Origin of the sequence: Haloarcula pellucida, assembly GCF_014647235.1 — an archaeon.
Classification (GTDB): Archaea; Halobacteriota; Halobacteria; order Halobacteriales; family Haloarculaceae; genus Haloarcula; species Haloarcula pellucida.
Genome location: NZ_BMOU01000001.1, coordinates 767,969 through 823,582, shown reverse-complemented (window position 1 = coordinate 823,582; position 55,614 = coordinate 767,969). Strand labels below are relative to the sequence as shown.

The 55,614-nt window shown below is 64.1% G+C and carries 55 protein-coding genes and 2 pseudogenes (2 of these 57 only partly in view); 34 read left to right on the top strand and 23 right to left on the bottom strand.

The window, feature by feature from the left end:
- Positions 1–702: the 5' portion of a CaiB/BaiF CoA transferase family protein gene (locus IEY28_RS04350; protein ID WP_188994868.1), read on the bottom strand. The gene continues 495 nt to the left of window position 1, outside the view; the window shows 702 of its 1,197 coding nt (coding positions 1–702); its start codon is at positions 700–702; the stop codon falls past the left edge of the window.
- 79 nt (positions 703–781) lie between these two features.
- On the opposite strand from IEY28_RS04350, the gene IEY28_RS04345 reads away from it, so the two are divergent.
- The 3 genes from IEY28_RS04345 to IEY28_RS04335 are packed head-to-tail and all read left to right on the top strand — an operon-like array spanning position 782 to position 3,982.
- Complete coding sequence (locus tag IEY28_RS04345) at positions 782–2,017, top strand: ABC transporter substrate-binding protein (RefSeq protein WP_188994866.1); 1,236 nt, start codon at positions 782–784, stop codon at positions 2,015–2,017.
- Between the two features lie 60 nt (positions 2,018–2,077).
- Positions 2,078–3,139, top strand: coding sequence for a mannonate dehydratase (locus tag IEY28_RS04340; RefSeq protein WP_229783073.1), 1,062 nt, complete (start codon positions 2,078–2,080; stop codon positions 3,137–3,139).
- A 54-nt stretch (positions 3,140–3,193) separates the two neighbouring features.
- A complete protein-coding gene (locus IEY28_RS04335) occupies positions 3,194–3,982 on the top strand; it encodes an SDR family NAD(P)-dependent oxidoreductase (protein ID WP_188994864.1) in 789 nt (262 codons plus the stop codon).
- A 15-nt stretch (positions 3,983–3,997) separates the two neighbouring features.
- Here IEY28_RS04335 and IEY28_RS04330 read toward each other — a convergent pair whose 3' ends face one another.
- Positions 3,998–4,660: an RraA family protein gene (locus IEY28_RS04330; protein WP_188994862.1), complete on the bottom strand. Its 663-nt coding sequence runs from the start codon at positions 4,658–4,660 to the stop codon at positions 3,998–4,000.
- An 89-nt stretch (positions 4,661–4,749) separates the two neighbouring features.
- Between IEY28_RS04330 and IEY28_RS04325 the strand changes: the two genes are divergently transcribed.
- Genes IEY28_RS04325 through IEY28_RS04315 form a run of 3 tightly spaced genes read left to right on the top strand, consistent with a single transcriptional unit; the run spans position 4,750 to position 7,314 of the window.
- Positions 4,750–5,751, top strand: a complete 1,002-nt coding sequence (locus IEY28_RS04325; RefSeq protein ID WP_188994860.1) for an LLM class flavin-dependent oxidoreductase — start codon at positions 4,750–4,752, stop codon at positions 5,749–5,751.
- A 48-nt stretch (positions 5,752–5,799) separates the two neighbouring features.
- The gene (locus tag IEY28_RS04320) at positions 5,800–6,810 is read left to right on the top strand and encodes an aldose 1-epimerase (protein ID WP_188994858.1); all 1,011 of its coding nucleotides are present in this window, start codon (positions 5,800–5,802) and stop codon (positions 6,808–6,810) included.
- Between the two features lie 42 nt (positions 6,811–6,852).
- Positions 6,853–7,314, top strand: coding sequence for a MaoC family dehydratase (locus IEY28_RS04315; protein WP_188994856.1), 462 nt, complete (start codon positions 6,853–6,855; stop codon positions 7,312–7,314).
- Positions 7,315–7,332: 18 nt separating this feature from the next.
- Here IEY28_RS04315 and IEY28_RS04310 read toward each other — a convergent pair whose 3' ends face one another.
- Both IEY28_RS04310 and IEY28_RS04305 read right to left on the bottom strand, forming a co-directional pair.
- Complete coding sequence (locus IEY28_RS04310; RefSeq protein WP_188994854.1) at positions 7,333–7,794, bottom strand: universal stress protein; 462 nt, start codon at positions 7,792–7,794, stop codon at positions 7,333–7,335.
- A gap of 57 nt (positions 7,795–7,851) precedes the next feature.
- Entirely contained in the window at positions 7,852–8,199 is a 348-nt protein-coding gene (locus IEY28_RS04305) for an L-rhamnose mutarotase (RefSeq protein WP_188994852.1), read from the bottom strand.
- Positions 8,200–8,285: 86 nt separating this feature from the next.
- Here IEY28_RS04305 and IEY28_RS04300 point away from each other — a divergent pair, with 86 nt between their 5' ends.
- Positions 8,286–9,251: a mannonate dehydratase gene (locus IEY28_RS04300; protein ID WP_188994850.1), complete on the top strand. Its 966-nt coding sequence runs from the start codon at positions 8,286–8,288 to the stop codon at positions 9,249–9,251.
- A 1-nt stretch (position 9,252) separates the two neighbouring features.
- Here IEY28_RS04300 and IEY28_RS04295 read toward each other — a convergent pair whose 3' ends face one another.
- The 4 genes from IEY28_RS04295 to IEY28_RS04280 are packed head-to-tail and all read right to left on the bottom strand — an operon-like array spanning position 9,253 to position 13,298.
- A complete protein-coding gene (locus IEY28_RS04295) occupies positions 9,253–10,149 on the bottom strand; it encodes an SMP-30/gluconolactonase/LRE family protein (protein ID WP_188994848.1) in 897 nt (298 codons plus the stop codon).
- 55 nt (positions 10,150–10,204) lie between these two features.
- On the bottom strand, positions 10,205–11,035 hold the full coding sequence (locus IEY28_RS04290; protein ID WP_188994846.1) for an ATP-binding cassette domain-containing protein: 831 nt from the start codon (positions 11,033–11,035) through the stop codon (positions 10,205–10,207).
- Positions 11,032–12,048, bottom strand: coding sequence for an ABC transporter permease (locus IEY28_RS04285; RefSeq protein WP_166969927.1), 1,017 nt, complete (start codon positions 12,046–12,048; stop codon positions 11,032–11,034). Before IEY28_RS04285 ends, IEY28_RS04290 begins: the two co-directional genes overlap by 4 nt.
- Positions 12,049–12,083: 35 nt before the next feature.
- Positions 12,084–13,298 (bottom strand): sugar ABC transporter substrate-binding protein, encoded by a 1,215-nt coding sequence (locus IEY28_RS04280; RefSeq protein ID WP_188994844.1) that lies wholly within the window; start codon positions 13,296–13,298, stop codon positions 12,084–12,086.
- A gap of 429 nt (positions 13,299–13,727) precedes the next feature.
- On the opposite strand from IEY28_RS04280, the gene IEY28_RS04275 reads away from it, so the two are divergent.
- The 5 genes from IEY28_RS04275 to gfo6 all read left to right on the top strand — a co-directional run bounded on the left by IEY28_RS04275 (position 13,728) and on the right by gfo6 (position 18,441).
- The gene (locus IEY28_RS04275) at positions 13,728–14,384 is read left to right on the top strand and encodes a transaldolase family protein (protein ID WP_188994842.1); all 657 of its coding nucleotides are present in this window, start codon (positions 13,728–13,730) and stop codon (positions 14,382–14,384) included.
- Between the two features lie 115 nt (positions 14,385–14,499).
- The gene (locus tag IEY28_RS04270) at positions 14,500–15,471 is read left to right on the top strand and encodes a carbohydrate kinase family protein (protein ID WP_188994840.1); all 972 of its coding nucleotides are present in this window, start codon (positions 14,500–14,502) and stop codon (positions 15,469–15,471) included.
- A gap of 72 nt (positions 15,472–15,543) precedes the next feature.
- Positions 15,544–16,305 carry an IclR family transcriptional regulator gene (locus tag IEY28_RS04265; RefSeq protein WP_188994838.1) on the top strand — a complete coding sequence of 254 codons (762 nt, stop codon included), beginning with the start codon at positions 15,544–15,546 and terminating at the stop codon, positions 16,303–16,305.
- 241 nt (positions 16,306–16,546) lie between these two features.
- Positions 16,547–17,305, top strand: a complete 759-nt coding sequence (locus IEY28_RS04260; RefSeq protein ID WP_188994836.1) for an HpcH/HpaI aldolase family protein — start codon at positions 16,547–16,549, stop codon at positions 17,303–17,305.
- A gap of 53 nt (positions 17,306–17,358) precedes the next feature.
- Positions 17,359–18,441, top strand: coding sequence for a D-xylose 1-dehydrogenase Gfo6 (gene gfo6 / locus IEY28_RS04255; protein WP_188994834.1), 1,083 nt, complete (start codon positions 17,359–17,361; stop codon positions 18,439–18,441).
- A gap of 5 nt (positions 18,442–18,446) precedes the next feature.
- On the opposite strand, the gene IEY28_RS04250 is transcribed toward gfo6, so the two are convergent.
- From IEY28_RS04250 to IEY28_RS04240, 3 genes are all read right to left on the bottom strand, one after another.
- Positions 18,447–19,307, bottom strand: coding sequence for an MBL fold metallo-hydrolase (locus tag IEY28_RS04250; protein ID WP_188994832.1), 861 nt, complete (start codon positions 19,305–19,307; stop codon positions 18,447–18,449).
- A gap of 91 nt (positions 19,308–19,398) precedes the next feature.
- Positions 19,399–20,469 carry a substrate-binding domain-containing protein gene (locus IEY28_RS04245; RefSeq protein WP_188994830.1) on the bottom strand — a complete coding sequence of 357 codons (1,071 nt, stop codon included), beginning with the start codon at positions 20,467–20,469 and terminating at the stop codon, positions 19,399–19,401.
- A 72-nt stretch (positions 20,470–20,541) separates the two neighbouring features.
- Positions 20,542–21,528, bottom strand: coding sequence for an ABC transporter permease (locus IEY28_RS04240; protein ID WP_188994828.1), 987 nt, complete (start codon positions 21,526–21,528; stop codon positions 20,542–20,544).
- A gap of 131 nt (positions 21,529–21,659) precedes the next feature.
- Here IEY28_RS04240 and IEY28_RS04235 point away from each other — a divergent pair, with 131 nt between their 5' ends.
- Positions 21,660–22,457 carry an ATP-binding cassette domain-containing protein gene (locus IEY28_RS04235; protein WP_188994826.1) on the top strand — a complete coding sequence of 266 codons (798 nt, stop codon included), beginning with the start codon at positions 21,660–21,662 and terminating at the stop codon, positions 22,455–22,457.
- A 15-nt stretch (positions 22,458–22,472) separates the two neighbouring features.
- Here IEY28_RS04235 and IEY28_RS04230 read toward each other — a convergent pair whose 3' ends face one another.
- Genes IEY28_RS04230 through IEY28_RS04220 form a run of 3 tightly spaced genes read right to left on the bottom strand, consistent with a single transcriptional unit; the run spans position 22,473 to position 25,370 of the window.
- On the bottom strand, positions 22,473–23,639 hold the full coding sequence (locus IEY28_RS04230; RefSeq protein WP_188994824.1) for an enolase C-terminal domain-like protein: 1,167 nt from the start codon (positions 23,637–23,639) through the stop codon (positions 22,473–22,475).
- A 50-nt stretch (positions 23,640–23,689) separates the two neighbouring features.
- Positions 23,690–24,559, bottom strand: a complete 870-nt coding sequence (locus tag IEY28_RS04225; protein ID WP_188994822.1) for an amidohydrolase family protein — start codon at positions 24,557–24,559, stop codon at positions 23,690–23,692.
- 4 nt (positions 24,560–24,563) lie between these two features.
- Entirely contained in the window at positions 24,564–25,370 is an 807-nt protein-coding gene (locus tag IEY28_RS04220; protein ID WP_188994820.1) for an SDR family NAD(P)-dependent oxidoreductase, read from the bottom strand.
- Between the two features lie 148 nt (positions 25,371–25,518).
- Between IEY28_RS04220 and IEY28_RS04215 the strand changes: the two genes are divergently transcribed.
- The 3 genes from IEY28_RS04215 (at position 25,519) to IEY28_RS04205 (ending at position 28,153) form a co-directional block, all read left to right on the top strand.
- Positions 25,519–26,694, top strand: a complete 1,176-nt coding sequence (locus IEY28_RS04215) for a mandelate racemase family protein (RefSeq protein WP_188994818.1) — start codon at positions 25,519–25,521, stop codon at positions 26,692–26,694.
- A gap of 1 nt (position 26,695) precedes the next feature.
- Entirely contained in the window at positions 26,696–27,793 is a 1,098-nt protein-coding gene (locus IEY28_RS04210) for a Gfo/Idh/MocA family protein (protein ID WP_188994816.1), read from the top strand.
- A gap of 93 nt (positions 27,794–27,886) precedes the next feature.
- Positions 27,887–28,153 (top strand): DUF7968 family protein, encoded by a 267-nt coding sequence (locus IEY28_RS04205; protein WP_188994814.1) that lies wholly within the window; start codon positions 27,887–27,889, stop codon positions 28,151–28,153.
- 245 nt (positions 28,154–28,398) lie between these two features.
- Here the strand turns inward: IEY28_RS04205 and IEY28_RS04200 are convergent, their stop codons facing one another.
- Positions 28,399–29,262, bottom strand: a complete 864-nt coding sequence (locus tag IEY28_RS04200) for a fumarylacetoacetate hydrolase family protein (protein ID WP_188994811.1) — start codon at positions 29,260–29,262, stop codon at positions 28,399–28,401.
- Positions 29,263–29,348: 86 nt separating this feature from the next.
- On the opposite strand from IEY28_RS04200, the gene xacF reads away from it, so the two are divergent.
- Complete coding sequence (gene xacF / locus IEY28_RS04195; RefSeq protein ID WP_188994809.1) at positions 29,349–30,791, top strand: 2,5-dioxovalerate dehydrogenase; 1,443 nt, start codon at positions 29,349–29,351, stop codon at positions 30,789–30,791.
- Here xacF and IEY28_RS04190 read toward each other — a convergent pair.
- From IEY28_RS04190 to IEY28_RS20740, 4 genes are all read right to left on the bottom strand, one after another.
- Positions 30,785–32,998: an LUD domain-containing protein gene (locus IEY28_RS04190; protein ID WP_188994807.1), complete on the bottom strand. Its 2,214-nt coding sequence runs from the start codon at positions 32,996–32,998 to the stop codon at positions 30,785–30,787. The two genes, xacF and IEY28_RS04190, sit on opposite strands and share 7 nt — an antisense overlap.
- Entirely contained in the window at positions 32,999–33,523 is a 525-nt protein-coding gene (locus IEY28_RS04185; protein ID WP_188994805.1) for an LUD domain-containing protein, read from the bottom strand.
- A gap of 79 nt (positions 33,524–33,602) precedes the next feature.
- On the bottom strand, positions 33,603–34,448 hold the full coding sequence (locus tag IEY28_RS04180; protein WP_188994803.1) for a fumarylacetoacetate hydrolase family protein: 846 nt from the start codon (positions 34,446–34,448) through the stop codon (positions 33,603–33,605).
- Positions 34,449–34,721: 273 nt separating this feature from the next.
- On the bottom strand, positions 34,722–34,844 hold the full coding sequence (locus IEY28_RS20740; protein WP_268239418.1) for a hypothetical protein: 123 nt from the start codon (positions 34,842–34,844) through the stop codon (positions 34,722–34,724).
- A gap of 329 nt (positions 34,845–35,173) precedes the next feature.
- On the opposite strand from IEY28_RS20740, the gene IEY28_RS04175 reads away from it, so the two are divergent.
- The 10 genes and pseudogenes from IEY28_RS04175 to IEY28_RS04125 all read left to right on the top strand — a co-directional run bounded on the left by IEY28_RS04175 (position 35,174) and on the right by IEY28_RS04125 (position 46,840).
- Entirely contained in the window at positions 35,174–35,875 is a 702-nt protein-coding gene (locus IEY28_RS04175; protein ID WP_188994801.1) for a class I SAM-dependent methyltransferase, read from the top strand.
- Between the two features lie 478 nt (positions 35,876–36,353).
- On the top strand, positions 36,354–36,776 hold the full coding sequence (locus tag IEY28_RS04170; protein ID WP_188994799.1) for a DUF5805 domain-containing protein: 423 nt from the start codon (positions 36,354–36,356) through the stop codon (positions 36,774–36,776).
- Entirely contained in the window at positions 36,773–37,810 is a 1,038-nt protein-coding gene (locus IEY28_RS04165; protein WP_188994797.1) for a tyrosine-type recombinase/integrase, read from the top strand. Before IEY28_RS04170 ends, IEY28_RS04165 begins: the two co-directional genes overlap by 4 nt.
- 389 nt (positions 37,811–38,199) lie before the next feature.
- A pseudogene (locus tag IEY28_RS20900) lies at positions 38,200–38,936 on the top strand (IS6 family transposase).
- Positions 38,937–39,507: 571 nt separating this feature from the next.
- Positions 39,508–39,948: pseudogene (locus IEY28_RS04150) on the top strand (IS6 family transposase); the annotation flags it as partial.
- A 109-nt stretch (positions 39,949–40,057) separates the two neighbouring features.
- Entirely contained in the window at positions 40,058–40,594 is a 537-nt protein-coding gene (locus IEY28_RS04145) for a hypothetical protein (protein ID WP_188994795.1), read from the top strand.
- 1,146 nt (positions 40,595–41,740) lie between these two features.
- Positions 41,741–42,952 carry a sugar ABC transporter substrate-binding protein gene (locus IEY28_RS04140; RefSeq protein ID WP_188994793.1) on the top strand — a complete coding sequence of 404 codons (1,212 nt, stop codon included), beginning with the start codon at positions 41,741–41,743 and terminating at the stop codon, positions 42,950–42,952.
- A gap of 28 nt (positions 42,953–42,980) precedes the next feature.
- The gene (locus IEY28_RS04135; RefSeq protein WP_188994791.1) at positions 42,981–44,042 is read left to right on the top strand and encodes an ABC transporter permease; all 1,062 of its coding nucleotides are present in this window, start codon (positions 42,981–42,983) and stop codon (positions 44,040–44,042) included.
- A 134-nt stretch (positions 44,043–44,176) separates the two neighbouring features.
- Positions 44,177–45,985 carry a thiamine pyrophosphate-binding protein gene (locus IEY28_RS04130; RefSeq protein WP_188994789.1) on the top strand — a complete coding sequence of 603 codons (1,809 nt, stop codon included), beginning with the start codon at positions 44,177–44,179 and terminating at the stop codon, positions 45,983–45,985.
- A gap of 54 nt (positions 45,986–46,039) precedes the next feature.
- A complete protein-coding gene (locus tag IEY28_RS04125; protein ID WP_188994787.1) occupies positions 46,040–46,840 on the top strand; it encodes an ATP-binding cassette domain-containing protein in 801 nt (266 codons plus the stop codon).
- 141 nt (positions 46,841–46,981) lie between these two features.
- On the opposite strand, the gene IEY28_RS04120 is transcribed toward IEY28_RS04125, so the two are convergent.
- Both IEY28_RS04120 and IEY28_RS04115 read right to left on the bottom strand, forming a co-directional pair.
- On the bottom strand, positions 46,982–47,419 hold the full coding sequence (locus tag IEY28_RS04120) for a universal stress protein (protein WP_188994785.1): 438 nt from the start codon (positions 47,417–47,419) through the stop codon (positions 46,982–46,984).
- Positions 47,420–47,461: 42 nt separating this feature from the next.
- Entirely contained in the window at positions 47,462–48,532 is a 1,071-nt protein-coding gene (locus IEY28_RS04115; RefSeq protein ID WP_188994783.1) for a 2,3-butanediol dehydrogenase, read from the bottom strand.
- Positions 48,533–48,758: 226 nt separating this feature from the next.
- On the opposite strand from IEY28_RS04115, the gene IEY28_RS04110 reads away from it, so the two are divergent.
- The 3 genes from IEY28_RS04110 (at position 48,759) to rdfA (ending at position 52,445) form a co-directional block, all read left to right on the top strand.
- Positions 48,759–49,541 (top strand): hydroxypyruvate isomerase family protein, encoded by a 783-nt coding sequence (locus IEY28_RS04110; protein WP_188994781.1) that lies wholly within the window; start codon positions 48,759–48,761, stop codon positions 49,539–49,541.
- 273 nt (positions 49,542–49,814) lie between these two features.
- On the top strand, positions 49,815–51,776 hold the full coding sequence (locus IEY28_RS04105) for an archaea-specific SMC-related protein (RefSeq protein WP_188994779.1): 1,962 nt from the start codon (positions 49,815–49,817) through the stop codon (positions 51,774–51,776).
- Between the two features lie 45 nt (positions 51,777–51,821).
- On the top strand, positions 51,822–52,445 hold the full coding sequence (gene rdfA / locus IEY28_RS04100) for a rod-determining factor RdfA (RefSeq protein ID WP_188994777.1): 624 nt from the start codon (positions 51,822–51,824) through the stop codon (positions 52,443–52,445).
- A gap of 102 nt (positions 52,446–52,547) precedes the next feature.
- Here the strand turns inward: rdfA and IEY28_RS04095 are convergent, their stop codons facing one another.
- Positions 52,548–53,237: a plastocyanin/azurin family copper-binding protein gene (locus tag IEY28_RS04095; RefSeq protein ID WP_188994775.1), complete on the bottom strand. Its 690-nt coding sequence runs from the start codon at positions 53,235–53,237 to the stop codon at positions 52,548–52,550.
- Positions 53,238–53,484: 247 nt separating this feature from the next.
- On the opposite strand from IEY28_RS04095, the gene IEY28_RS04090 reads away from it, so the two are divergent.
- Together IEY28_RS04090 and IEY28_RS04085 are read left to right on the top strand one after the other, a co-directional pair.
- Positions 53,485–53,745 carry a hypothetical protein gene (locus IEY28_RS04090; RefSeq protein ID WP_188994773.1) on the top strand — a complete coding sequence of 87 codons (261 nt, stop codon included), beginning with the start codon at positions 53,485–53,487 and terminating at the stop codon, positions 53,743–53,745.
- A gap of 63 nt (positions 53,746–53,808) precedes the next feature.
- Positions 53,809–54,231 (top strand): CBS domain-containing protein, encoded by a 423-nt coding sequence (locus IEY28_RS04085; RefSeq protein ID WP_188994771.1) that lies wholly within the window; start codon positions 53,809–53,811, stop codon positions 54,229–54,231.
- A 25-nt stretch (positions 54,232–54,256) separates the two neighbouring features.
- On the opposite strand, the gene IEY28_RS04080 is transcribed toward IEY28_RS04085, so the two are convergent.
- Positions 54,257–54,781, bottom strand: a complete 525-nt coding sequence (locus IEY28_RS04080; RefSeq protein ID WP_188994769.1) for a phosphopantetheine adenylyltransferase — start codon at positions 54,779–54,781, stop codon at positions 54,257–54,259.
- A 122-nt stretch (positions 54,782–54,903) separates the two neighbouring features.
- On the opposite strand from IEY28_RS04080, the gene IEY28_RS04075 reads away from it, so the two are divergent.
- The gene (locus IEY28_RS04075; protein ID WP_188994766.1) at positions 54,904–55,329 is read left to right on the top strand and encodes a universal stress protein; all 426 of its coding nucleotides are present in this window, start codon (positions 54,904–54,906) and stop codon (positions 55,327–55,329) included.
- 50 nt (positions 55,330–55,379) lie between these two features.
- Positions 55,380–55,614 carry the 5' portion of a DUF2267 domain-containing protein gene (locus tag IEY28_RS04070; protein WP_188994764.1) on the top strand. 218 nt of this gene lie beyond the right edge of the window, so 235 of the gene's 453 nt are visible here — the first part of the coding sequence; the start codon lies at positions 55,380–55,382; the stop codon falls past the right edge of the window.

The window sequence follows — 55,614 nt, the reverse complement described above, 5'->3', positions numbered from 1 at the left end:
CCACGCCTGTGCGATGCCCGCCTCGCTTCGCTCGAACTCGACGTCCATGTTCAGCGCGGCGGTTAGCTCCTGACACTGGAAGTCGATGGCGGCGTCGAAGAGGTTCACGTCGACGCGCTGGCCGGCCCCGGTCCGCTCCCGGTGGAACAGCGCGACCATCGTGTGGAAGGCGATGAGCATGGCGGCGTGTTCGTCGACGACGGCGGTCCCGGCCGGCGTCGGTGGGTCGTCCTTCCGACCGGTGTAGTTCGCCAGCCCGCTCATCGACTGGAGGAGCAGGTCCTGTCCGGGCCGGTCGACGTAGGGACCGTCGCGGCCGAACCCGGTGGCCGAGACGTAGATTATCTCCGGGTTGACCGCCTGCACGTCGTCGTAGCCGAGGCCGAACGAGTCCATCACGCCGGGCCGGAAGTTCTCGACGAGGACGTCCGCCTCGCGGGCGACGTCGAGGGCCACGTCCCGGCCCGCCTCGGCCTTCAAGTCGACCGTGATGCTCCGCTTGTTGCGGTTCATCGCGAGGAAGAAGGGGCTGGTCCCGTCGAGTAACTCGCCGCCGGCACGCAGGTCACGCTCCCACTCGCCGCCGAGTCGCTCTACCTTGCGGACGTCGGCCCCCATGTCGCCGAGTTTCTGCGTCGCCCACGGTCCCTGCATCATCTGTGTGAAGTCCGCGATTGTCACACCGTCGAGTGCCCGCTCCATGACAGCTACACGCACGCGAGGGGCGATAAACGTTGGTCCCGACGGTACAGTTAATGTCGAGAGCGTGGTCAGTTCTCCCATGCCGACGCTACGACTCGTCGGGCGACCGTTCGAGGGGTTCGAGAACGCCCTGAAGCGTCAGATGGACGCCTTCGCCGAGACGACAGACGCAGACGTGACCTTCGAGCGTGATCACCGCCCGCTCCCCGAGATTCACGAGGACCTGCTCGCGACGGGTGACATCGCCGACGGGACCTACGACCTCTTTCTCTGTCTGAGCGACTGGCTCCCGATGGTCGCCGAGGCGGGGTACGTCCACCCGCTGGACGGCTACCTGTCACGGGACCCGCCCGACGACTGGCCGGACGGGTGGGCCGAGAGCCTACGCGACCTGATGGCCTACGACGGAACCACCTATGGGATACCGTACCACGACGGCCCCGAGATCTTCCACTACCGCGAGGACTGCTTCGAGGACGTCGCGGAGCAACGGGCGTTCCGCGAGGCGTACGGACGGCCGCTCTCGGTCCCGCGGACGTGGGACGAGTTTCTGGAGGTCGCCGACTTCTTTACGCGGCCAGAGGAGGACCTGTGGGGGACCGTCGTCGCGGCGAAACCCGACGGCCACAACGACGTCTACGACTTCGCCATCCAACTGTGGAGCCGTGGCGGCCGGTTGCTCGACGACGACGGCACCCCCGCCTTCGACAGCCCCGAGGGCCGCGAGGCGCTCCAGTACTACCACGACCTGATTCACGACCACGAGGTGGTCCCGTCCGAGGCCGTCGAGATGGAGAGCGTCGAGGCCGGGCAGTTCTACGCCGACGGGAAGGCCGCGATGATGTGGAACTGGTCGGGCTTCGGGGCGATGGCCGAGCGTCCCGACTCGGCGGTGTTCGGGCACACGAACTACGGCCTCATCCCTCGGGGTGACGCGCCCGACGGCGAACACACTTCACTCACCGTCTGTTACGGCCTGACCGTTCCGGCGGGGAGCGACCACCCCGACCTCGCGTACGATTTCGTCCGCCACGCCGCCTCGCCCGAGAGCGACAGAATCACCACGCTGGAAGGGGCCTCCGGCACGCGGTTCTCGACGTGGCGCGACCCGGAGATACGCCGGTCGAACCAGTTCTACTCGATGCTCGAAGCCGTCAACACCGGCCCGGTCAACACGCTCCCGCAGATTCCGGCGTACACCGAGTTGAACGAGATACTGAACGAGATGGTCGACGCTGTGGTGGTCGAGCAATCGAAGTCGGTCGAGGCGGGCCTCGCCGACGCCGCCGACCGCGCGTCGGACCTGCTGGACTGACGGGGTCGCCGCGCCCGTGACGCGAGTAACACTTATGCCCGTCTTCGGGGTGGTCTAGGTATGAGCCAGACAGTCGATAGCGACGGCAATTCGGAGGGAGTCGACTTCGACAGCCTCCCGATGCGGGTCGGCCTCGGGCAGTTCATGGATCCCACCGAGGAGAAACTCCGCTTCTGCAAGCAGTTGGGCGTCGACGACGTTCTGCTGAACATGTACCGCTACTCGCCGGACTACCCGCACATGCCGGACGACGAGCGGATTCCCCTCGAAGGCGACGCAGAGTGGGCCTACGAGAACCTCGTGGAACTCCGCGAACGCGTCGAGTCGGCGGGCCTGCGACTGAACGCCATCGAGAACATCCCCATCTCGTTCTACGACAAAATCATGCTCGGGAAAGAGGGCAAGGAGGACCAGATGGAACACGTCAAGACGACCATCCGGAACATCGGTCGGTCGGGCATCCCGATGTTCGGCTACCACTGGATGCCCAGCGGCGTCTGGCGCAACACCGACGTCACCGTCCGCGGCGGCGCCGGTGCGTCGGGGTTCGACATGGACGCTGTCACCGACGAACTCACCCACGACAGGGAGTACACCGAGGCCGAACTGTGGGACAACTACGAGTACTTCCTCAGAGAACTCCTCCCGGTCGCCGAGGAGGCGGGCGTCAAGATGTGTCTGCACCCCAACGACCCGCCGGTCCCCTCGCTCGGCGGCATCCCCCAACTGTTCCGTAACTTCGAGAACTTCAAGCGGGCGATGGAACTGGTCCCGAGCGAGAACCACGGACTGGAGTTCTGTTTCGGGTGCTGGTCAGAGATGGGGGAGGACTTAGAAGAAGTCGTCCGCTACTTCGGTGAGCGAGGGAAGATTTTCTACGTCCACTTCCGGGACGTGGAGGGGACCGTCCCGACGTTCACCGAGACGTTCGTCGACCAAGGGAACTACGACGCCTACGAGATGCTCTCGCTGCTCGACGACGTCGGCTTCCGCGGCCTCCTCATCCCTGACCACGTCCCGCACGTCGAGGGCGACACCGACTGGGAACACCGCGGGCGCGCCCACGCCGTCGGCTACTTGAACGGGCTGCTCACCGCGATTCGCCGCGAGACGGGACGCTGACCCATCAGAACCGGCGGGACCTACTGTTAAGTCGCTGGCCGGTGAGTGACACCTATGGCGGCTGACAGACACGCCGACCGAACGGTGATAGTGACGGGTGCGGCCAGCGGTATCGGCCGCGGCATCGCGAAGCGCTTCGGCGAGGAGGGCGCGAACGTCGTCGTCGCCGACGTGCGTCGCGACCCGAAACAGGGCGAGAAGTACGACACTGACGTGACGATACCGACGGACGAACTCGTCAACGAGGAGACCAGCGGCGACGCGGCGTACGTCGAGACCGACGTCGGCGACCCCGAGAACGTCGAGGCGATGGTCGAGACGGCGGTCGATACCTACGACGGTATCGACGTCCTCGTGAACAACGCCGGCATCCAGATAGTCGGTGACTCCCAGACCACGAGCGTCGAGGAGTGGCAGCGCTCCATCGACGTCGACTTGAGCGGCGCGTTCTACTGCGCGAAGTACGCGATACCCCACCTCGTCGAACGCGAGGGCCAGATTATCAACGTCGGGTCCGTCCGCGGGTTCGAGGGCGGCGGCGGCCCGCCCTACGCGGCGGCGAAGGGCGGCGTCGTCAACATGACCCGCGATTTGGCGATGGAACTGGGTGAGGAGAACGTCCGGGTGAACTGCATCAACCCGGGCTACGTCGAGACGCCGCTACAGGACATCGTCACCGAGGAGGACATGGCCAAATCCCGCGAACAGACGCTCCTTCCCCGGTTTGGCACACCCGAGGACGTCGGCGACGCCGCGGTCTTCCTCGCGAGCGACGAGGCGGGGTTCATCACCGGCGCGAACCTCCCCGTCGACGGCGGTTGGTTGGCCCACAGCGGCCTCTGAGTGAAGCCGGCCAGTTCAAAAGACGCCGTACTCGTCGTAGGCGTCCAGCGGTGCCGTCCCCGACCGGACGGCCTCCCGGACCTCGTTCTCCGTGCCGGCCAGTTCCTCGGCTTCTTCGAGGACGGACTCTCGAATCGCCTCGGGGACGACTACGACGCCGTCGTGGTCCCCGAGGACGATGTCGCCGGCCGAAACCGAGACACCACCCACGACGGCCTGCTCGCCCCAGTCCAGAATCTCCCAGCGTGGGACGGCGTCGGCGGGCGTTCGGTACCGCGAGAACACGGGAAACTCCTCTTCGAGGATGTAGGCCACGTCTCGGACGCCCCCGTCGATGACGGCGCCACGGGCGCCCTGTGCCTTCAGCGAGACGACAGAGAGTTCGCCGAGGTGGGCCGCCCTGTCGTCGTTCGTCTGATAGGTCAAGACGGCGTGTTCCGGCGCGTCGCCGAGCATCCGCAGAATCGACCGCATGTTCTCGTCCGGGTCGACGCTCCGGTTCGGTCGACCGACAACGGGGTAGGCGACGCCCGCCGTCGTCATTCCGTCTCGGAGCGGCGCGATGTCGGGCGAGAGCGTCTGGTCTTCGTACCCCCTGTCGTCTAGCACGTCGACGACGGCGCCGGGATATAGCTGTTCGTACCGCTCGCAGAGTTCACCGAGTGCTGAGTCGCTCATACCGTCGCAGTCGGCGGCCGCCGACATAAACTATCGCCGCCCGAACGTCTCGCCCAAACAATTATTCGACTCGCCGCCGCAGTGAGGCTATGCAATTCGACTGGATGGTGCAGTGTTACGCAGGTGCCGGCGTCCACCGGGACACGCCGATGCTCGAAACGGTCGAACGCGAGACGGTCCTTGGGGGCGTCGACGCCGCAGTCGAGACGGGGCTGGAAGGCCTATGGGCCCCGGACCACTTCATGCTCGGGCCGAAAGCCGAGGAGTACGAGGTGTGGACGCTCCTCTCGGCGCTGGCCGAACGGACCGACGACGTCGACCTCGGCCCACTCGTCGGGTCCATCACCTACCGCAACCCCGCCCTGTTGGCGAAGATGGCGACGACGGTGGACATCCTCTCGGAAGGGCGCCTCCGCCTCGGCCTCGGCGCCGGGTGGCACGAGGCGGAACACCGCGCCTACGGCTTCGACTTCCCCGACATCGGGACGCGCATCGAGATGCTGGAGGAGGGGGTGCAGGTCGCCAAGGCGATGTTCACCGAGGAGCATCCTACCTTCGAGGGCGACCACTTCACCATCGACGACGCGCTGAACAACCCCAAGCCCGTCAGCGACCCGCACCCGCCCGTTGTCATTGGCGGCGCCGGCCCGAAGATGCTCAGACTCATCGCCCGCCACGCCGACGAGTGGAACGTCGAAATCAGCGCCCGGGCGCGTGGCAAGCCAATCGAGTTCAAAGTCAGGAAGTTCGAGGAGTACCTCGAAAACGAGGGGCGGGACCCGGACGACGTCGAACGCTCGTGGCTCGCTCACGTCCTCGTTCGGGAGGACGAGGCCGCCGTCGAGGAGGCCGTCGACGACATCTTCCCCCTCCCGTGGGGCGAGGAGTCCGATATGGACGAGACGCTGGACGACGCCGAGGACGCCCGTGAGAAGGGGAGCATGCTCATCGGGACGCCCTCGCAGGTGGCGACCCAAATCGAGGGCATCCGCGACCTCGGCTTCGAGAAACTCCAGTTGATGTTTCTTGACTTCCCAGACACCAGGGGGATGGAACTGTTCGGCGACGAAGTAGCACCTCAGTTCCGGTAACCGCGGACCGGCACCGACGCTTATGTAGCGGTGCGCCGAACCGTCGCCATGGCCTGCTCTGTCACTGACGAGTACCAGCGTCGCGGCATCGACGCGCTCTTTCTGGAGAACGACCACCTCCGCGTCGAGTTGCTCCCCGGCAAGGGCGGCGACCTCACCCGCATCGTCGACAAGCGGACGGACACGAACGTGCTGTTCGAGGCGCCACACGAGTGGCGGGCGCCGGCCGACGGCCCCGTCGGCGCGCCGGACGGGGCGTTCGCCTTCCTCGACCACTACCCCGGCGGGTGGCAGAGCGTCCTCCCGGGCGCAGGCGGCCCCTCCGAGGCCCACGGCGCGCCGCTGGGACTGCACGGCGAGTCCACCCTCGTCCCCTTCGAGACGGAGCTACTCGCGGACTCTGCCGAGCGGGTGTCTGTGCGACTGACCGCATCGCTCACCAGATACCCGTTCGACGTCGAACGGGACGTGACCCTCTCGGCGGGCGAGTCCGCCATCGAGGTGTCCGAACGGGTCACCAACACGGGCGAGGTACCGGTGGACTACTCGTGGTTACAGCACGTCGCCCTCGGTGAACCGCTGGTCGCGCCGGAGGCGACCCTGACGGTCCCCTGTGAGACGGTCCACGTCGACCCCGACCAGACCGCGGACACCGCGCGACTGCCGCCCGGCGAGACGTTCGAGTGGCCGGTCTGTGAGACCGACGGCGGGCCGGTCGACCTCCGGGAGTTCCCGCCAGCGGACGACCGGGTTCACGACCTCGTCGCCCTCGCCGACCTCAACGAGGGCCGGTACACCGTCTCCAACCCCGAACTGGACCTCGGCGTCACCGTCGAGTTCCCAGCGTCGCTGTACGAGTACCTCTGGTACTGGCAACCGTTCGGCGGGTTCGAAGACGCGCCGTTCTTCGGCCGGAACTACAACGTCGGCCTCGAACCCTGCACCTCGATACCGAACGCGGGACTCGCCGAGGCCGTCGAGAACGGGACGGCCGAGGAACTCGCCCCAGGTGGGACCCAGTCGTCGACCGTCCGGCTACGGACGCACGGCACCGACTGAACGGCGCGTAGCTTTATGCACGCTGTGTCCGTACAACGACCGATGCAAGCACCGTCGAAGGACACCGACCGGTACTTCGAGGACATCGAAGCGGGAGAGACGTTCACCGTCGAGTCGGCCCGCACGATAACCGAGGCGGACGTCGTCAACTTCGCCGGCCTCTCCGGGGACTTCCACCCGCTACACGTGAGCACGACGCGGGCCGCGGAGTCGGACTTCGGGGAACGAATCGCCCACGGCAACCTCGTGTTCTCGGTGGCCGAAGCGCTCGTCGCCGACATGAACCCGCGCTCGTTCTCGTACGGCTACGACTCCGTACGGTTCGTCACCCCGGTCGGCATCGGAACGACGCTGACCGTCCACCGAGAGGTGGTCGAGACCGAGGAGTACAACGACGCGCTCGGCCGCGTCGTCTACGAGTACGAGGTGACAGACGACGACGGGACGACCCTGCTCGTCTGTCGGCACATCACGCTGGTCGAGCGACGGGACGCCGAGTCGTAGTCCGGAGTCGACCCGTCCTCAGTCGGACTGGGGCCTGACGTAGGTCACCGGACACGGCGAGTTGATGAGGACGTTCTGGGCGTTGCTCCCGAAGACGGCCTTGCCGACGGGCGACCGTGACCCACCGGAGATGACGACGCGGTCGGCGTCCGCCTTCTCGGCGGTTTTGACGATGCCGTCGCTGACGTTCCCGACGACGCCGTCCACGTCGTAGTCGACGCCGTGGTCGTCGAAGCGGTCTTCGAGGTACGTCACCGACTGGTGGCGTTCGAGTATCACGTCGACGTCTTCGGCCGTCGCGCTCGGGTAGTCGAGTTCCGCCGCCACTTCGTCGAACTCGTCTCTGGTGAAGACGTGCGTGAGGACGACGGTCGCACCGGTCGGTTTCGCGACCTGCATCGAGACGCGTGCGAGTTGGTCGAGTCGGTCGTCGTCTGCCGGGCCGATAGCGAGTACGATGGTGTCGAACGAGAGGTCCATCGCCGTCACCTTCGACGGCGTGTGAAAAAACACCATCGGTCGCCAGGACCGGCGCGCTCAGGACTCCTCCGCTTCGAACCGCCAGATGCACTCCATGAACGGGATGCCCGACTCCGGGTCCGCGTCGGCGTCGACGCCCGACTGCTTGAACTGGCCCGTGTACCGTTCCCACTCCGCGACCGCCTCGTCGCCGTCGACGGCGTCGAGGTAGGCGTCCAAGTCGTCGCACTCCAGAATGCAGACTGCCACGTCGTCCCGGACGTACAGTTCGAACGCCTCGACGCCACCCCGCTCCATCGCGTCGGTGACCGCTTCGGGCACGTCGTCGTGGGCTTCGACGTACGCCTCGCGCTGGTCGGGGTCGAGTCGCTGGACGTACACCGCTCGCTCGGTATCCTCGGGCATAGCTGCTAGCTCTCGCGACGACGCAATGAGTGTTGTGCCGGCCGCTACCCCGAGAGTATTTGTACCGGGCCGACGGCAGATGGGCTATGGTCTCGCCTGCACTCATCCTGCCGCCGGAGCCGGACGAACGCTGGCAGTTAGCGAAACAGATGGGCGTCGAGAAGGCCGTCGTCCACCCGCTGGAAATCGGGGACGGTCGGACCCACTGGACCTACGACGACCTGCAGGGACTCGACAACTGGCTCACCGACGCCGGCCTCGAATTCTCGGTTCTGGAGGGGTCGGTCCCAATCTCCGACCGGGTTCGACTCGGGCGCGAGGGCCGCGACGAGGACATCGCGGTGTTCAAGCAGTTCCTCCGGAACTGCGGCGAAGTCGGGATTCCCGTGGTCTGCTACGACTGGATGGCCGGGGTCAGGTGGGCGCGGACCGCCGCCCACGTCGAGTCGCGCGGTGGCTCCTACGTCACCGAGTTCGACGTCGAGATGGTTCGAGGCGGCCCCGAGCAGTTCGCCGACGTGACCCACGAGGACGTGTGGGAAGCCATCGAGTACTTCCTGCGGGAGGTGACACCGGTCGCCGAGGAGGCGGGCGTGAAACTCGGCCTCCACCCCGACGACCCGCCACGCGAATCCCTGCGTGGCACCCCCCGAATCGTCGACAGCGTCGAGGCCTACGACCGCGTGCTGGACGCCTACGACAGCGAGTACAACGGCGTCACCTTCTGTCAGGGGAACTTCGCCGCCATGGGTGCGGACATCCCAGCGGCCATCGAACGCTTCGGCGACCGCATCAACTTCGTTCACTTCCGCGACGTCGAGGGGGACGCAGACAACTTCGTCGAGACGTGGCACGACGACGGCCCGACGGACATGCTGGCCGCGATGCGGGCCTACGAAGAACACGTCGGCGAAGACGTACCGATGCGGCCCGACCACGTCCCGACGATGGCCGGCGAGGACAACTCGAATCCGGGCTACCACACGAAGGGTCGGCTGTTCGCCATCGGTTACATGCGCGGGCTACGCGAGCAGGTACACGCGGACCGCTGACTCACACCTCGACGGCGGACCGGAACTCCCCGCGGCCGGTCACGCCGAGGTCGACGCGGTAGAGGCTCCCCGCCCCCTCACCCTCCACGTCTCGCGTCTCGACGCAGGCCGTCGTGACGTACGCCGTGTCGTAGTCCTCGCCGGCGAACGTGAGCGAGGACACCTTCCGCGGGTCGAACGCGACTGTCTCCTCGCGAGTGCCGTCCGGCGCGAACCGAATCAGTTTGTGGCCGTCCCAGAACGCCGACCAGAGGTGGCCCTCGCTGTCGACGGTCATCCCATCGGGCAGGCCCTCGATGCCGCTCGCGTCGACCACCGTCTTCGGGTTCGAGATGTCACCTGTGGCGCGGTCGTAGTCGTACCGGTAGATGTACCCCGGACAGTCCGGGTCGACTTCGCCGGTGTCGGTGAAGTAGAACCCCGACTGGTCGGGGGAGAACCCCATGCCGTTGGGGAGGACACACTCCTCGCGGACGAGGTCGAACGACCCGTCGGTGTTCAGTCTGTACAGGTGGCCCGGCAGGTCACGGTCGGTATCCGGCATCACGCCGGCGAAGACGCGACCCTCCGGGTCGGCGATGACGTCGTTGAATCGCTCGTGGAACCGGTCGGGGTCCGGGTCGGTGACCGCGTCGACGTCACCTGTCTGCTGGTCGAGTCGGCGGACCGCGCCGGCCTCCTGAAACAGGAGGAGTGTGCCGTCGGTCTGGATGGTGAACCCGCCGATGCGCTCCTCGGTGTCCTCGTAGACGAGTTCGTGGTCGTCCGTGGACGGGTCGTATCGGTAGAGTCGACCCCGCGGGATGTCGACCCAGTAGAGCAGTTCCTCGTCGGGGTGCCAGAGCGGCCCCTCTCCGGTTTCACAGGCGATATCGACGACGAGTTCGGGTGTCGGCATACTGTACCCTCCGACCCCGTGTCCCGTAAAATTATGCGCCGAAACGCCCCGCGTCTCAGTCGTCGTCCAGCAGCCCCGCGTCCAGCGTCCCCGTCGTCATCAGTTCGTTCAGTTCTTCGAGGTCGGTCTCCTCGGGTTGCTTGATGTCGACGAGTCGTCCCTGATAGAGGACGCCGATGCGGTCGGCGTGTGCGAGGACGGACTCGATGTTGTGGCTGACGATGACGATGGTGATACCCTCCTCGGCCAGTCTGTCGAGCGTGTCCTGTACGAGACGCGTCGCGTCGACCGAAAGCGCGCTCGTCGGTTCGTCGAGGATGATGACGTCCGGGTCGAACGCGAGGGCCCGACCGACGGCGACGAGTTGGCGCTGGCCGCCGGAGAGGAACTCGACCTCGGTCTTGATGTCGACGTCCCGTCCGAGCTGGTCCATCATTATCGCCCGAGACTGTTCGTACGTGGTCTCCCAGTCGATGAACGAGAAGGGTCCGAGACCGCGCTTTGGGAACTGGCCCATGAAGATGTTCGTCGCGATGTCTAAGTCGTCCATCAGCGCGAGGTCCTGATACACCGTCTCGATGCCGTTGTCGCGAGCGTCCGAGGGGTTCGAGAAGTGGACCTCACGACCGTCCTTGTAGATGGTTCCCTTCGTCGCTGAGTGGACGCCACTGAGGACGTTCATCAGCGTCGACTTGCCTGCGCCGTTGTCGCCGACGAGGGCGAATATCTCGGCCTCCTGAATGTCAAGCGTCACGTCGTCGAGGGCGACGATGCGACCGAACTGCTTGGTGATGTTCTCGACGCGAAGCTTCGGTTCCCCGGCCTCGTCGGTGGCTGGGCTGCTCGCGGCCTCCTGCTCGGCCGTCCCGCTGTCCTCGACGCTCATACCGCACCACTCGCGAGGATGCGAGCCCGGAGTTTGGCCTGCGTGCTGTACAGCAGTATCGCCGCCAGTAACACGAATCCGTTGACCATCTGTATCTGGGTTGCCCCGACGACGGGGCTGTTGTTCAGTGCCGACTGCACTAACTGGATGAGGACGACGCCGCCGAGCGCGCCGGTTATCTTCCCGCGGCCGCCAAAGAGGCTGATGCCGCCGATGACTGCCCCGGCGAACGCCTGAAACACCAGTCCCTCGCCGATGAGCGGCGGGACGACGCCGACGAACCCGGTCAGCATCAGGCCGGCGATCGCCGCCAGCAGACCGCTGATAGTGTAGACGACGATGATGAGGCGCTCGGTGTCGATGCCGACCTCTCTCGCGGACTTCTCGGAACTCCCCAGCGCGTACACCGCCTGCCCGAACGTCGTAAAGCGCATGATCAGGCCGAAGACGAGGAACGCGAACAGGAGCACCCCGATGGCGAACTCCGGCGTCCCGCCGACGTCTACGTAGAGTCGCGGGAGGCCCGTCACCGGTTGGGTCTGCATCGCCGTCTTGGCGCCCTCGAAGATGATGAGGAAGGCCAGCGTCTGCAGGAACGGGTTCAGTCCCATCTTCGCGATCATGATGCCGTTGACGAGGCCGATGAGCGACCCGGTCACGAGGATGATGCCGAACCCGGCCCACGGGTTCGTGGTGACGCCCCAGCAACTCGGACAGGTCCCGAGAAGCATCCCGGTGAACATCGCCGAGAACCCGGCTATCGACCCGATCGAGAGGTCGAAGTGTCCCGACAGCAGACACAGGCTCTCTGCGAGCACCAGCAATCCGATCGGAACCGCGGCCCAGAGAACGAGTCTGATGGCGTTGGTGTTCCGCAGTGTCTGTGGGACGAACACGAGGACGCCGAGGATGACGATAGCCAGTATCGGCCAGATCATGTTGTCCAACAGGGTCAGTATTACGTCGTCTCTATCGCCGAACGTTCGCCCGAGGAATCCTTGTTCCGTAGACATAGTGTAGGGGAGTGGAGTGTCGTTAGATACCGCGCTCAGCCCCAGACGTTACCCCAGAGGAACGGCTGGTCGTAGTTCTCTTGGGTGATGACGATGCTGTTGGTCCGGAACCACGGGTGGCCGTTCTGCTCGCGCATGATGCCGGGTTCCCAGATGGGTTCGGACCACATCTCGACGCCCTTGTGCTGGCCGGGTTCGATGGTCAACTGGTCCGAAGTGACTTCCGACCCCACTTCGGGAATGACGCTGTCGTCCATCCCCGACTCGACGTACTGCTTCATGTACTGCATCGCGATGGGGTTGTAGAAGTAGTTGGGCTGGTCGACGGCGGCGTCGATAGTCCCGTCCCCGACGAGGGGGTTGACCTCCGGACTGCCGTCCATCTGCGTGAGGACGATGTGGCCCTCCTCGCCTTTCGACACCAGCATGTTGAGGTTGCGAAGCGCCTGCACGACGCCGAGCCCCATCGAGAGGTTGCCCGAGTAGATGCCGTCGACGCGCCCGTTCGCGTTGATCCACTCCTGTACGGTGGACTGGGCCACGTCACGGGCGTACTCGCCGTTGAGCGTCTGGACGACCTCGATGTTGTCCTGTTCGGCCATCACGTCGAGGAATCCCTGTGAGCGCTGGTTGGCCGACTGGTTGCCCTGAATCCCGCGGACGTTGAGGACCCGGTAGTTGTCCTTGTCCGGGTACTGCTCGTCGAGTGCTTTGACCATCTCCTCGGCCGAACTCGCGCCGCCGTCGTAGTTGCTGAACCCGACGTACAGCGGAATCTCCGAACTGGACGTGTCGGCGTTGGTCGCGAACACCGGTTTCCCGGCGTTCATCGCCTCGTTGATAGCGCCCTCCGCGGCACCGGTCGACCACACGCCGACGAGAATGGCGTCGTGGTCACTGTTCGTGAAGTCGCGGATGTCCTGCACCTGCTTCTGGGCGCTCTGCTGGTTCGGTCGCACGTCGAGTTCGATGCCGAGGTCCTCCGCGTAGAACTCGGCGGCCTCGATGTAGGCCGTAATCCACGACCCCCCGCGGACGTACGCAGACATCCCGACCTTCTCGAGCGTGTTACCGCCGCCGCCGTTGCCGCCGGTGGTGGTGCCGGTGCCGTCTCCCCCGCCGTCACCGCCGTCGCCGCCGTCTCCGCCGTCTCCACCGCCGTCGCCGTTCCCGCCACAGCCTGCAAGTGACACTGTGGTAATCGCAGCACCGGTCGTCTTGATAAATCTGCGTCTGGTATTCTCTGCCATACAGAGGTGAGATTGAGAGTGTATATACATAAAGGTTGTCGAAAATATGCGTTTGACTCACACACTATTCCGACAGACGAACTCGCAGTGAAGAAATCGACAGGAACGGGAAACTGGCCGGAGCACTAGTCGAGTCCGCCGAGGCGAGGAGTGAATCACTCGGTTGCACGGAACGCGTTCTGTCGTGAACGGGACGATGTGAAACAAAAGCGACAGACGATGAGCTCCGATAGCGAACAAATACCCGATCGCACTACATTTCTGTGAGAGTAATCCTATTCTGGCACGGGCAGGAGAAACATAACTATTATTCATTTCTGTTTGGGCCGTATCTGTGCACATATTTACACGAAAGTCCGGGCGGTCGTCACTCGGGGTGGTGGTCGGGTGTCGGTAGCTTCTTTTTACCACATCGAGGATATGCGTGGTATGAAGCTCTACCTCGACACGGCCGACCGTGACCGCATTACCGAAGCCGCGAGACTTGGTGTCGTAGACGGTGTCACCACCAACCCGTCTATCGTGACAGCGGCCGGACTCGGGTACAGGGAGGCGGTCACCGCCATCGCCGACGTCGTCGACGGGCCGGTGTTTGCACAGGTTCTCGCCGACGACGTCGAGGGGATTGTCCGCGAAGCGCGCGGCTATCAGGAGTGGGCCGACGACGTCGTGGCGAAGATTCCGGCGACCCGTCCGGGGTTCGAAGCGCTCGCACGCCTGCGTGACGAGGATGTGCCCGCCGGCACGACAGTAGTCTTCTCCATCGAGCAGGCCGTGCTCGCGGCGAAAAACGACGCCTCGTTCGTCGCACCGTACGTGGGCCGACTCGACGACGCCGGCGAGGACGGCGTGGACACCGTGCGGCGAATCCAGCACATCTACGACACCTACGGCTTCGAGACAGAGGTGCTGGCCGCGAGCGTCCGGAACACCACACAGGCCGTCTCACTCTACGAGGCCGGCGTCGACGCGGTGACGCTGTCGCCCGATGTCCTCGACGACCACGTCCCGCACCCGAAGACCGATGAAGGCGTCGCCGGGTTCGAGGCGGCGTGGGGCGACCGGGGCAGTCCCATCGACGAGTGACGCCGGAGCAGTGACGAAGCGGTCAGACGGCGGCCGTGAGAGGGCTGGTCGCCCCGTCGACACGATCACCGGTTCCGTCGGACGGTATAAGTACGGGGCCGCTGAATCCTGTGCCATGACGTCCGACCCGACAGTCCTCGTGGCAGGCGACACGCTCGTCGACTTCGTTCCCGAACGGCCGGGTCCCCCGAGTGACGCCGGGGGGTATCAGCCGAAGTTCGGCGGGTCAGGGGCGAACGTCGCCCTCGCACTCGACCGCATCGGCGCGTCACCGCTGTTCTGGACGCGACTGGCGGCGGACGACTTCGGTGATTTCCTGCGCTCACACCTCGACGATTCGACGATTCCGGACGAGTTCGTCGTTCCGGACCCGGACGCCCGGACGACGCTCGCCGTCGTCACGCACGACGAATCCGGTGACCGCTCGTTCACCTTCTACCGCGAGGACGGGGCGGATACGCGTCTCCAGACCGGTACCGTCCCCGACGAGACGCTGGACGCGGTGTCGTGGGTCCACACGACGGGCGTCACCGAGAGCGTAGAGCCCAGTCGGTCGGCGACGCTCGAACTCCAGGCCCGCGCGAGCGAGCGCTGTACGGTGTCACTCGACCCCAACTGGCGGCCGGAGTTGTGGGAGAGCCACCACGAGTTCCGTGCGGTCATCCGCGGGTCGTTGGAGGCCGTCGACGTGGTGAAAGCCACGCCCGAGGACCTCGCCGCGGCCGGGTTCGAGCGCGACGACCCCGAGCAACTCGCTCGGGACGTCGTCGACCACGGGCCACACACCGTCGTACTGACGATGGGCGACGAGGGGGCGCTGTGCTACGGGACCGACGTGAGCCCGGTAGCCGGATTGGGTCGGCACCCCGGCTACGACGTCGACGTCGTCGACACGACCGGGGCCGGAGACGCGTTCCTCGCGGCGTTCATCGCCGCCCTGACCAACGGTGTCCGAGACGCCGAAGACGCGCTCTCGCTAGCGAACGCGGCGGGTGCCGTCGCCACGACGCAGGCAGGTGCCGTATCGGCGCTGACCGGGTTCGAACAGATACGCCAGTTCCACGACGAGATCCCGTGGGCCGTCTGACCGTCCCGGACAAGCGGACGGCTGTTCCGCCGTGGTGAACAACTCTATATGGGAGGGTTCCGTAGCGGTTCTATGGCCACACAGAACAACACCATCGACGCCACCAAGACGTCGCTGCGAATCATCGAGGAACTGAAACGCCTCGATGGGGCGGGGGTCACCACCGTCGCGAACGAACTCGGCATCGCAAAGAGCACCGTCCACAACCACTTGCAGACGCTCACCGAAGAAGAGTACGTTAACTGCGAGGACGGCATCTACCGTGTCGGCCTGCGCTTTCTCGAACTCGGAGAGTACACGCGAAACCGAATGGATATCTACGAGAAGGCCCGTCCTGAAGTGCTCTCACTGGCCGAAGAGACCGGTGAGATGGCCAACGCCGCCGTCGAGGAACACGGGACGGGCGTCTACATCACACGTGCCGAGGGAACCGAAGCGGTCAGCGTCGACACCTACGCCGGAAAGCGCGTGAAACTCCACTGTACCGCCCTCGGGAAGACGATTCTCGCCGAACTCCCGGAGCAACGGGTCGACGAAATCATCGAGACGCACGGACTCCCCGAACGGACGGAGAACACCATCACCGACACGGACGAACTGAAAGCGGAACTCGACGCGATTCGTGACCGAGGCTACGCGTACGACCGTGAGGAACGACTTCCGGGCCTCCGGTGTGTGGCGGCGCCGGTCGTCGCGGAGGACGGACGCGTCGTCGCAGCGCTCAGCGTCTCCGGACCGACGACCCGTATCAAAGGCGACCTGTTCCACGAGAAGATTCCGGAACTGCTTCGCTCGTCTGCCAACGTCATCGAGATAAACATGGCGTACTCGTAGGCGCCCCCACCGGACGGAACGAGACGTCGGCCGTTCGTTTCTGCCGAAATAGATGAAGCACATAAAACAGTGGCTCGGCATATATATACCTAACAGAGGTACCTTCGTTAGAATAGCCGACGCACGGCGTTCGGTAGAGCGAGACTACCGTTCGGCTGAGCGGAACGGCACTGTCGCCGTCGCGACCGTCCTCCCCCGTGAGAAAAGCTAGCTTCAAGTGACACGAAATCCGTTGTACGGTATGGCTCCCCCGTCTCTCAGAGCGCGGTTACTGGACGGCGAGACGCTGCTCGGGACGTTCCAACTCATCGACTCCCCGATGGCCGCGGAGATGGCAGGCGTCGCCGGCTTGGACTTCACCATCCTCGATCAGGAGCACGGGCCGCTGAGCGCCGAGTCCTGCGTCGCCATGTGTGCGGCCGCCGAGCGCGGGGGTGCTGCCCCCGTGATTCGGGTCCGGAACAACTCCGAGTCGGAGATACAGCGAGCGCTGGACGTCGGCGCGGCGGGCGTCGAGATTCCGCAGATCGAGACGGGCGCGGACGCTCGGGCGGCCGTCGACCACGCACGCTTCGATCCACTCGGGTCCCGCGGGTTCTCGCCGTACGTCCGCGCCGGCGGCTACACCGGCGACGACGACTACACCGACCGGCAGAACGAGACGACGGCGGTCGTCGTCCACATCGAGGGCGAACGCGGTGTGGAGAACCTCGACGACATCGTTGCCGTCGAAGGTATCGACGTGTTGTTCCTCGGACCGTACGATATGTCACAGTCCCTCGGCATCCCGGGTCAGGTGCGAGACGACCGCGTCGAAGCCCTGATGCAGGACGTGTGCGACCGGGCCGTGGACGCGGGGAAAGTCGTCGGGACGTACGCAGACGACCCCGAGATGGCTCGGCAGTGGATAGATGCCGGGGCGCAGTACGTCGCCGTCGGCGTCGACGGTGCTATCCTCACGCGGGCGTTCGAGGACATCGCCGAGGCCGTCACCGAGTAGTCCCGCCCCCGGACCGCCGGTAGCTCTTTTGTCACCGCGATTAAACGTCCTCTATGGAACTGACCGCGCTGACCGAGGCGTTCGACCGACGCGACTGGCAAGAGGTGACCGAGACGGCCGACCCCATCCGGTTCGCGATGGTGGGGCTCGGGTGGTGGACCCGGGAGCAGGCGATGCCGGCCGTCGCCGCCGGGGACCTCTGTGAGACGACGGTGCTGGTCAGCGGCGACCGCGAGAAAGCCGTGTCGGTCGCGGACACCTCCGAAACGGTCGCGCGCGCCATCACCTACGAGGAGTTCCACGACGGCGCCGCCAGCGAGGCCTACGACGCCGTCTACGTCGTCACGCCGAACGCGCGCCACCTCCCGTTCGTGGAGAGCGCCGCCGAACTCGGCAAGGACGTCCTCTGTGAGAAACCGATGGAGGCGACGATCAACCGGGCCGAACAGATGGTCGCTGCCTGCAACGAACACGGCGTGACGCTGATGATCGCCTACCGGATGCACACCGAGCCCGCGATTCGGCGGGCGAGAGACGTCATCGAGGCGGGCTACGTCGGCGACCCGGTGTTCGTCCACGGCAACATGAGCGAACCCATCCTCGAACTCGTCCCGGACCCGGACCAGTGGCGTCTCGATTGGGAGCTCTCCGGCGGGTGTGCGACGATGGACATCGGCATCTACTCGCTGAACACCGCTCGGTTCCTGCTCGACGCCGACCCGGTGCGCGTGCAGGGGTCGGTCGCGTCGGTACAGGAGGAGTTCGCGGACGTCCCGGACGAACACGCCGCCTTCCAGGTCGACTTCCCTGACCACACGTTCGCCGTCTGCACCGCCAGTCAGAACGCCACGATGGCGAGTCACGTCCGAGTGACCGGCACGGAGGGCGAAGTCCGCGTCGAACCCGCCTTCTACCCGTGGGACGAGCGGCGACTCCACGTCTCACACGGCGGGTCCGACATCGACGTCTCCTTCGAGCAGAGCGACCAGATGGAAGAGGAGTTCGAGTACTTCTCGCACTGCCTGTTGACGGGCGAGGACCCGTACGCCGACGGCGAACACGGACTCGTCGACATCCGGGCGCTGAAAGGCGTCTACGAGGCGGCGGAGGACGGGCGGGCGGTCGAACTCGGATGAGCGACTCAGCGGTGCGTCGACGGCGGGACGACGCCCGGTGACCCGAGGTCGACCCGGTCGCCGATTCTGACGACTTCGAGTTCACGGGGATACCGGTACGACGAGACGTGTTCGTGCAGGGCTTTCGGGTCGCCGCTGACGCCCTTCCACATGTCGAAGTGCGACGGGAGTAGTCGGTCCAGTTGGAGGGCGTTTGCGGCCTCGACGACTTCGTTCTCGGTCATGTACCACTTCGTCGGTCTGGTCTCTCCGTCCCCGGTGTGGTGGATTCGGCCGACGGACCCGAACGCGAGGACGCCGAGTTCGACGTCGAATTCGTCACCGATGCGCTCGAATGCCGCTGCTGGCTTGCTGTCGCCCGGGTGGAAGAACGTCCCCGCGTCGTGTTCGACGACGTAGGAGACCGGTTCGATGGCGTCGCCGTCGTCGGCGTCCCGGACGTGGACCGTGAAGTCGCCGACGGCGAACGAGTCGCCTTCGCTGACGACCGACCGCTTGCCAGACCCGACTCGCAGGTCGCCCTCGTAGTCGGGCGAATCGTAGGACGCCCGTGGGGCGTAGAGTGTCCCGCCGTCGTCGAGGAGCGGCCCGTAGGAGGGCGGGTGCATGTGGTCGATGTGTTCGTGCGTGACGAGGACGGCGTCGGCCGCTCCGTCGGCGGGGTCCATCGGCACCGGGATCATCCGAATCAGTTTCGGCGGGTCGCCGTCGCCGAAGTACGGGTCGACGTACAGCGTCGTGGTCGCCGACTTCAGCGCGAACCCGTTACAGCCGAGGTACCAGACGGCGACGCCGTCGGGTTCGGCCTGCGCTATCTCCGCGGCGAGCCAATCTCCCCACGTCGCGTGAATCGTATCCTGTGTCATGTGTGGTGTCGGTATCAGGTGGCGAGTACACCCCGGTTAGTAAGCGACTACCGCGGCCAGCGACCCCGGTGCGGCGGGGAAACCGGACGCGTCAGCCGAAGTACTGACCGAGGTAGTCGGCGGCGTTGTCCTGCGTGACTTCCAGCCCGTCGATGACGACAGTCTCCTGTACGTCCTCGCCGGCGAGGTGGGCCTTCCCCGTCTCGATGGCGGTGTTGACCATCTCCTCGGGTAACTGCGCGATGGTCCCGTAGTACTGGTTGTCCGAGAACAACTGGACCCACGCCTCGGTGCCGTCGATACCGGTGACGGGGACCGACATGTTCGCGTTCTGAAGTGCCCGATGCGCACCGAGCGCCATCAGGTCGTTCTGACAGAACACGCCGTCTATCTCGTCGCCGTACTGCGTGATGAAGTCCTCCATGACGTTCAGAGCGTTCTGCGTGGAGAACTCGCCCGTCTGACTGGCGAGGCGATTCAGACTGTCGTTGTTGCTCACGGCGTTGCTGAACCCTTCTCCCCGGTCGTTCGTCACGCTCGCTCCGGGCGTCCCCTCCAACTGGAGGACGTTGTAGGTGTCTTTTTCCGCCATCTCCTGCATGAAACCCAGACACAGTTCCGTCGACCGACGGCCGAGCTGGACGTTGTCGGAGGCGACGTAGCTCACAGTGTCGCCCTCGGCGACGTTGCGGTCGATAGCGACGACGGGGATACCCGCGTCGTTGGCCTGCTGGATGGCGCTGATGACGCCCTCGGCCGTGAGTGCCGAGATGAGCAGGAGGTCGACCTCGTTCGAGATGGCCGTCTCGACGTCCGAGACCTGCGTGCTCTGTGAGTTGCCGGCGTCGTAGAACGTCGAATCCGAGGCGATGGTCCCCTCGCTCTTGGCCGCGTCGAACGCGTTCTGCATCCGGGCGAAGAAGGTGAACTCGAGCGACGGGACGGAGAGTGCGACCGACGGCACGTCTGTCGACTGCGTCGTCTCTTCGGTTTCGGTCCCGCCGTCGCCGTCACCGTCGCCGCCGTCGCCAGTCGTCTCGGTCGTTCCGGTGGCGCCGTCACCGCCACCGTCGCCACCGTCGCCGCCACAACCGGCGATGAGGGCCGTCCCTGCGATAGCACTGGTACGGATAAACCGTCGTCTGGGAATGTCTCTTGGCATACACTCACACGGTTCGAACCCCCGCATCAAAGAAGTATCGATGAGAAGGAATTATATTTCAGTTATCAATATCTACTCCTGCCCGACGACGTTCGCGAGGACGGCCAGCATCAGGACGATGCCCTGCGCGACCAGTTGTCCCGACGGGCCGACGCCCATGAGGTTCAGGCCGTTCTGGAGGATGCCGAGGATGAGGACGCCGATGAGCGTCCCGACCATGTTGCCGGACCCGCCAAAGAGGTTGGCGCCACCGAGGATGACCGCTGCGATCGGCGGGAGCAAGAGCCCGGACCCCATCGTCGGGATGGCGCTCCCGAGGCGGCCAAGCGTCACGAGTCCGGCGATAGCCGCGAACGCGCCGGAGATGACGAGCGTTCCGAGGCGCACGAGTCGGACGTTGATGCCCATGCGCTCGGCAGACTGGCGGTCGCCCCCGATGGCGTAGATGTAGAGGCCGAACTTCGTATACGAGAGGAGCAGTTGCGAGAAGACGAGCAGTGAGAGAAAGACGATGACGATACTCGGGAAACCGAACACTCTCGACCCGCCGAGTCCGGTCAGCGATGGGGGTAACCCGATGATAGGCCGGTTCCCCGAGACGATGAGGCCGAGGCCGTCGGCGAGAAACAGCATCGCCAGCGTCGTCATGAACGAGGGGACGCCGAAGCGGGCGGTGACGAACCCCGACACCGCGCCGAACGTCGCGCCCAGCAACACGCCGACGAGGATGGCCGCAGGGACGGGGACGACGACCCCTTCGAAAAGCCGGGCGCCCACGGCGAGCGTCGCTATGGTCAACCCGCACACCTCCATCACCTGCGCGATGCTCAGGTCTATCTCCGCACAGAGAATCGGGAAGGTGACGCCGATAGCCATGATACCGATTATCGACACCTGTTGGAGGACGTTCACCTGATTGCCGACGGTGAGAAATCGGTCGTTCAACAGGGTGAACGCAGCGTACAGGCCGACGAGGCCGATGATCGGTCCGTACTGGCTCACCTGTTCGAGCGTCACCTGCTCCCGGGCAGCGCCGAAGTCGACGGCCGTGCGCGCCATGCCGTATCGGTTCTGTCGACGCGATATTATGTCTTTGGGACAGTTGACAGTTTCGGACAGTGGGGCGGCCGTTGTCACCCCGGTCCGTGACGGGGCGAACTATTTTATTGCCCCACCGACATTTCACACGCATGGCCGAGGCCACACAGAGCGGCGACGACCACATCGTCGAGATGGAGGGTATCACGAAGACGTTCGGCGAGGTGGTCGCGCTGGAGGACGTCACGTTCCGGCTCCGGCGTAACGAGATTCTCGCGCTGGCGGGCGACAACGGTGCCGGGAAGTCGACGCTCATCAAGTGTCTCGCCGGAGCGCTCCAGCCGGATTCGGGGACGATCCGCGTCGACGGCGAGGTCGTCGAGATTCCCAACCCACGCGTCTCGAAGGACCTGGGTATCGAGACGACGTTTCAGGACCTCGCCGTCGCGGGGAACCTCACCGTCACGCAGAACATCTTCCTCGGCCGTGAGGCGGTCTCCGGTCCGGACACCCTCTTTGGCGTCCTCGACAAGCCGGCGATGCGCAAGCGCGCACAGGAACTGCTCGACGACCTCGAAATCCACGTCGACGTCGCCGAGAAAGTGTCGAACCTCTCGGGCGGCGAACGCCAACTCGTCAGTATCTCGCGGACGCTCCTCTCTGACCCGAAAATCGTCATCATGGACGAACCGACCAGCGCCCTCTCTGTGGAGGGGGCGGACCGTGTCCTCGAACTCATCGACCGGATGCAAAAGCAGGGTATCTCCATCGTCCTCATCTCGCACAACCTCGACTACATCAGGCGGGCCGCCGACCGCATCCACGTCCTCCATCAGGGCCGGAGCGCCGGCATCATCGACGCCACCGACTTCGATCAGGACGAGATAGTCAAGCGGATGGTCGGCGGGATGCCGGAGGAAGAGCGCGACGAACAGACCGCCGACGTCTGAGTGCCGCGGTTCCCGTCACTCGTACGTCCGCCGGCCCGTCTCGTTGGCCTCGATGTAGTCCCAGTCGTAGTCGACGCCCAGTCCCGGGCCGTCTGGAACGGGCACGGTCCCCGCGTCGTCGACGGCGTCGATGTCGTCGCGATAGCCGCCGTCGTACACCGGCGGCGTCGTGTTCGGCGCGTCGGGGTGGACCAGCGCCATCTCGTAGTAGTTCGCGTTCCGCGTCGCGGCGATACAGTGACGCTGGGCGGGACCGGGCGCGTGAAACTCCACGTCCAACCCGAAGCCTTCGGCCACGTTCGCAATCTTCGTCGCCCCCGTGATGCCGGCGTCGTACTCCGGGTCCGCCCGGACGAAATCCGTCGCTTCCGTCGCCACGAAGTCGGTGTGGGGTTCCAGCCCGCGGATATGCTCGGTCTGGAGGAGGGGCGTGTCCAGCGCCTGTCGCAACTTCCGGTGGCCGTGCTGGGAGATGCCGCCGTCCCGGTACGGGTCCTCGTACCAGAGGTAGCCGTGGTCGTCACACGCCCGTCCGACCTGCAGGGCCTCGGCAAAGGTGTCGAGGTCACAGGCCGGATCGACCATCAGGTCCATCTCGTCGCCGACTCGCTCGCCCACCGCGCGGACCGTCGCTTCGAGCAGGTCCGGGTCGCGCCAGTCGCCGTCCCAGCCGTGGACCTTGTACCCCGGGTACCCCATCTCCAGACACGTCTCGGCGAAGTCGGCGTACGCTTCGGGGGAGTCCAGCCCTCCGCTCCGGTCGCCCTGATACGTCGACGCGTAGGCCGGCAATCGCTCGCGATAGCTCCCCAGCAACTCGTGAATCGGTGCGCCGTGCTTCTGGCCCGCGTAGTCCCACAGCGCGATGTCCAGCGGCCCGATACCCATCCGGTCGTACTTCCGGAGCGCCCGTTTCAGTTCCGACCAGTGGTGTTCGCGCCGCGTCGGGTCACGGCCGATGAGGTAGTCAGCGACGGTGTTTATCTGGGCGGCGCCGGGCGAATTGCTCCCGACGTACTCGCCAGTTAGTCCATCACTAACGTCGACTCTGACCCCGAACAGGCGCCGCTCCATCGTGTTGCCGGGGTCGTAGACGACGTCGAACCCGCCCGGCGGCGTGCCCACGTCCGGCAAGGCGTAGCTGAATTCGATGACGTCGATGGACTCTATCGTCGGGGACATACCCGTGTGACTCGCCGCCGCGGGATAAACATCTAGGGGCAGTAACTGGTCTACGTCTCGTGGACCGACTCGAAGGTCCGGTGGGCCATGTACGAGTAGTCCCGCGCGGAGAGGAACGGGACTTCCTCGACCCACGAGAGACACGCCTCGTAGTCGGCCCAGTCGTCCATCCACGGGTAGTCCGACCCGAGCATCAGTCGCTCGGTACCGAACCAGTCGGCGAGGTGTCGGACGTACCCCCACAGGTCCTCGTAGGGCCAGGACTCGTCGCTCGACCGGGGGAGCGAACTCACCTTGACGGCGACGTTCTCGTTGTCGGCCAGCGACTCGAAGTCGGTCCACGGTGCCTCACTCGGATCGGTCGTCTCGTCGGGGTAGGCCATGTGGTCGACGACGAGTTGCACGTCCGGGTACCGCTCCGCGAGCGTCTCCAGCATCGAAATCTGCTCGGCTTTGGGGAAGACGAATATCGAGGTGTCCTGCGTGGCCGCCTCGTCCCAGACGGGTTCGAGCGCGTCGTCGAGTATCCAGTCGGCGGTCCGGTCCAGTTCCGAGGAGTGTTCCTCGTAGGCCAGACAGGCGTGCATCCTGACGCCGAGCATCCGGTCGTGGCCGACGACGCGGCGGAGGGCCGAACGGACCTGTTCGGGGTCACCGTAGAAGTCCATCAGGCCGACGCCCCACAGGCGGTCTGGAGAGGCCTCGATGGAGCGCATCGTGTACTCGTTGGCGCGCACGCCGCGGCCGTACAGCGGCGTCGTGACCATGACGCTCTCCTCGACGCCGGCGGCGTCCATGTCGGCTATCAGGTCGTGGACGGTGTAGGCCCCCTCCCATCCCGGTGGCAGGAGTTCGGCGGACCACGGCAGTTCCTCGGTGTCTGGACCCCACGTGTGCGTGTGTGTGTCTACGAATCGCATCGAATCACTCCAGATTCCCCCCGCCGCTCACTCTGAGGACGTCGCCGACGACGTAGTCGGCCCGGTCGCTGGCCAGCCACAACACCGCGTCCGCGAGGTCCTCGGGTTGACCGAGTCGACCGAGTGGCCGCTTCTCGCCTCGTTCGCGGAGAATCTCCTCGGTGGTCCGGTCGGGGTCGTCCCTCGCTTCCATCTCGGCCTCGTAGCGGGTCTGGGCCGTCTCTGTGACGTCCGTCGAGATGGCGTTCATCCGGATGCCGTGATCGGCCAGTTCCTGCGCCATCCGCCACGTCAGGCCGTTTATCGACGTCTTCGAGATGCCGTACAGGCCGAACGGGCCGGTACGCCGGTCCCCCGCCTGACTGGTGTGGTTGACGATACAGCCCTCGATATCCTCGGCTATCATGTGCTCGGCGACGAGTTTCGCGGCGTAGTACTGCGACCGGACGTTGACGTTCATCGTCGTGTCCCACTGGTCCAGCGTCGCCTCGACGAGCGACTCCTCGCGCGGCCACATGGCGGCGTTGTTGACGAGCAAATCTATTTGCTCGAAGGCGTCGATGGACTCCTCTACGAGCCGTTCGAGAGCCCCCGGGTCGCCGACGTCCGCCGCGACGCCGATGGCGTCACCCGGCCCTCGCTCGTCGAGTTCGTCGGCGGCGTCAGTCACGTCGACCTCGTCCCGCGCGTTGACGACGACGTTCGCCCCGGCGTCGGCGAGTCCCTCCGCGATGCCCCGGCCGATGCCCTTCGTCGACCCGGTGACGATCGCGGACTCGCCGGCGTAGTCGTACTCGGTATGCCCTACCATGACACAGTAATCGTCTCGCTATACCGTCAAGAATCCACCGGTAGGCCCCATCGCGACGAGACGTCGACCTCGCGGTCGGACGCTCCCGACCCGGCAATCGCCCGTGGAAGCACGCAGATTTATTGGGATGGTCTCTCATGATACTGCTATGGCTCCGGAGATTACCAGCATCGAGTCAGTGGAGTTCTCCTATCCTATCGAGGACGTGGGTACCGACCAGCACGGGTTCAACCTCGTCTACGAACCCGGATCGGTGACCGAGCGAAAGCTGTTCGGCCTCAAGATTCACACGGACGAGGACAGTACGGGCGAGTACGTCGGCGGGAACTCGCCGGGCGCGGCCCAGATCAACACGTTCGCGAACTACCTCGTCGGGAAGAACCCCCTGAAGCGGGAGAAACACTGGAGCGAGATGAAGCGAGCGCTCCGGAAGTACGACCGGATGGGGATGGGCCCCATCGACATCGCGCTGTGGGACTTCGCCGGGAAGTACCACGACGCACCCATCCACGAACTGTTGGGCACCTACCGCACGAAGTTCCCCGCCTACGCGTCGACGTACCACGGCGACGAGAACGGCGGTCTCGACACGCCCGAGGCCTTCGCGGACTTCGCCGAAGAGTGTCTGGAACTGGGCTACGGTGCGTTCAAGATTCACGGCTGGGGCGGCAGCGAGGGGTCACGTGACCTCGACAGAGAGATAGCCGCGGTCCACGCCGTCGGCGACCGCGTGGGCGACGAGATGGACCTGATGCACGACCCGGCCTGCGAACTGGAGACGTTCGCCGATGCGCTGAAACTCGGCCGCGCGCTGGACGAGGTGGGCTTCTTCTGGTACGAGGACCCGTATCGGGACGGCGGCATCTCCCAGCACGGCCACCGGAAGTTGCGACAGGCCCTCGACACCCCACTCCTTCAGACCGAACACGTCCGCGGCCTCGAACCGGCGACGGACTTCGTCGCCAACGAGGCGACGGACTTCCTCCGGGCGGACCCGGAGTACGACGCCGGCATCACGGGCGCGATGAAACGCGCGAGCGTGGCCGAAGGATTTGGCCTCGACGTGGAGTTCCACGCGCCCGGCCCCGCCCAGCGCCACTGCATCGCGGCCATCCGCAACACCAACTACTACGAGATGGCGCTGGTCCACCCCGACGCGCCCAACACCACGGCGCCCATCTACGCCGGGGAGTACGAGGACCAACTGGAGACCGTCGACGGGAACGGTATGGTCGAAGTCCCGGACGGCCCGGGACTGGGCGTCGACTACGACTGGGACTACATCGAGGCCAACCAAACGGGAAGCCTCCACACCTACGAGTGAGATGACATACAGAGCCGGTATCATCGGAACGGGCGGTATCGCCGGAATGGGTATCCTCGGGATGCACGACGAGGCAGACATCGGACGGAAGAAGGTCCGAGCGAGCCACGCGGGCGGGTACGACGCCACCGAGGGCCTCGAACTCGTGGCGGTGGCCGACGTCGACGAGGAGAAACTCGACCGCTTCGGCGAGGCGTGGGACATTCCCCCGGATCGGCGCTACGTCGGCCACGAGGCCATGCTCGACGCCGAGGACCTAGACGTCGTCTCGGTGTGTACCCCGTCGTATCTGCACGCGGACCACGTCGTCGACGCGGCGCGGTCGGCGGCCGACCCGTCGCTCGTCTGGTGCGAGAAACCCATCGCCTCCTCGGTGACCGACGCCGAGGAGATGGTCGACGTCTGCGCGGAGACCGACACCGAACTGCTCGTGAACCACTCGTTCCGGTTCACGACCAAACTCCAGCGACTCCGCGATCTCGTGCAGGACGAGGACATCATCGGCGACGTGCGCTCCGTCGCGACCCAGTTCCGGATGGAACTGCTGCGCAACTCCACGCACTTGCTCGACACCCTCGTCTACCTGCTGGACGACCGGGCCGACACCGTTTCGGGATACATCACCGGCGAGAACGAGGCCGTCGACTCACTGGAAGCGGCCGAACGGGTCGACGATGCGGGCGGCGGCGGGTTCGTCGTGATGGACGACGGCACGTTCGTCACCATCGACTGCACCATCCCGCGGGCGGAGTCCTCGATGACGCTGCAGTTCATCGGGAGCGAGGGGAAACTCTACCTCAACAACGACGACGGCGAGTGGCGCTATTGGCGGTTAGAGGACGGCGACCACGTCGAGGAGCCACTCCCGGGAATCGAGGGCGCGTGGACGTGGGACGAGGACTACCGCGACGCCTTTGCCAACGCTGCCGGCGACATCGTCTCGGTCCTCGACGGGGACGTACCGAACCCGTCGACGGGCGAGGAAGCGACACGGTCGCTGGAGATCATCGCCGGGTTCTACATTTCGCACTACACCGGCGGCCAAGTGTCCATCCCGCTGGACCGCCCGCTGAAAGACGTGACAATCACGTCGTGGTGAGTCGGGTCGAGCGAAGTGGTGTTCCGCGTACCTGAACGGCGGTTCCCCGGAACCGGCCGACCCGTTTTTCTGCTCGGAATGCCAAGGAATGGTATGGACGACGACGCCGACGTGGTCACGCTGACGTACAGATCGACCGGTTCGGCCGACGTAGCGTCGTCGCTACGCGACGAGACGTTCCAGCGCTACCTCCGCCGGTCGAAGGAGGGCCCCGTCTCCGCCGGCGAGAAGTGGGACGAGGTAGTCAACGACGGATGCGGGACGACGACCGACGTCACACTCACTGTGGCCCGAGTAAGCGGCGGTGGGGCCATCGGAGGGGCGACACAGTTCGAGTTCATCCCGGCGACGGAGTCATAACGGGTTTTCGCCGTCCGGCTGTTCAGTCGAAGTGAACGCGGCGTAGCGTCCCTGTCCCGGCCCGTCGGCCGACCGCATAACACAGGTACGTCTGTTATAATACCGAGAGTAATCCGTTTTCCTTGGCCGTCGCCGTGTTCCCCAGAGTGGAACAACTGTCTCGCCCGTCCGGATAGCGACCACGAAAATCGGTCGGCGTGTCGGGAGTGTCCGCCGGATGGGCGACTGGGGATGCGCCTCTGGAGTCAGACGGTCGCCACTGTGTTCGAGAGGCGGCCGATATCCTCGATGTCGACGTCGATGCGGTCGCTCGGTCGGAGCGTGAACCCCTCTTCGGGGACGAGCGACGTTCCGGTCAGTAGCACCGTCGTCTCCGGAATGCTGTTGTGACGCGTGAGAAACGAGACGAGTTCCTCGCAGGTACGAACCATCTCACCGGTCGAGGTGGCCCCCTCGTACTGTCGCTCGCCGTCGCGTTCGACGGTCATGGTCATCTCCAGATCGTGTGGGTCGCCGACGGAGTCTGGCGTCGCGACGCATGGGCCGAGCGAGCAAGAGCGGTCGTAGATCTTCGCCTGCGGGAGGTAGAGCGGGTTCGCACCTTCGATGGACCGACTGCTCACGTCGTTGCCGACCGTGTAGCCCACGACGTCGCCATCGTGGAGTACGATGCCGAGTTCGGGTTCGGGGACGTCCCACTCGGAGTCGCCACGGATGCCGACCGCTTCGCCCGGACCGACCACGCGCGAGGGCGTCGCCTTGAAGAATATCTCCGGCCGCTCGGCCTCGTAGACGTCGAGGTACATCTCGGGCATCCCGCTCTCGGCCTCTCGGGCCTGTTCGCTTATCTCGTAGGTGACGCCGGCGGCCCACACCTCGTCGACGACCGGAGCGGTACAGTCGGCGGCGTCGGGTGGTTCGACCGCCGCCGCGTCGTCGAACAGCCCCGTAGCCACGTCGTCGACAACTACCCCAGCGACGTCGGCGACGTGTGCGAGGTCGGTGAACGACGTCACGCTCGACCGGGCGGCAGTGAGGTCGTAGGCAGTGTCGTCCGCACGGGCGAGTAGCCGTGGCTGTCCGTCCGTGACTGTGCGATAGTATCGCATACGTAGCTACTGCACGCCCGAGGTTCTTGTCGGTTCCGGTGGCCCCACCAAAACTTTCTCGTAGCCCCGGCGTGTCGATTAATTCGATGACCGAAACGTACCACAACTACGTCGACGGCGAGTGGGTAGCCGCCGAGACGGGCGAGACGTTCGAGAACCGCAACCCCGCCGACCGGAGCGACGTGGTCGGGGAGTTCCAACAGTCCGGCGTCGAGGACGCCGAACGGGCCGTCGAGGCCGCGGCGGCCGCGAGCGACGAGTGGGCCGACACACCGGGGCCAGAGCGCGGGGCGATTCTGCGGGCCACGTCACAGGCGCTCGAAGCGCGCAAGGACGAACTGACAGAGACGCTCGTCCGCGAGGAGGGGAAGGCCCGGCCCGAAGCGGCCGGTGAGGTCCAGCGCGCCATCGACATCTTCTCGTACTACGGGGCGAAGGCCAGCGACATCGGCGGGACGGTCAAGTCCTCTAGCAGTCGAGATACGACGCTGTACACGGTGAACGAACCCGTCGGCGTCGCCGGCCTCATCACGCCGTGGAACTACCCCATCGCGATTCCGGCCTGGAAGATCGCGCCGGCACTGGCCACCGGAACGACCGTCGTCTTCAAGCCCGCCTCCGCCGCGCCGAACGTCGCCCGGAAACTCGTCGAGTGTCTAGACGAGGCCGGCCTCCCAGACGGCGCCCTCAACTTCGTTACCGGACCGGGCCGCTCCGTCGGCAAGACGTTCACTACGCACGAAGCCGTCGACGCCGTCTCCTTCACCGGCAGTTCCGCCGTCGGAAACACCGTCGGTGAACAGGCCAACGAGACGGGCAAGCGCGTCCAGCTAGAGATGGGCGGGAAGAACCCCGTGGTCGTGATGGACAGCGCGGACGTCGACGCGGCGGTCGACATCGCCGCGAGCGGCGCGTTCGGCGTCACCGGGCAGGCCTGTACGGCCACCTCCCGGGCCATCGTCCACGAGGACGTCTACGACGAGTTCGTCTCGGGCGTCGTCGAAGCCGCCGAGGCCATCGAGGTCGGCCCAGGCCTCGACGGCGCGGACATGGGCCCGCAGGTCAACCAGAGCGAACTCGACAGCACGCTGGAGTACGTCGACGTCGGCCAATCGGAGGGCGCGACGCTCGAAACCGGCGGCAACGCGGTCGACGTCGGCGACGGCTTCTTCGTCGAACCGGCGGTGTTCTCGGACGTGGAACCGGACATGCGCATCGCACAGGAAGAGATATTCGGCCCCGTCCTCGCAGTGCTCCCCGTCAGCAGCTACGAGGAGGCCCTCGACGTCGCCAACGGCGTCCCGTACGGGCTCTCGGCGAGCATCGTCACGCAGGACCTCACGGAGGCCCACGACTTCGTGGCCGAGTCCGAATCCGGCGTCGTGAAGGTAAACGAGAAGACGACCGGACTGGAGCTCCACGTCCCCTTCGGCGGGATGAAAGACTCCTCCAGCGAGACGTACCGCGAACAGGGTGACGCCGGCCTCGACTTCTACACCCTCTCGAAGACGGTGTACCTGAACTACTGAGGCCGCGATCCGGTTGCACCACCACTTTTTGGCGCCAGCAGTTCGACGGGATGCCGGGGCTTGCGCTCTAGCAGGGCGTCGATCTGTTCGAGACAGGAGGTGCCGCTGGCGACGACCGGTCGCTCACTGACGCCCTCGGCGTCGAGTTGTGCGGCCAATCGGTCACCGACGTCCATGCTGAGTTCGTAGTAATCGCTCTTGTAGCCGAAACTCCCGGCCATGCCACAACACTCCACGTCGGAGGTGACTACGTCGTAGCCCAGCCGTTCGAGGACGGCGACGGTGTGGGCTTCGAGGCCGAGCGTCCGCTGCTGGCAGTGGGCGTGGTAGGCGATTTCCTCGACGTCGACGGCAGCCAATCCCCCCTCGTCCGCACCGCTTTCGAGCAGTCCGTAGACGTACTCCATGACCTCGTAGCTGTGCTTCGCGAGCGTCTCGAACGTAGACTCGTCGACCAGTTTCTCGTACTCGGAGACGAACATCGCGTGGTCGCTCGGTTCGATGACGACCACGTCCCGCCCGTCCGCAATGTGCGGCGAGAGCACCTCGTAGACTCGTTCGGCGTGGTCCGTCGCCGTCGCGACCATTCCCTGTGAGAACGGGGCCCGGCCGCTTGAGGACACCTCGGGCACCACGACGTCGACGCCGAGCGCTTCGAGGACTTCGACGGCCGCTTTCCCCCGCTCGACCTGTACGTGGTTGGTGTAGAGGTCCGGGTAGACGACGGCCCGTCTCACGGGGTCCGTGACAGTCGACGCCCGGTTCGCGAACCACTCGACGAGCGTCTCACGCTGGAACTGCGGGAGGTCGCGGCGCGGGTCCACGCCCAGCACCCGGTCCATGAGCCACCGCGCAGTCTGCGTGTCGGCCAGCCAGTTCGAGACGGGCGCGGTTGCGCTCCCGAGTCTCGCGACCGTCTCGAAGTTGCCGAAAAAGCGCTTCTGGAGTGGGGCGCCGTCGGCTTCCGCGTCGGGCGTCAGCCCGTCGACCAGCCACTCCGCGGGTCGCTCTCCCTCGCGGTTGATGCGGTCCCGAACGACCGTGTTGATCCACGGGATATCTATCTCGACCGGGCAGGCGTTGACACACCGGGTGCACCCCGTACAGAGGTCGTTGAACTCGGCGGCGGTGTCGAGCCCCTCGATGCCGGCCTCCCATCCGGTGGCGATGCCGCCCGAGTACGTCTCGCCGCCGAAGGCGTGGCCGCCGACGCTCTGGAAGTTCGCACACGAGTTCGCACACGCCGAGCAGCGGATGCAGTACAGCGTCTCCCGCAGGTCGTCGTCCTCGCGCATCGCCAGCCGGCCGTTGTCGACGAGGACCAGATGGAAGTCCCGGTCGTTTGCGAACGCAGAGAGGGGCGTCTCGTCGTCCGCGAAGTCGACGGCGGGCGTCTCGACCGGCGGCGTCAACAGCGAGACGTAGGAGGTGATGTCCTGTCCGGTACCCGAGCGACCGATGAGTTCGACGAACGGCTGGAAGTCGGCGACGCTCGGGACGATTTTCTCGACGCCGGCGACGGCGATATGGGTGTCCGTCGCAGCCACCGTCTTCCGTGCGTTGCCCTCGCTCGTTACGAGCGCCATCGTCCCCGACTCGGCGGCGAGGAAGTTCGCGCCCGTGATGCCCACCTCGCTGTCGACGATGCGCTCGCCCAGTTTCTCGCGGGCGAACATCGTCAGTTCCTCGGCCGTCTCCAGCGGTTCCTCGGGATCGAACAGTTCGTTGAACAGGTCGGCGATGGACTCCCGGGACTTGTGGATAGCCGGCGCGACGATGTGGGAGGGCGCTTCCTCGGCCAACTGGAGGACCCACTCGCCGAGGTCCGTCTCCAGGACGTCCACCCCGTCGGCTTCCAGCGCTTCGTTGACCTCCAGTTCCTCGCTGGTCATCGACTTGCTCTTGACCACGCGGGAGGCGTCTCGCTCGGCCACGACCGACCGGATGTACTCGTTGGCGTCCGCGGCGTCCTCGGCGACGTACACCGTGCCGCCGTTCTCGACGACGGACGTCTCCAGTCGGTCGACGAGTTCTGGCAACCGCTCGATAGCGTCTTCCTTGATGGCTCTCGCCTCGCTTTTGAGCGCCTCGTAGTCTTCGAGGTCGGCCACCGACGCGTACCGGCCCTCGTTGAACCCCTGCGTGTTCGCTGCGATGGCCGCCCCCTCGGTCCGCATCAGGTCGCGGATGTCGTCGACTCTCGACATTCAGGCGTCCTCCGTGACGACGATGGCTCTGACGTCTTTCGGCCCGTGGGCCCCGCGGACGAGTGCGCCCATGTCAGCCGTCGCGCTCGGGCCGGTCGCGAGTATCGCGCTTCCCCGTGATTCGTCTATCTCGTCCCCCAGCGATTCGATAGCTGTCTCCATCTCGGTGACGAGGTCTGTCTCACGGACGACGACGACGTGGGTGTCGACGAAGAGACTCACCAGTTCGCTCCCGCGGTCGGTCTGTTCGAGCGCGACCGTCCCGTAGTCAGCCACGCCGAGACGCGCACCAGTCACCCCCGTTCTTGCCTCCCTGAGTTCGACCGGGGTGGGGTCTACGACCACGTCGGTATCGGCGAGCGAGAACGCGTCGTCGGCGAACGTCTCCTCCAGTGCGACGCCGACCGCTGGCGGTTCCACGACGTCGTTCACCTGTGATGCGACGGCCGCTCGGCCGACGCGGGTCACCGGCACGTCGTACTCGGCGAGCGACGACTCGAACGTAGCGAGTGTATCTGAGGCCATTGGTATTCGAACACATGGTTCACACGAGTATAAAATTTCGAACCGAAAGCGCCGCACCGTCGACGACGGCGTCCGGCCGTTACTCCCCGACGACGGGGTTCTCGAGGACTCCGATGCCCTCTATCTCTACCTCGACGGTGTCGCCCGGTTCCATCAGTTCCGGTGGATCGCGGAAGATGCCGACGCCGCCCGGGGTCCCCGTGGAGATGACGTCGCCGGGACGCAGCGTCATCGCGTCGCTGATGTACGCGACGAGTTCGTCGACGTCGAAGATGAACTGCTCCGTGTTCGAGGACTGTTTGGTCTCGCCGTTGAGGCGACAGGCCACGTCGACGCCGTTGGGATCGAACCCGTCACCGGCGACGAGCGTCGGCCCCATCGGCGAGAACGTGTCGTAGCTCTTCCCGCGGAAGAACTGTCCGTCGTCGAACTGCGCGTCGCGTCCGCTCACGTCGTTGATGACTGTATAGCCGGCCACGTGGTCTCTGACTTCGTCGGGGTCGAGGCTACTGGCCGTCTGGCCGATGACGACGCCCAGTTCGACCTCGTAGTCGACGTCGTCGAGGTCGGCGGGGTGGACGATCGGGTCACCGGGGTTCGTGACGGACGTCGCCGCCTTCGAGAACAGCAGTGGTTTCTCGGGGATCTCCTCGTCCTGTTCCTCGGCGTGGTCGCGGTAGTTCAGACCGGCACAGACGATTTTTCCCGGGGCTTCGACCGGCGCGAGCAGCGAAACGTCGCCGTCGACGGCCGTCAGCGACCCCGTCTCGAGCGCTTCGCGGACTCTGCGTCGGTAGCCCGCCGACCCGATGTCGGCGAGCGTCGGATCGCTGCCGGGCCAGTCGGCGAGCGAGTAGACCCGCTCGTCTGCTCGGACGCCCCACTCCGGACCTGTACCTGCGACTGTGTAGCGGACGAACTGCATACCAGTTAACGATTGCCGCGCCAGTATTTAAACGTTCCACGTTCAGCGCTGGTCGAGTCTGTTGGCGACCGCGGTGCCATCGACGGGTCGCTTCGGTCGAGCGTCGAAATCGAGGTGCAAAACCGGCAGCGCTCTTCCCGATTCCACTACGGGAGCCAGCCGCCTCATTCCATATTCAATATAGCGACATACGGTTCATCAGACCGATATCGCCCACCGAATAATACATCTCTTTGACACTATTGGGCAACGGACGCTTCGCCGACCCTCGAATCAGGACTCGAAGGTTCGCTCGATGAGGAACTTCACGAGATACATCGACGCGACGATGCTCACGAGCATCACCACGATGACGATGAGGATCATGAACAGACGAACGAGTCCGGGGTCTGCCATGCTATGGTGCCCTCCCTTCGACCCGTTCGTAGCGGTTGGGGGCCGTGTCCATATCCACGCTAAGCCAATCCAGCGTCAAGCCGTTTTGGATTCGCCAACCGCCGTCGGCTTTCGTGGGGAAGCGATAGCGAATCAGACGTCGGTGGCGGTAGGTTATCGACACCGACCGGGTCGGCGTGAAGGCACGTTCCCACCGCGCCCGTCCAGTAGCGGCCGAGAGTCACTTCTGGTGGCATTTCGGGACGCGTTCGTCGCCGTATCGGACTCGTCCTCGGGTAGCCGTCGCGTAGGAGACGGCTAACCTTACGGTCCGTTCCCGACCCTCGCGTATGGGGATTGACTCGGGCGCAGAAGGCGGCGAACACCCGGACCGGGAGAACAATCCGTATCAGCGAGACGGGCTTCAAGGTGTGGTGCAGGCCCTCTACAACAGAGTGCGGCCGCACTTACCGCGAAAGATGGGCGTGTACAACGGTGTGCACGCACGGGGACCGAGGCTCTTCGACGTCTCCGACGTACTCCCGGACTACGAAGACGACTTGCTCGGACTGGTGCGAGAAGCCGTCGACGACGGTGACCACGTGACACTCGTCGGCGGAGGACTCGGGATATCGACTATCGTCGCAGCGAGGCAGGGGGCGGCGTCGCTCACCGTCTACGAGCCAGCAGCAGACCGTGCGCGCCTCGTCGCGGAGAACGCAGCCCTCCACGACGTCCAACGCATCGAAGTCCATCACGCGGCCGTCGGGGACGCCGCAAACGCGGCCGGCCCCGTTGCCGGAGCAGACAGAATCATACCCGCGGACCTACCGGACGGTGACGTACTCGTCCTCGACTGTGAGGGTGCGGAGGTAGACATCATCACCGAGATGCCAAACGGGTACCGGGTCGTCGTCGTCGAGACACACGGCGCGTTGGGTACGTCGAAAGACGACGTCCACAGCGCACTGGAGACTCACGACGCCGAGGTTCTGGCAGTCAGCGAAGACAACCCTGCGGCTGGGATATACACGATACTCGCACGGCTGTAGGCTGTCTGCCGAGACGGCCCGTAGTAGCTCCGTCGACGTCCTGCTCAAAGCGCTCTGGCGAACGTCGATACAGTGACCGAGCGGGTTGGCCGAGTTTAACACACCAGCTAGTGAGGATTGGCGAATCATCACCGACGACCCCGCACCGAACGCTACCCATCCTGTCCGGGCGGGCCTATCGAGATACGTTCGAACGAGCCCACAATTGGTGGCCCGACGGTACCGACCGCGAGGTCCCGAAAGTCATTCAGGGACAGGCCACTGCCGACCCGGCCCGCACGGAATTCCACACCGAGCGAGCCACAAATTTATATCCGTGAATGTAGCCCTTCAACGGCGACGGCGCTTCGCCAGCTCGTAGATAGATGCGTATGAGTATACTCATATTGGGGCTGATTGCGGGCCCATTGGCACAAATAAGTGTCTTTATCCGGTAAGGTAGGACTACTTTGAAGTGCGCGGGGTGAGAGGGGGTGGTATGGCAGCGGACAACGATGGGACCGAGCGAACGTCCGTTCGGACGTACGTCCCAGCCTATCAGAAAGAGCGGTGGCGCGAACACGCCGACGAACTCGACATGAGTCAGAGTGAGTTCGTCCGGACGATGGTGCAGGCGGGTCGGAGCGGTTTCGAGCCACCGGAATCGGCATCGACGGGTGGCGTCCCGGATAGCGGCGGCCGAGAGGAACCCACTTCTCCGGACACAACCCCTGGGGTCGACGGCCTGAAGACGCGGGTGCAGGACGTTCTCGCCGACGGGGGCCACTACGACTGGGACGAGTTGCTCGCGGAACTCACTGACGACATCGAACAGCGACTCGACGAGACGTTACAGGAACTCCAGTCGTCGGGTCGGGTCCGATACAGCGGCCGGCACGGAGGGTACGTGCTGGACGAATGAGTTCAGACGCCACCACGCCGGACGCGAGCGAAGACCCGGTCGGGTACTTCCTCGACGACATCACCTATCACGGCAAGAGCGACCGGACGCGGTCGTTCTACGAACGCGTCCTCCGTGACTTCGAATCGTTTCTCTCTGAAGGCGGGCGTCCGATCCCAGTCGCCGAGGCGTCCCACCGCGACTGTATGGCGTACGTCCACGGCCTCCGAGGGGAGCAAAGCGAGAGCACGGTCGCGACCTACGCTTCCTACCTCCACCGATTCTACGCGTACATGACGCAGGTCGGGACCTTCGACTCGAACCCGATGACGCTGGTGATGGAGGAGATGGACGAATCCATCAATACCGATCCGACTCGCCGGGAAATCGGGATACCGGCGATGCGTGCGTTCGTCGCCGGCGTGACCCATCCGCTCGAACGGGCCGTCGTCGTCACGCTGCTCAAGACCGGGATGCGTGTCGGCGAGCTCTGCAACCTCGACGTGCGTGACCTGAACCTCGCTGATGCAGGTCCGCGGCCCGACGTCCCCGTCCGTGCGAGCCTCGACGGCCGGGCGGATTCGCTGTACGTCTCGGCGGCCCCGGCCCGTACCAGCGTCGTCAACGGCGAGGAACGCACGGCCTCGAACAAGCGAAAGCGGGATACGACCGTCCCCGTCGACGACGAATTAGCCGCTGTCCTCCGTCGTTGGCTCGCGATACGCCCGGATACGCAATCGCCGGCCGAGCCGCTTTTCGTCTCGACGAGCGGCGACTGGGGACAGCGATTGACGCCGGACATGGTCCATCACGTCGTCGAGACGCACGCTCGAAGGCACGGTTGGTACCGCGACGGCGGCGGCGCCGAAGAGAACGTCACGCCCCACTACTTCCGGCACTTTTTCACCACACACCTCCGGGACCGCACCGGAGACCGGGGGGTCGTGAAGTATCTTCGAGGCGACGTCGCCCAAGACGTCATCGACACCTACACCCACGAGTGGGGCGACCGCGTCAGGGACGTCTACACGGCGAATATCTACTCACTGCTGTAGCCAACTCGAATTTTGTTGCCCTCGAAACAACAGTACTGTGGCCGCTGCCAGACTCATAAATTGCATAGTGCTATATCGAAACACCTGTGGAGTGTTCTGAAGATGGGGGTATAATGCACAGGTTCAACTGGCGTTTCTCAGGGATGTGAGTGGTAGCTGGCGGCCGGGCTAACCGGTACAATCGGGCGTTTTATCAGAATGATGAGACAGAATCAGTCTTCGTCGTCCAGCTGGGCGCGGAGTTCTTCGAGTTGGATCTGTTGAAATCCTCAGGGAGTTACAGGTACGTCCGGTAGTCTGACCGGATGGAAGCCCTCCCGAAATCGCGCTTGCTCCGGTTCGTTGAGCAAGCGTGTGAAAAGTGAGGCGGGAGAATTTCTTGCTGGTCAATGGCAGAAATCGCCCGCCTCAGCGGTAGTAGTGACTGGATTGATTTGGATTTTGTGGAGCGCGAGCGGACACCCGAGCCAGCGATGGAGCTCGGTATTCAGATGCACGTAGCGGTATTGTCACTCTCGAATACCATCTCTGTTCTTGATAATGTCCGTTCGAAGAATACATCCGCATGGTCACACGCGCAGCGTGGAAGGCACTCTCAGTTCGTCGCTCGATCCCAGCGAACCGCCCACCTGACGACCGGTTCGAGCGGTAATACCGACCGGGACACCTCTCCAAGCAGTGGCAACGCTGTCGTGTCGGCGGCGAACTACCGCCGCCGACACCTTCGTGAGATCGCTGGCCTGAAGTGGACGTCAACTGCTGGTCCGGCGACTGTTTCATCAGTGAACTCGCTCGTCAGAACCAGTTAGCCAAGGACGCTTTGTGAGGTACTGAAACGAACGAAATTCTCTATTTTCGGCTGTTTTCGACCACTACAACCGCTCTCACCAAAATCTTTCTCAAAGAACTGCGGCACAAACACGATGTCGAAACCACCGTATTTCTCTTCGATGGTGCGAAACATCTCCAACCTGCACTGCAACGAGCCGGGCTCCGATTTCAGACAGAACGCCACGGAAATCGAAACGCCATCGAACGTATTTTCCGAGAAGTAAAGGGTCGAACCTCTTCGTTTTCAAACTGCTTCAGCAACGTCGAACCGAGTACAGCTGAAAACTGGCTCTAGAGTTTCGCTCGCTGGCACAATGCTCCAAACTAAACACTGCCATTTGTGGTGTGTAACCAGTGTGCGGTAACAGTGTTCGTTATCCAACCGCCAATTCGACCAAAGATAACCGCGAGTACACATAATACACCCAATATAACCACGGAGGAAATAGTGAATATAAACGGTCCGCCCTTCCAGCTTGTAATATATGCCATATTAGGCGGGATAGATAAAATAAAGCTAATGATGGCACCAATAAATGCAGTGCGGAGTCCCGCGGCACCCGGATCTGCCGAACGAGCGACTGCGATACCCCCAGCAAGTACGGTCCCGAATAACAATATTGAACCAGAAGGGCCCTGTCCAGAGATGGACAGCGAATTTCCGACAACGTTGATAGCTAGCCCACCCAGCGCACCGAGAACTGCAATCCGCCATACCTGAGGAATGCCGCGAATTCGAGGGGTATATACCATACCAAATATACCTATGTGTCTTTGTGGTAATATAAATTTCGGAGAATAAATGGGCACGGCACTGTCTAGTTGAGCGAGTTTGAGAAGCGAGGAGGCCGTAGCGAGAAGTGCTCATGCAACTCACAAACCTCCTCAGAGAGACGTTAGATGAGGACAGCCAAGACGTTTGGGAGAACGAGCGCATCCCGACACCCGTCCGGCGGTTTGGGGTGCGTCTCCATACGGCGGGGCTGTCGATCAGGGAGACGGTCGCTATCTTAGAGTTGCTGGGTGTCGACCGTTCTCACGGTGCGGTCTGGAACTGGGTTCATACGTTGTCTGAAGCACAGAACGACCCGCCGACGGCGCAGCCGTCGCGGGTCGCGGTCGACGAGAAACAAATCGAGGTCGATGGCGAGAAAAAGTGGTTGTACGCTGCTGTCGACACTGAATCAAAGCTGCTGCTCGAAGTTGACGTGTTCAGCCGCCGCGAGACTGCCCCCGCGGCGGCGTTCCTGCATCGGCTCACTCAGAAACACGACGTCGCCGAGACAGTGTTTCTCGTTGATGCTGGCAACTAGACTATAACATAAAATGACATACATTCCTGCAACATTACAATAAGTACAGTTACTAAACTAGAGACACAAAGATTTCATTCTAGGGCGAAATAGTGTAATTATGATGGATCGACGTACGGTATTAGGAAGTGTCTCCACTGCAATATTAACCACTTTAGCTGGCTGCAGCAGATCTCTTATAGGCGACGACACAGATACATCATCAGAAGAGGATTATACAACTGATACCGATGCACATGATACACCCGATTTAACTGAACCCTGCAGTGTTTCATCGACACCAGAAGCGGATTACCCTGTTTTTCCTTCAGAAATAACTGAAGAGAATGTCGAGACATTCGCTGTCGATTTTGAAAAACGATTCGCCGAAGCAACAATCAAAAACCAGCCAAATAAAAAATTTGGTGGATTCGACGGATCGACAGGAAATGTCCATGAAAAAACGAAGAGTGGATATTTCATTGAAGTTACCGTGTCTGTCGATTATGCGATGGCTCGAGGAGATGAAACGGGAACAGATCTGGGCAGTGAAACTTTCAATTCATGGTACTATATTAATTCAAAGTTTGCTTCTCGCTCTGATAGAGACACATCTGGCTCTCCACCTAATTCGGGATGGAAGACTGTTGCTTGTGCTTAGACCTAAACTATTACCACCAAAAGCCGAATAAACTCATTACACTGACCGATATTGAGTCGCGCGCCCGTTCCCAATCTGACGAATTCGACATTCCTTCCAGCCGGAGGTCAGTACCGACACCGACTTCACGAGCGAACGCATGGACCACGGCGCCCGCCGAGTTATCCTGCAAGCAATTCACATCGTGGAAGGTACGCGTCCCGAGGACTTCGTCGGGACCTAACTCGCAACCGTGGAATTGATCGTCGTCTGGTTTCTCGGGCATCAAATCACGAGCCTACGGAGGGGCTCACCGATTGTGCCCCGGAAAAATAGGCTCGTCAGTACTCACTGGGTACAGATGTAGCAGACTGAATGCTCGTCCCAGAGAAACCTCCGAGGTTGTGGTTCGCCACGAATGGCCCAACGAACTCGGGTAATCTGGAACCCACCGGTCCCTGATCAACCGATTTGATAGAACGTCATAACATCGGTACCTCTGTTAGAAACGACCGCCTACGTCGGCGTTCGCCCACACGTCAGTTCGCATCTGCCGAACGCTCCGCGATGGTAGTTCGGACAGACGGGTCCGCGCCATCCCGCAGTTTCTGGCGGGATGGACACGCGAAGGCGTACCGCTCTACCGCAATGGGTGTGAGATTGTTTGTAGGTGACGAACGCGAGGTGGAGCGCCAGCACCCCGTCGTCCCGCGACAGCCGTCTCGGCGGCTGTGAGACAGCGACCCATCCGTTCGGCGTCCGCAAACGACCCCGGAAGCAGTCAAACGGTGGCGTCAGCACGCGATCCAACGACCGTCTACGCATACCGTTCTCAATCGTGTAGCTCGCGTCCTCGCTGGCGAGGACGGGAACGGTCGGAGCAGCTTTCCGGATAGCCGAGTCCAGTGTACTCGGACCGGTCCGCGATATCGATCGGCCGGCAGAAGTGAGCGTCTCGCCCGCGATCACCGGAGAGCGAACCCGAGGACAACGGGGCTGGTCGACCGGAAGCCGGTGGCTAGGTGCCTCGTCTGTGGCCGCTGGGGAAAGATATATGTGTAGTGTGAATGAAGTAACATGTGTATTAGACCCATGGTAAGCGATAGCCATTCAGACGGGCGTCTCTCACGACGGAAGTATATCACGGCAGTCGGCCTCGGCGTGAGTGTGGGACTCGCCGGATGTGGCGGCGACGGCGGTGACGGCGGTGGGGACGGAAGCGGAGACGGTGAGACGACGGCCGGCGACGGCGGTGGTGGCGGCGAGACGACGGCCGGTGATGGGACGACGACGGGCGGCGACCAGCAACAGACCTACCAGTTCGGGTTCTCCATCAAGAACATGAACAACCCGTGGCTACAGGTGTTCCGCAAAATCGGAGAGATCTACGCGGAGGAGCTGGGTCACGAGATACAGGTCACGCAGGCCGGCGGGGACGCACAGACGCAGATTCAGAACGTTCGGAGTATGCTAAACAGCGGCATCGACGGCCTGCTCATCAGCCCCTACTCCTCGGACGCCGCCGTCGGCGTCATCGAACGGGCGACCGAACAGGGCGTCCCGGTGTACACGGCCAACTCTTCGGCCCCGACGGACGCCATCCCGATGTTCACCGGGTTCGGGAGCTTCAACGCCGGCTATCGGGCGGGCCAGCTGATGGTCGAGGCACTGAACGACACCTACGGCGGGAGCCGCGTCGTCGACCTCGTCGGCGACCAGGCCGACCAGTCGGCGGTCCGCCGGAGCGAGGGGTTCCGACAGGCCATCAGCGAGGCCGACGGCATCGAAGTCGCACGGGTCATCTACAACAAGGGGTGGAGTCAGCAACGGGCCACCCAGAACCTCAGTGCGTTCCTCCAGAGCGACAAGGACATCCACGGTATCTACGCCGTCTGGGGCGGGGGCGCGTTGGCGGCGGTCAACGTCTTAGACCAGATGGGGATGCTCGCGACGCGGGACGACACGGAGAACTACATTCCCATCATGAACATCGACGGGTTCCCGGGCGTCATCGACGCCATCAGGCAGGGGTACGTCCACACCACCCTCCAGCAACCGATGCCGTTCTACGCCCCGATCTCGCTGGAGTACATGCTCCACCACCTCGACACTGGGAGCCCTGCGGTGCCACAACCCGGAGACGAAGTCAAGGCGGGGAGCTCCGCGAGCCTTCCCGGAACGGTCGCCGTCGAGAACATCGAGTACAACGGTGTTCGACCCCTCTCGGAACCGTACTGGTCGCCCGGGACGGTGACGGAGTGGACGTCGAACGACACCGCTTACTACCCGTGGCTGAAGCCCAAGACGGTCGCCATCACGCAGGAGAACGCCGACGCTGGCTACCTCTGGGGGAACTACGCGAGCGAGATACTGGAGTGATGCAGGCACCCATCGAGAGACCGCATTTATGAGTATCCGAGACAGAGATTGGGCGGACGTACTGGACCGGACGAGCGGCGAGAGTACCAAGTGGTTGCTCTGGGGCCTCGACAACATGATCTGGCCCATCGTCATCGTGACCTTCGCCGTCTTCGCGGTGTTGATGCCAGAGGTGTTCACCTCGGCCAGCAACATCCAGTTCATGCTGTACTCCAGTGCGGGACTGGGTGCGCTGGTACTGGCCGAGTCGCTCTGTCTCCTGAGCGGGAACTTCGACCTGTCGATCGGTTCTATTGCCGGCTTCTCGGCGATGGTCACCGCGCTCTTCCTGAACACGTGGTTCCCGTCGACCCCCGGCCTCGTCGGCGTCGTGCTGGTGCTCGCAATCGGCGGCGCTATCGGATTCGTCAACGGCGTCTCCATCGGCTACTTCGGCATCAACCCCTTCCTGCAGACGCTGGCCTTCTTCATCATCTTCCGGGGCGCGGTGTTCCTGCTGTCGACCATTACCGTTGCGCCGCTACCCGAGTCGTACCTGTTCATCGGCGGCGCGCTCGTCGGTGACCTGCCACTCATCGGTGAAGCGGGGTCTATCTGGTTGATCGACTCGATACCTATCGCGGTGCTGTTGATAGTGGGGCTGTACGCCGCGACGTGGTTCGTCATGAACTACCGGCGCATCGGACTGGCCATCATGGCCGTCGGCGGCGACGAGAACGCCGCCGAGGAAGCCGGGATTCCGCGCGAGCGAGTCCTGCTCATCGTCTTCACCACCTCGGGCGTCCTGAGTGGCCTCGCGGGCCTGCTGTACACCGGCTATCTCAGCGCCGCGCCGCCGGGTCTCGCGGAGGGTGACCTCTTCCCGGCGTTCGCGGGGGCCGTCATCGGCGGCATCAGCCTCACCGGGGGTCGCGGCGACATCGAGAACGCCTTCGGCGGGATGTTCCTGCTGACGATGATTCAGGTCGGCCTCGTGCAGGTCGGCGTCGGCGGCGACGCCATCCAGTTCATCAACGGACTGGTGTTGTTGCTGGCGATCTACCTCTACACCACCGAAGCGAAGATTCGGCATCGCCTCCTGTCGACCTGAGCGGTCGGCTTTCTCGCCGGTCGTTGCTGTCACGCGAACCGCTATCGGACAGTGAGCGACCAGCAGAACGCCCTATGCCCCTCGTGTGTGAACCGACACCAACCTATAAGCTACCTGTCTGTGAAGTGAACGGTATGCCACGGCTGAACGGCAGTGAGATCATCGCCGAGTACCTCGAACGGGAGGGTGTCGAGTACATCGTCGGCATCCCGGGTCACGGGAGCACGCTGCTGATAGACGCGTTCAACGACGCCTCGGTCGACGTCGTCCAACCTCGCCACGAACAGGGGGCGACACACTTAGCGGACGGCTACGCCCGCGCGAGCGGCGACCCGCTCGTCGTGTTCACCTCCATCGGCCCCGGTGCGACTAACACCGTCACTGGGGTGGCGACGGCGTTCGTCGACTCCATCCCGATGGTCGTGTTGACCGGCGGGCCACAGACCCACGAGTACGGACAGGGTATCTTACAGGAAATAGAACGAAAGCACCCCGGTGATTTCCCGAGCGTGATGGAACCGATAACGAAGGAGACGTTTCAGGTCCACGCCGTCGAACACCTCCCACGCACGCTCCGACGGGCGTTTCAGGAGGCCGTGACCGGCCGTCCGGCCCCGGTACACATCGAGATTCCGATGGACGTGCAGGCCGCCGAGGCGGACGTCGACATCCCGGACCCGGCACAGTCGAGAGCGCAGTATCGCCCCGCCGGCGACCCGCGGGCCGTCTCCGAGGCCGCCGAACTGCTCGTAAACGCCGAGCGCCCGGTCGTCGTCCCCGGCGGCGGCGCGATGCTCGCCGAAGCGTGGGACGAAGTGCAGGCCCTCGCCGAGTACGTACAGGCCCCGGTCAGTCCGACGTTTCAGGGTAAAGGCATCGTCCCGGAGGACCACGACCTGTTCGTCGGGTACGCGGGCGCGTGGGGGACGACGGCCGGCAACGAACTCTGTAGCAGCGCCGACGTGATTCTCGCGCTCGGGGTCCGGTTCTCGGACCTGCACACGTCGTCGTTCGACCCCGGCGTGAGCTTCGAGATTCCGCCCACGAAGCTGATTCACGTCGACGTCGATACCCACGAAATCGGGAAGAACTACCCCGTCGAGGTCGGCGTACAGGGTGACGCGAAGGTGGTCGCTCGACAGATTCGCGACGAAATCGAGGAGCGAATCGACCCCGTCGGCACGGCGGAAAACGAGTACTACGAGGAGGTACAGCGTCGCTGGGCCGAGTGGGCGGACCGCATCGAGGACCGCCACACCGAGGACTCGGTGCCCTTGTCGATGGCCCGCGTTCTCGGTGCGCTACGGAACGTCCTCGAGAGGGACGCCATCGTCACGTCGGGTGCCGGCCACCCACAGGACATCACGAACCCCGAGTTCCCGGTGTACGAACCGCGGTCGAACATCTCCGCGGGCGGGTTCTCCACCATGGGGTTCTCGCTCCCGGCCTCGATGGGCGCGAAACTCGCCGCACCCGACAGACAGGTGGTCTCCATACAGGGCGACGGCAGTTTCCTCCACTGCAATCAGGAGCTAATCGCGGCGGTTCAGGAAGACATCGACGTGAACGTCCTCGTCCTCAACAACCACGCGTGGCTCTCGATACGGAACCTGCAGGTCACCCAATCGGGATGGGACCGCGTCCTCGCGACGGAGTTCGACGAGGCACACGACTACGACGCCGTCGGCATGGCCGAGTCGATGGGCGTCGAGTACGCAGACCGGGTGTTCGAACCTGACGACCTCGAACCGTCGCTGTCCGGGATGGTCGAACACGACGGGCCGGCGCTCGTCGAGGCCGTCGTCCAGCGAGAGACGACAGAGACGGGCGGCATCATGACCGGCGCGTGGCACCTGCCCGGCCTCGGCGAAGGCTACGAATCCGACGAGCGGCCCGGCGACGAGTCGGCCGAGATAACAGAGGACGCGGCCGGCGACGACTGAGCGTACCCCGACGTCGGGGAAATACTTTTGTAACCTAGCTGATTATTATTGTCTATGTCAGAGAGTGGCACGACGAACCTCATCGAAATGCGCGGCATCGAGAAACACTTCGGCCGCGTCGTGGCGCTGAACGGCGTCGACCTCGAAGTGCGGGAGGGCGAGATAATGGGGCTGCTCGGTGACAACGGGTCGGGCAAGTCCACGCTCATCAAGACGCTCGTCGGCGTCCACCAACCCGACGCCGGCGAGGTGTTCATCCGCGGCGAGCAGGTCCACATCTCGAATCCCAAAGAGGCCCGGAAGTACGGTATCTCGACGGTGTATCAGGACCTCGCGCTCGTCGACACCCTCTCGGTGTCGGCCAACATGTTCCTCGCGCGCAACCCGATGAAGCGCTACGCCGGCATCTCGGTGGTCGACTGGGAGACGATGAACGAACAGGCTGAAGAGATAATCCGGAGCCGTCTGAACCTCGAAATCGACCCGACGGCGCGCGTCGAGTTTCTCTCCGGCGGTGAGCGGCAGGCCGTCGCCATCGCACGGTCGCTCGTCACCGACCCGGACCTCGTCATCATGGACGAACCGACCTCCGCCCTCTCTGCTGACTCCGCCCGACGGGTCCGTGACCTCATCCAGACGCTCAACGACGAGGGCATCACGGTGCTGCTCATCACGCACAACATGGACGAGGTGTTCGCGCTCACCGACCGCGTGACTATCCTCGACAGCGGCGACCTCGTCGGCACCGTCGACACCGACCGCGTGACCAAAGAGGACATCGTCCAGATGATGGTCTCCGGCGAGATGCCCGCCAGCATTCAGGACACGACGGGTGACACCGAAGCCCACGCCTGAGCGGGCCGATAGGTCCGTCGCCGAATCGTCCGGCCACCGCTCTCGACGGCAGGCCCCTACTCATACTGGTGGCTGTAAGTTCGTACAGATATTCGCCACCCCGGGGTGGCGAAGTACTGCAGTTTGTTACAGCCACCAGTATCAGCCCATCACGAGCGTCACCGGTACGTCGACGCTTAGAATCACGTCCTGTGTCGTGTCGCCGAAGACGGCCTTGCCGGTCGGCGTCCGTTGCCGGCCGGTGAGGAACACGTGGTCACAGTCGAACTCCTCGGTGGCGGCGACGATTCGGTCCGCCGAGTTCCCGAACGCCCCCTCGACGCTGAAGCGAACGTCCTCGGGGAGAAGCGCCTCACCGAGGTACGTCGCGAACGACTCCGCACCCTCGATGCCGGCCCGATAGTTGTGGTCGACGCCGGTCAACTCGCGCATCTTGTCACGGACGGCGCCGCTGTCGAAGGTGTCCGTGACGTGAAACAGTAGCAGTTCGCTGCCCGACCCGCGGGCGAAGTCGGTGGCGACGTCGAGCAGTTCGAGTACTTGTTGCTCCGGTTCGACGACGACGAGCGCACGCGTCATATCCGACTAGACGGGCCAGCAACGCAAAAACCCACGTGCCGGTCAGGGCTCGACGAGGACCTTCACGAGGTCCGTCGACTCGTCCGTGATGGCGTCGAACCCCGCCGGAACGATGTCGTCGAGGTCGATAGTCGCCGAGACGAACGCGTCCGTATCGACGTCGCCGGCGGCCAGCGACCGGATGACGGCGTCGAACTCGCCGCGGTGTGACAGCGGGGGATAGGCGTAGGTCTGACTCCCCTGTACCGTTCGCTCGGTGGTGACGACCTCCTTTAGGTCCGTCTCCGTCGTCTCCTCGAAGACGGCCCCGACGGTGACGACGCCGCCGCGGCGGGTGCTCCGGAGCGCCGCGTTGAAGGAGGGGTCGACGCCCGCGTACTCGAAGGCGTGGTCGACGCCGCCCGCCGTCTCGGCCCGAATGCGCTCGACGGGGTCCGCGGTGGTCGGGTCTATCGTCACGTCGGCCCCCAGTCGGTCCGCGATAGCCCGTCGACCGTCCTGCGGTTCGGAGACGAACAGCCGTTTCACGCCGGCGTCGAGGGCGGCGTGGACCGCCGTGAGGCCGATGGGGCCGGCCCCGAACACGGCGGCGGTGTCGCCGGGGCGCAGGTTCGCCCGGCGGACGGCGTGGAGGCCGACCGCCAGCGGTTCGACCAGTGCGCCGTCTTTCAGCGATACGTCGCCGGGGAGTTCGTGGACCTGCGGTTCGGGGACGACGACGTTCTCCGCGAACCCGCCCGTGTCTGTCTGGAGGCCGATAGCGGCGGCGTTCTCACAGCGGTTGTGGTGCCCTTCCTCGCAGTAGTAGCAGTCGTGACACGGGATGTTCGGCTCGACGACGACACGGGCGCCCTCGGAGAGTCTCGTCACGTCCTCACCGACCTCGGAGACGACGCCGGAGAACTCGTGACCGATGGTCACCGGCAGTGACTCGCCGGTCCGTGGATGGGGCGCTGCGGGCGTGAAAATCGGCCCCCCGAGGTACTCGTGTAAGTCGGTACCACAGATGCCACACCACGCGACGTCGATGCGGACGTCGTCCGGGCCGACGTCGTCGGTCGGTACGTCTTCGACGCGGACGTCTCCCGGACCGTAGTACACTGCTGCTTTCATGGCTGGATTCGTGTTGTATGCCCTCGCAAGGCACTACCAGAACGTTCGCCAGCGGTCGACAAAAGCGTTCTCCCGCCCCGCTGCCTACGAGCGAACGCGTCCGAACACTATTGTCGACCGCCGCTGAACGTGTAGGTGTCACGATGGTTCCACGACTTCCGACCGGTGAGAGCGACGATTCGAGCGGGCAGCCGCGGCCGACGCGGACCCCGGGGAGGGCGCGTTGATGCTCCCGTTTTCGGTCTGCCTCGAGATGCTGTACACCGACCGCCCATTTATCGACCGGTTTCAGCCGGTCGCGTCCCTCGGTGCCGAAGCCGTGGAGTTCTGGACGTGGGCGGACAAGAACCTCGACGCGGTCGAGCGGACGCTGGCGTCGACCGACCTCGACCTCGTCGGGATGGTCGGCACCGAGGGCCCGCTAACCGACCCAGACCGACTCGACGAGACGGTCACGGAGATAGAGCGGTCGGTCGCGGTCGCCGAGCGTCTCGACTGTCCGACCCTCTTCGTCCTCACCGGCGACGACCAACCGGGCGTGACCGAGGAGCGACAGCGCGAACTGGTCGCCGAGGGGTTGCGTGCCGCCGCACCGACCGCCGAGGACGCGGGCGTCACGCTGGTCCTCGAACCGCTGAACACCGCCGTCGACCATCCCGGCTACTTCCTCGAAGCGGCCGACGTCGGGTTCGACGTCGTGCGGTCCGTCGACAGCCCCGCAGTCGCCCTCCTGTACGACGTCTACCACCAGCAGGTGACCGAAGGCAACATCATCGAAACGATGACGGAGAACGTCGAGGACATCGGCCACGTCCACATCGCAGACGTGCCCGGTCGGTACGAACCGGGGACGGGAGAACTCAACTACCCGAACATCCTCGACGCTGTCGACGAGGCGGGATTCGACGGCTACGTCGGATTCGAGTACCGGGCCCGAGCGGACCCCGAAAGTGCGATTCGCGCCGGCCTCTCGCTGGGAGAGCGACGACCGGGCCGGGACGTCTCGTAAGCAGTGTATTACTAAGACGACGAGCGCCCCGCAACGCTGGAAGAGCCGGTCGGACGGCCCCCGGCCGTCCCGTTCCCGGTTGTGCGTCGACGCCTCGGGTTTCCGATTGTCCGCCCGCGTTCAGCGGTGAGATAAGCGCGGTCACCGGGGATGAAGAATCACAATAGTACGTGTGTTATCCAAATCGTCCGTCGGCTATCGGCGGAGCCGTCTGAGCGCTCGGAAGTGGGCTAACAGAGAAGATTTATTACACTACAACGTTAGAGTCGGTGTATGTCGACCCCAGAAGAAGTTACTAACTCGGCACGGTTTTCCGTCGAGAACGTCGGCGGAATAGACGAAGCCGAACTCGACATCTCGCCCGGAGTAACCATCCTCTCGGGCAAGAACGCGACGAACAGAACGTCGTTCCTCCAGTCGATCATGGCTGCGATGGGAAGCCGTCAGGCGACGCTCAAGGGCGACGCCGACGAGGGGCGCGTCACGTTCGAGTACGAGGACGAAGTGTACGAGCGCACGCTGAAGCGTGCCGGCGACAGCGTGCAGTTCTCGGGCGAGAGTTACCTCGACGACTCCGAGGTCGCGGACCTCTTTGCGTTCCTCCTCGAGACCAACGAGGCCAGACAGTCCGTCGCCCGCGGCGACGACCTCCGCGACGTCATCATGCGCCCGGTCGACACCGAGGCCATCAAAGAGGAGATACAGCGCCTCGAAACGGAAAAAGACGACATCAACGACGAACTCGCGACGATCGAGTCCAGAAAACGGGACCTTCCGGACCTCGAACAGCGGCGGAACTCCCTGCGCGAACAGATAGCGGACAAGCGCGAGGAACTCGCCGAGAAAGAAGAGGAGATAGACGAGAGCAGTCACGACATCCAAGAGAGCCGTCGGGAACAGGAGAAACTCGAAGAGCGACTCGACGACCTGCGCAGTACCCGGTCGGACCTCGAATCCCTCCGCCAGAAGATAGAGTCCCGTGAAACGAGCATCCGTTCGCTCAAGCAGGAACGGAGTGAGCTCTCCGACGAACTGGCGGACCTGCCCGAGACCCCGATGGGGGACATGGAACACTTAGAGAGCGAAATCGAACGGCTCCGAGGAAAGCGACAGACCCTCAACAACGACATCTCGGACCTCCAGAGCCTGATCCAGTACAACGAGGAACGCCTCGAATCCGAGGACTACGAGGTCCTCGGGACGCTCGAAGACGGCGGCGACGAGACCGCAAACGGGTCCGTCACGGAACAGCTCCTCGAAGACGACGACGAGACGGTCGTCTGCTGGACCTGTGGCTCCTCGGTCGAACGCGAACAGATCGAGGACACCGTCGACCGCCTCCAGAGCCTCCGGGAGGAGAAACTGAGCGATCTCTCGGAGATAAAGAGCGACCTCGAAGATCTCAAAAGCGACAAGCGCGAGGCCGAGCAGAAACAGCGCCGACGTGAGGAGGTCGAACGGAAACTAAACGACGTCGAAGACGAACTCGAACAGCGGACCGAGCAGATCGACTCGCTCAAGGACCAGCGCGAAGAACTCACCGACGAGGTCGAAACGCTGGAGTCGGCCGTCGAAGAACTCGAGTCGGAGGACTTCGAGGACATCCTCGACCTCCACCGCGAGGCCAACCAGCTAGAGTTCGACATCGACCGTCTCGAATCCGACCTCGACGACGTCAGCGAGGAGATAGCGGAGATAGAGGCGATGGTCGAACGCGCCGAGGACCTCCGCGAGGAGCGCGACGAACTCGTCGACGAACTCACCGACAAGCGCACGAAGGTCGGCCAGATAGAGACCGAAGCCGTCGAGGCGTTCAACGAGCACATGGACGCCGTGCTCGACATCCTCGGGTACGAGAACTTAGACCGCGTCTGGATAGAACGCATCGAACGCACGGTCCGAGAGGGGCGGCGAAAGGTCGATAAGAGCGCCTTCGAACTCCACATCGTCCGGACCACGGAGAACGGGGCGGCCTACGAGGACACCATCGACCACCTAAGCGAGAGCGAACGAGAAGTCGTGGGCCTCATCTTCGCGCTGGCCGGCTACCTCGTCCACGACCTCCACGAGACGGTGCCGTTCATGCTGCTGGACTCGCTCGAGGCCATCGACGCCGATCGAATCGCCGCGCTCGTCGACTACTTCGCCGACGCCGCGGACTTCCTCGTCATCGCGCTGCTCGAAGAGGACGCGCAGGCCCTCGACGACGACTACGCTCGCGTCACCACCATCTGAGCCCAGTAGCCTTTTTACGCCCAGTTGCGAAAGGGGAGATAGAGAATGAGTTCAAGCACTGACGACCGCCCGTCGAGTAAGGTGGCGCGGCTCCTCGACGAGTACGGCCTCGACGAGATGGGGGCGGAATTAGAGCTACGGTGGACCGGCGACGGCTACGAGCGGATGAGTCTCAGGGACCTCGCCGACTACTTCAACAAGCAACTCCTCGAACAGGCGCTCAGAGACGCGGGACAGGCCGCCCTCGACAGTGACGTGGAGACGACCTACCGGAACCTCACGGCCGACGACGTCAGCACGGGGGTCCGGACGGACACCCGGACCAGACTCGAGCGAGAGGGACTCGACGTCGAGTCGCTCGAACGGGACTTCGTCACCTATCAGGCGATTCGCTCGTACCTCAAGGAGTGGCGGGGTGCCGAGTATCAAAAACCCTCCGACGAGGAAAAGCGGGCGAACGACCGCGAGAGCATCCAGCGGTTACTGACCCGGACGCTCTCGGTGACCGAAGACCGCATCGAGAAGCTACGGGACACCGACCGCATCGCCGTCGAGGAGTTCGAGGTGTTCGTCGACGCGCAGATTCTCTGTCAACGGTGTGGTACGCAGTACGCCGTCACGGAGTTCATCGACAACGGTGGCTGTGACTGTCTCATGGACACTGCATAGCAGGCTGTCGTCGGCCGGTATGTTGTGCTTAAAGAACGCGACTGAGAGATTACTCGTCGGACGGCGATAGTGCCGTCTGAGACGAGTGACTGCCGTGGGAACTCAGCCGTCGCCGTAGTCGCCACCGTACTTGAGAAAGAAGAACGCAAACCCGACGACCAGTAGTGCGAGTGCCGTCGCACCGATGGCGAGAGTCCGCACTGATTCGGGAACCTGTGGGACGCCGTCAGGTCCACTGCCACCACCGCCGTCGCCCGCCGTACCGACGGTGAGGGTAGCGACCATGCCAGCGCCTTCGTGGGGGATACAAAAGTATCCGTACTCGCCGGGGACGTCGAACGTGTGCTCGAACGCCTCACCACCGGGGACGTTCCCCTGATCGGGGTAGGCTGACCGGGCCGCCTCCTCGCCCGATGCGCCACCCGACGCGAAGAAGTCGGCTTCGTCGGGAATTTCGTCCCCGTAGGCGGTAACGGTGTGGCCGATGTCACCGACGTTCTCCCAGACGACGGTGGTACCGGGTTCGACGGTCGTTTCGTCGGGGTCGAACACGAGGTCGTCCGTCATCGCGACGGTGACCGTGCCGCCCCCGCTATCCGTCGTTTCGTCACCCGTCTGTGGACCCGCGGTCGCTGTAGCGTTCCCCGTCGGCGTCTCGGTACCACCCCGAGTGCCAGTCTCGTCCGTCTGTGCCGACCCGGCCGTAGATGCGGACCCGACGCCGCCGGCTACAGTGATACCGCGCAGGAGGCCTCGTCGAGTCACCTGTGGTGAATCGTGGACACGTCCCATACGACAGCTTTCGGTTCCAGCGACAAAACCACCTGTGACCGTTACCGAGACGGGCAGAAAACGGGTTTAGAAGGCCTATATCGGCCGAGTACGTGCTCGCTACGGTGATAGCTGCCGAGAGCGCGAGGGATAGGTCGTTCCTAGCAGGATGTGGGCGGTACATACTAAATACGCGGTCCCGTGTGCCGCGAAATATGTTGTATGATAACATGGAACGGCAGTGGTGGAGAGCGTCGGGTGGTGACCGATGAGTAACAGGCAGTCGCCCTCGAAACGAGATAGTGGCGAAACGACCCAGCACGACCATCTAGAAGCCATCTTCGTGAAGGTGACCGGCACCGACGAACTGGTCGAAGAGCAGGCACGGAGCGCTTCGGTGTCCCGAGAGATCACGTTCGAGGCCGACGGTCGGTCACAGACGCTCTCGGAGTCCGTCTCGGCCATGATCAGAGACGACGGCCTCGGCGAGACGTTCGCTGACCCGGAGACCGATATGTCCTCGGACTGACCGCTCTCCCGGGGGGAGACGTACGCTTATTACGTATGCGGGGTAACGTGTTATCGGAACGTCATGACTGTCCAAGACATCGCACGAACGGCGGTAATGACCGCACAGCGCGACCAGACCACCGGAAACCTCGCCACGGTGATGAAAGAAGAGGACGTCGGGAGCGTCGTCGTCGTCGAGGACCGGCACCCAGTCGGTATCGTCACCGATCGAGACCTGACACTCCACGTCGTCGAACCGCGCGCCGACCCGGCCGACGTCACCGCCGAAGCGGTCATGACCGAAACGCCAGCGACGATTCACACCGACGCGGGCGTCTTCGAGGCGACGGCGGCGATGTTCGAACACGCCGTCCGCAGGATGCCGATAGTCGACGGGGAGGGAAACCTCACGGGGATCGTGACGCTCGACGACCTCGTCGTGTTGCTCACCGACGAACTGGACAACCTCGCCGGCGTCATCGAGGCGGAGTCGCCGCCCTACTGAGTCGAGCCGTCGGCACTGCGATTCCTCAGTCGCCGTCCAGCAACTGGCCGTGGACGTCTATCTCACCGTTTCGAATCCGGGTGCTACTAATTCGCTTGCCGTCCTCGGCGACGACGAACGGGGAGGTGTGGATCTCGAGCGGTCGATACCCGCGTTCGATTCGCACGTCGTTGAGTTCGTGGGCCCGTCGCTGGGCCTTGCCCTCCGGTGCGACGACGAGTGCGTCGGCGTCTTCTCGCGTCGCGGCCGGGCCGAAGGTGTCGGTAATCTTCACGATCTCGTGGCCCGCCGTGTACGCGTCCCCGACCCGGTCCAGCGTCGCCGTGAGGGCGTCTTGCCGGTCGTCGAACGACCCGAGGAGTTCGGCGTGTGCGGGGTCGCTCCGCGTCTCACTGGCGAGGTCGGTGGAGGTGAGGCCGACGATGACGTGGCCGTCGCCCTCGCCGTCGTGACTCGCTGTTTGAAAAGCGCTGTGGAGGAGCGCACGGTGGCCGTTGTGTAGCGGGGTGAACGTCCCACCGAGGATGGCGATGCGGTCTGTGTCGGACATGGACAGGCGTTCGACCGCCACCGTGGTATAAGTACGGGGCTCCCAGCGGCGCCAGCAGGGCCGGACTGGAGCACCGCACAGAAGTGACATAATTATAACTATCGTCGGCGCGAAGTTCGACTATGGAGAGTATCCTGTTAGCTACGGATGGGAGCGAGTACGCTCGTGTGGCCGCCGAACGCGCCATCGACATCGCGGCCGAAGAGGGAGCGCGATTGCACGTCATCTGCGTCGTCGACGAACGGCGGTTCAACGAACCGGCGCTCAGTTCGGCCGAGCTGGCGACCATCTTCGCCGAGGACCACGCCCACATGTGCGTCGCCGACGTGCGCGAGATGGCCGAAGACACCGGCGTGGAGGTGGAGGGGACGACTCGCCACGGCCTGCCGCAGGACGTTATCCTCGACTACGCCGACGAGGTGGACGCCGACATTATCGTCATCGGCGAACACGGTTCACACGAAGAACACTTCTCCGGCGTCGGCCGGAGAGTCACCGAGCAAGCCGACCGCGAGGTGATAATCGTCGAAGTGGCACCGCAACCCTGAGTCTGGGGACCCACTCCATTGATTACCTGTCGTGTCGTTGATTCAACGGTATGGAGTTCGACGAGTTCACCGGAACGATACAGCACCGACTGGAACTACCCGATACGGGCCGGACCCTTCGAGCGATTCGGGCGACGCTGCTGACGCTCGGCGAGCGCATCCCGGCGGGCGCCGCCGAGGATTTGGCCGCATCGCTCCCGATGGAGATACGCTGGTACATGACCGGCGCCGTCCACGAACACGGCCAGCGGTTCGACTGGGCCGAGTTCGTCACGCGGGTCAGCG

Excerpts from the sequence above, each read along its gene's own strand:
- IEY28_RS04135 (WP_188994791.1), top strand. The coding sequence starts at position 42,981 with ATGAGTATCCGAGACAGAGATTGGGCGGACGTACTGGACCGGACGAGC.
- IEY28_RS04210 (WP_188994816.1), top strand. The coding sequence starts at position 26,696 with ATGACATACAGAGCCGGTATCATCGGAACGGGCGGTATCGCCGGAATG.
- IEY28_RS04235 (WP_188994826.1), top strand. The coding sequence starts at position 21,660 with ATGGCCGAGGCCACACAGAGCGGCGACGACCACATCGTCGAGATGGAG.
- IEY28_RS04180 (WP_188994803.1), bottom strand. The coding sequence starts at position 34,448 with ATGCAGTTCGTCCGCTACACAGTCGCAGGTACAGGTCCGGAGTGGGGC.
- IEY28_RS04285 (WP_166969927.1), bottom strand. The coding sequence starts at position 12,048 with ATGTCTACGGAACAAGGATTCCTCGGGCGAACGTTCGGCGATAGAGAC.
- IEY28_RS04190 (WP_188994807.1), bottom strand. The coding sequence starts at position 32,998 with ATGTCGAGAGTCGACGACATCCGCGACCTGATGCGGACCGAGGGGGCG.
- IEY28_RS04200 (WP_188994811.1), bottom strand. The coding sequence starts at position 29,262 with ATGCGATACTATCGCACAGTCACGGACGGACAGCCACGGCTACTCGCC.
- IEY28_RS04205 (WP_188994814.1), top strand. The coding sequence starts at position 27,887 with ATGGACGACGACGCCGACGTGGTCACGCTGACGTACAGATCGACCGGT.
- IEY28_RS04090 (WP_188994773.1), top strand. The coding sequence starts at position 53,485 with ATGAGTAACAGGCAGTCGCCCTCGAAACGAGATAGTGGCGAAACGACC.
- IEY28_RS04265 (WP_188994838.1), top strand. The coding sequence starts at position 15,544 with ATGGCCACACAGAACAACACCATCGACGCCACCAAGACGTCGCTGCGA.
- IEY28_RS04290 (WP_188994846.1), bottom strand. The coding sequence starts at position 11,035 with ATGAGCGTCGAGGACAGCGGGACGGCCGAGCAGGAGGCCGCGAGCAGC.
- IEY28_RS04110 (WP_188994781.1), top strand. The coding sequence starts at position 48,759 with ATGCTCCCGTTTTCGGTCTGCCTCGAGATGCTGTACACCGACCGCCCA.
- IEY28_RS04115 (WP_188994783.1), bottom strand. The coding sequence starts at position 48,532 with ATGAAAGCAGCAGTGTACTACGGTCCGGGAGACGTCCGCGTCGAAGAC.
- IEY28_RS04085 (WP_188994771.1), top strand. The coding sequence starts at position 53,809 with ATGACTGTCCAAGACATCGCACGAACGGCGGTAATGACCGCACAGCGC.
- IEY28_RS04305 (WP_188994852.1), bottom strand. The coding sequence starts at position 8,199 with ATGCCCGAGGATACCGAGCGAGCGGTGTACGTCCAGCGACTCGACCCC.
- IEY28_RS04280 (WP_188994844.1), bottom strand. The coding sequence starts at position 13,298 with ATGGCAGAGAATACCAGACGCAGATTTATCAAGACGACCGGTGCTGCG.
- IEY28_RS04105 (WP_188994779.1), top strand. The coding sequence starts at position 49,815 with ATGTCGACCCCAGAAGAAGTTACTAACTCGGCACGGTTTTCCGTCGAG.
- IEY28_RS04215 (WP_188994818.1), top strand. The coding sequence starts at position 25,519 with ATGGCTCCGGAGATTACCAGCATCGAGTCAGTGGAGTTCTCCTATCCT.
- IEY28_RS04275 (WP_188994842.1), top strand. The coding sequence starts at position 13,728 with ATGAAGCTCTACCTCGACACGGCCGACCGTGACCGCATTACCGAAGCC.
- IEY28_RS04240 (WP_188994828.1), bottom strand. The coding sequence starts at position 21,528 with ATGGCGCGCACGGCCGTCGACTTCGGCGCTGCCCGGGAGCAGGTGACG.
- IEY28_RS04165 (WP_188994797.1), top strand. The coding sequence starts at position 36,773 with ATGAGTTCAGACGCCACCACGCCGGACGCGAGCGAAGACCCGGTCGGG.
- IEY28_RS04130 (WP_188994789.1), top strand. The coding sequence starts at position 44,177 with ATGCCACGGCTGAACGGCAGTGAGATCATCGCCGAGTACCTCGAACGG.
- IEY28_RS04340 (WP_229783073.1), top strand. The coding sequence starts at position 2,078 with ATGAGCCAGACAGTCGATAGCGACGGCAATTCGGAGGGAGTCGACTTC.
- IEY28_RS04075 (WP_188994766.1), top strand. The coding sequence starts at position 54,904 with ATGGAGAGTATCCTGTTAGCTACGGATGGGAGCGAGTACGCTCGTGTG.
- IEY28_RS04145 (WP_188994795.1), top strand. The coding sequence starts at position 40,058 with ATGGATCGACGTACGGTATTAGGAAGTGTCTCCACTGCAATATTAACC.
- IEY28_RS04225 (WP_188994822.1), bottom strand. The coding sequence starts at position 24,559 with ATGCGATTCGTAGACACACACACGCACACGTGGGGTCCAGACACCGAG.
- IEY28_RS04080 (WP_188994769.1), bottom strand. The coding sequence starts at position 54,781 with ATGTCCGACACAGACCGCATCGCCATCCTCGGTGGGACGTTCACCCCG.
- IEY28_RS04325 (WP_188994860.1), top strand. The coding sequence starts at position 4,750 with ATGCAATTCGACTGGATGGTGCAGTGTTACGCAGGTGCCGGCGTCCAC.
- gfo6 (WP_188994834.1), top strand. The coding sequence starts at position 17,359 with ATGGAACTGACCGCGCTGACCGAGGCGTTCGACCGACGCGACTGGCAA.
- xacF (WP_188994809.1), top strand. The coding sequence starts at position 29,349 with ATGACCGAAACGTACCACAACTACGTCGACGGCGAGTGGGTAGCCGCC.
- IEY28_RS04300 (WP_188994850.1), top strand. The coding sequence starts at position 8,286 with ATGGTCTCGCCTGCACTCATCCTGCCGCCGGAGCCGGACGAACGCTGG.
- IEY28_RS04185 (WP_188994805.1), bottom strand. The coding sequence starts at position 33,523 with ATGGCCTCAGATACACTCGCTACGTTCGAGTCGTCGCTCGCCGAGTAC.
- IEY28_RS04220 (WP_188994820.1), bottom strand. The coding sequence starts at position 25,370 with ATGGTAGGGCATACCGAGTACGACTACGCCGGCGAGTCCGCGATCGTC.
- IEY28_RS04260 (WP_188994836.1), top strand. The coding sequence starts at position 16,547 with ATGGCTCCCCCGTCTCTCAGAGCGCGGTTACTGGACGGCGAGACGCTG.
- IEY28_RS04310 (WP_188994854.1), bottom strand. The coding sequence starts at position 7,794 with ATGGACCTCTCGTTCGACACCATCGTACTCGCTATCGGCCCGGCAGAC.
- IEY28_RS04230 (WP_188994824.1), bottom strand. The coding sequence starts at position 23,639 with ATGTCCCCGACGATAGAGTCCATCGACGTCATCGAATTCAGCTACGCC.
- IEY28_RS04095 (WP_188994775.1), bottom strand. The coding sequence starts at position 53,237 with ATGGGACGTGTCCACGATTCACCACAGGTGACTCGACGAGGCCTCCTG.
- IEY28_RS04175 (WP_188994801.1), top strand. The coding sequence starts at position 35,174 with ATGGGGATTGACTCGGGCGCAGAAGGCGGCGAACACCCGGACCGGGAG.
- IEY28_RS04125 (WP_188994787.1), top strand. The coding sequence starts at position 46,040 with ATGTCAGAGAGTGGCACGACGAACCTCATCGAAATGCGCGGCATCGAG.
- IEY28_RS04270 (WP_188994840.1), top strand. The coding sequence starts at position 14,500 with ATGACGTCCGACCCGACAGTCCTCGTGGCAGGCGACACGCTCGTCGAC.
- IEY28_RS04295 (WP_188994848.1), bottom strand. The coding sequence starts at position 10,149 with ATGCCGACACCCGAACTCGTCGTCGATATCGCCTGTGAAACCGGAGAG.
- IEY28_RS20740 (WP_268239418.1), bottom strand. The coding sequence starts at position 34,844 with ATGGCAGACCCCGGACTCGTTCGTCTGTTCATGATCCTCATCGTCATC.
- rdfA (WP_188994777.1), top strand. The coding sequence starts at position 51,822 with ATGAGTTCAAGCACTGACGACCGCCCGTCGAGTAAGGTGGCGCGGCTC.
- IEY28_RS04120 (WP_188994785.1), bottom strand. The coding sequence starts at position 47,419 with ATGACGCGTGCGCTCGTCGTCGTCGAACCGGAGCAACAAGTACTCGAA.
- IEY28_RS04250 (WP_188994832.1), bottom strand. The coding sequence starts at position 19,307 with ATGACACAGGATACGATTCACGCGACGTGGGGAGATTGGCTCGCCGCG.
- IEY28_RS04245 (WP_188994830.1), bottom strand. The coding sequence starts at position 20,469 with ATGCCAAGAGACATTCCCAGACGACGGTTTATCCGTACCAGTGCTATC.
- IEY28_RS04330 (WP_188994862.1), bottom strand. The coding sequence starts at position 4,660 with ATGAGCGACTCAGCACTCGGTGAACTCTGCGAGCGGTACGAACAGCTA.
- IEY28_RS04335 (WP_188994864.1), top strand. The coding sequence starts at position 3,194 with ATGGCGGCTGACAGACACGCCGACCGAACGGTGATAGTGACGGGTGCG.
- IEY28_RS04170 (WP_188994799.1), top strand. The coding sequence starts at position 36,354 with ATGGCAGCGGACAACGATGGGACCGAGCGAACGTCCGTTCGGACGTAC.
- IEY28_RS04345 (WP_188994866.1), top strand. The coding sequence starts at position 782 with ATGCCGACGCTACGACTCGTCGGGCGACCGTTCGAGGGGTTCGAGAAC.
- IEY28_RS04320 (WP_188994858.1), top strand. The coding sequence starts at position 5,800 with ATGGCCTGCTCTGTCACTGACGAGTACCAGCGTCGCGGCATCGACGCG.
- IEY28_RS04315 (WP_188994856.1), top strand. The coding sequence starts at position 6,853 with ATGCAAGCACCGTCGAAGGACACCGACCGGTACTTCGAGGACATCGAA.